At 62.2% G+C, this 57,058-nt stretch carries 49 protein-coding genes, 1 tRNA gene, 5 pseudogenes and 1 other annotated feature (1 of these 56 cut by a window edge); of the genes and pseudogenes, 22 read left to right on the top strand and 33 right to left on the bottom strand.

Annotation, left to right across the window (positions count from 1 at the left end):
- Positions 1–940: the 5' portion of a LysR family transcriptional regulator gene (locus C664_RS13260; RefSeq protein WP_051019148.1), read on the bottom strand. The gene continues 5 nt to the left of window position 1, outside the view; 940 of the gene's 945 nt are visible here — the first part of the coding sequence; the start codon lies at positions 938–940; the stop codon falls past the left edge of the window.
- Positions 941–1,751: 811 nt separating this feature from the next.
- Between C664_RS13260 and C664_RS13255 the strand changes: the two genes are divergently transcribed.
- On the top strand, positions 1,752–2,237 hold the full coding sequence (locus tag C664_RS13255) for a flavin reductase family protein (RefSeq protein WP_038011797.1): 486 nt from the start codon (positions 1,752–1,754) through the stop codon (positions 2,235–2,237).
- A gap of 216 nt (positions 2,238–2,453) precedes the next feature.
- Complete coding sequence (locus C664_RS20370; RefSeq protein WP_083483094.1) at positions 2,454–3,614, top strand: acyl-CoA dehydrogenase family protein; 1,161 nt, start codon at positions 2,454–2,456, stop codon at positions 3,612–3,614.
- Positions 3,615–4,038: 424 nt separating this feature from the next.
- Here C664_RS20370 and C664_RS13250 read toward each other — a convergent pair whose 3' ends face one another.
- The 5 genes and pseudogenes from C664_RS13250 to tnpA form a co-directional block, all read right to left on the bottom strand.
- Positions 4,039–4,548 (bottom strand): hypothetical protein, encoded by a 510-nt coding sequence (locus tag C664_RS13250; protein ID WP_004261353.1) that lies wholly within the window; start codon positions 4,546–4,548, stop codon positions 4,039–4,041.
- A pseudogene (locus C664_RS13245) lies at positions 4,548–4,742 on the bottom strand (transposase domain-containing protein); the annotation flags it as partial. The gene C664_RS13250 and the pseudogene C664_RS13245, both read right to left, overlap by 1 nt.
- Before the next feature lie 56 nt (positions 4,743–4,798).
- Entirely contained in the window at positions 4,799–6,457 is a 1,659-nt protein-coding gene (tnpC, locus tag C664_RS13240; protein WP_004261347.1) for an IS66 family transposase, read from the bottom strand.
- A gap of 22 nt (positions 6,458–6,479) precedes the next feature.
- Complete coding sequence (tnpB, locus tag C664_RS13235; RefSeq protein ID WP_004261344.1) at positions 6,480–6,839, bottom strand: IS66 family insertion sequence element accessory protein TnpB; 360 nt, start codon at positions 6,837–6,839, stop codon at positions 6,480–6,482.
- Positions 6,839–7,156, bottom strand: a complete 318-nt coding sequence (gene tnpA / locus C664_RS13230; protein ID WP_004261324.1) for an IS66 family insertion sequence element accessory protein TnpA — start codon at positions 7,154–7,156, stop codon at positions 6,839–6,841. The genes tnpB and tnpA overlap by 1 nt, the downstream gene beginning before the upstream one ends.
- A 92-nt stretch (positions 7,157–7,248) precedes the next feature.
- Here tnpA and C664_RS13225 point away from each other — a divergent pair.
- Positions 7,249–7,458 (top strand): annotated as a pseudogene (locus C664_RS13225) (transposase domain-containing protein); the annotation flags it as partial.
- Here the strand turns inward: C664_RS13225 and C664_RS20675 are convergent.
- A complete protein-coding gene (locus C664_RS20675) occupies positions 7,448–7,609 on the bottom strand; it encodes a hypothetical protein (protein ID WP_157354146.1) in 162 nt (53 codons plus the stop codon). The pseudogene C664_RS13225 and the gene C664_RS20675 sit on opposite strands and share 11 nt — an antisense overlap.
- A gap of 174 nt (positions 7,610–7,783) precedes the next feature.
- Between C664_RS20675 and C664_RS13220 the strand changes: the two are divergent.
- Positions 7,784–7,993, top strand: a pseudogene (locus C664_RS13220) (transposase domain-containing protein); the annotation flags it as partial.
- 46 nt (positions 7,994–8,039) lie between these two features.
- Here the strand turns inward: C664_RS13220 and C664_RS21010 are convergent.
- Positions 8,040–8,168: pseudogene (locus C664_RS21010) on the bottom strand (helix-turn-helix domain-containing protein); the annotation flags it as partial.
- Positions 8,169–8,295: 127 nt separating this feature from the next.
- Between C664_RS21010 and C664_RS21275 the strand changes: the two are divergent.
- Together C664_RS21275 and C664_RS21005 are read left to right on the top strand one after the other, a co-directional pair.
- Positions 8,296–8,565, top strand: a complete 270-nt coding sequence (locus tag C664_RS21275) for a transposase (RefSeq protein WP_198291530.1) — start codon at positions 8,296–8,298, stop codon at positions 8,563–8,565.
- Positions 8,454–8,990 (top strand): IS5 family transposase, encoded by a 537-nt coding sequence (locus C664_RS21005; protein ID WP_443080652.1) that lies wholly within the window; start codon positions 8,454–8,456, stop codon positions 8,988–8,990. The genes C664_RS21275 and C664_RS21005 overlap by 112 nt, the downstream gene beginning before the upstream one ends.
- 7 nt (positions 8,991–8,997) lie before the next feature.
- Here C664_RS21005 and C664_RS21270 read toward each other — a convergent pair whose 3' ends face one another.
- The 7 genes from C664_RS21270 to mdeB all read right to left on the bottom strand — a co-directional run bounded on the left by C664_RS21270 (position 8,998) and on the right by mdeB (position 20,418).
- The gene (locus tag C664_RS21270) at positions 8,998–9,417 is read right to left on the bottom strand and encodes a nuclear transport factor 2 family protein (protein WP_004261312.1); all 420 of its coding nucleotides are present in this window, start codon (positions 9,415–9,417) and stop codon (positions 8,998–9,000) included.
- A gap of 50 nt (positions 9,418–9,467) precedes the next feature.
- On the bottom strand, positions 9,468–11,468 hold the full coding sequence (locus tag C664_RS13205; RefSeq protein WP_038011795.1) for an acetoacetate--CoA ligase: 2,001 nt from the start codon (positions 11,466–11,468) through the stop codon (positions 9,468–9,470).
- A gap of 98 nt (positions 11,469–11,566) precedes the next feature.
- Positions 11,567–13,249 carry an FAD-dependent monooxygenase gene (locus C664_RS13200; protein ID WP_198291527.1) on the bottom strand — a complete coding sequence of 561 codons (1,683 nt, stop codon included), beginning with the start codon at positions 13,247–13,249 and terminating at the stop codon, positions 11,567–11,569.
- 39 nt (positions 13,250–13,288) lie between these two features.
- Positions 13,289–14,155: a VOC family protein gene (locus C664_RS13195; protein WP_004261305.1), complete on the bottom strand. Its 867-nt coding sequence runs from the start codon at positions 14,153–14,155 to the stop codon at positions 13,289–13,291.
- 354 nt (positions 14,156–14,509) lie between these two features.
- Positions 14,510–16,294 carry a dihydrolipoyl dehydrogenase gene (lpdA, locus tag C664_RS13190; protein ID WP_004261302.1) on the bottom strand — a complete coding sequence of 595 codons (1,785 nt, stop codon included), beginning with the start codon at positions 16,292–16,294 and terminating at the stop codon, positions 14,510–14,512.
- Between the two features lie 10 nt (positions 16,295–16,304).
- Positions 16,305–17,648 (bottom strand): dihydrolipoyllysine-residue acetyltransferase, encoded by a 1,344-nt coding sequence (aceF, locus tag C664_RS13185; protein WP_004261299.1) that lies wholly within the window; start codon positions 17,646–17,648, stop codon positions 16,305–16,307.
- A 94-nt stretch (positions 17,649–17,742) separates the two neighbouring features.
- Positions 17,743–20,418, bottom strand: a complete 2,676-nt coding sequence (mdeB, locus tag C664_RS13180) for an alpha-ketoglutarate dehydrogenase (protein WP_038011810.1) — start codon at positions 20,416–20,418, stop codon at positions 17,743–17,745.
- Between the two features lie 144 nt (positions 20,419–20,562).
- Here mdeB and C664_RS13175 point away from each other — a divergent pair, with 144 nt between their 5' ends.
- Complete coding sequence (locus C664_RS13175) at positions 20,563–21,066, top strand: Lrp/AsnC family transcriptional regulator (RefSeq protein WP_038011793.1); 504 nt, start codon at positions 20,563–20,565, stop codon at positions 21,064–21,066.
- A 176-nt stretch (positions 21,067–21,242) separates the two neighbouring features.
- Here the strand turns inward: C664_RS13175 and C664_RS13170 are convergent, their stop codons facing one another.
- Positions 21,243–21,872, bottom strand: a complete 630-nt coding sequence (locus C664_RS13170; protein WP_051019145.1) for a VOC family protein — start codon at positions 21,870–21,872, stop codon at positions 21,243–21,245.
- A gap of 468 nt (positions 21,873–22,340) precedes the next feature.
- On the opposite strand from C664_RS13170, the gene C664_RS13165 reads away from it, so the two are divergent.
- Both C664_RS13165 and C664_RS13160 read left to right on the top strand, forming a co-directional pair.
- Positions 22,341–23,216 carry a fumarylacetoacetate hydrolase family protein gene (locus tag C664_RS13165; RefSeq protein WP_038011791.1) on the top strand — a complete coding sequence of 292 codons (876 nt, stop codon included), beginning with the start codon at positions 22,341–22,343 and terminating at the stop codon, positions 23,214–23,216.
- 213 nt (positions 23,217–23,429) lie between these two features.
- On the top strand, positions 23,430–24,413 hold the full coding sequence (locus tag C664_RS13160; protein WP_004261291.1) for an IS5 family transposase: 984 nt from the start codon (positions 23,430–23,432) through the stop codon (positions 24,411–24,413).
- Between the two features lie 654 nt (positions 24,414–25,067).
- Here the strand turns inward: C664_RS13160 and C664_RS13155 are convergent.
- Genes C664_RS13155 through C664_RS13145 form a run of 3 tightly spaced genes read right to left on the bottom strand, consistent with a single transcriptional unit; the run spans position 25,068 to position 27,556 of the window.
- The gene (locus C664_RS13155; RefSeq protein ID WP_004261288.1) at positions 25,068–26,030 is read right to left on the bottom strand and encodes an HD domain-containing protein; all 963 of its coding nucleotides are present in this window, start codon (positions 26,028–26,030) and stop codon (positions 25,068–25,070) included.
- Entirely contained in the window at positions 26,023–27,372 is a 1,350-nt protein-coding gene (locus C664_RS13150; RefSeq protein WP_232435105.1) for an Arm DNA-binding domain-containing protein, read from the bottom strand. The genes C664_RS13155 and C664_RS13150 overlap by 8 nt, the downstream gene beginning before the upstream one ends.
- Positions 27,320–27,556: a hypothetical protein gene (locus C664_RS13145; RefSeq protein ID WP_004261282.1), complete on the bottom strand. Its 237-nt coding sequence runs from the start codon at positions 27,554–27,556 to the stop codon at positions 27,320–27,322. The genes C664_RS13150 and C664_RS13145 overlap by 53 nt, the downstream gene beginning before the upstream one ends.
- Before the next feature lie 142 nt (positions 27,557–27,698).
- On the opposite strand from C664_RS13145, the gene C664_RS13140 reads away from it, so the two are divergent.
- On the top strand, positions 27,699–27,962 hold the full coding sequence (locus C664_RS13140; protein ID WP_004261279.1) for a helix-turn-helix domain-containing protein: 264 nt from the start codon (positions 27,699–27,701) through the stop codon (positions 27,960–27,962).
- Positions 27,963–28,127: 165 nt separating this feature from the next.
- Here C664_RS13140 and C664_RS13135 read toward each other — a convergent pair.
- Positions 28,128–28,204 (bottom strand) — tRNA-Arg (locus C664_RS13135).
- Between the two features lie 148 nt (positions 28,205–28,352).
- On the opposite strand from C664_RS13135, the gene C664_RS13130 reads away from it, so the two are divergent.
- Positions 28,353–28,796 carry a c-type cytochrome gene (locus C664_RS13130; RefSeq protein ID WP_004261276.1) on the top strand — a complete coding sequence of 148 codons (444 nt, stop codon included), beginning with the start codon at positions 28,353–28,355 and terminating at the stop codon, positions 28,794–28,796.
- Between the two features lie 96 nt (positions 28,797–28,892).
- On the opposite strand, the gene C664_RS13125 is transcribed toward C664_RS13130, so the two are convergent.
- Together C664_RS13125 and C664_RS13120 are read right to left on the bottom strand one after the other, a co-directional pair.
- On the bottom strand, positions 28,893–30,887 hold the full coding sequence (locus C664_RS13125; RefSeq protein WP_004261272.1) for a UvrD-helicase domain-containing protein: 1,995 nt from the start codon (positions 30,885–30,887) through the stop codon (positions 28,893–28,895).
- 115 nt (positions 30,888–31,002) lie between these two features.
- On the bottom strand, positions 31,003–31,680 hold the full coding sequence (locus C664_RS13120; RefSeq protein WP_004261268.1) for a DUF4197 domain-containing protein: 678 nt from the start codon (positions 31,678–31,680) through the stop codon (positions 31,003–31,005).
- A 199-nt stretch (positions 31,681–31,879) separates the two neighbouring features.
- Between C664_RS13120 and C664_RS13115 the strand changes: the two genes are divergently transcribed.
- Together C664_RS13115 and C664_RS13110 are read left to right on the top strand one after the other, a co-directional pair.
- Positions 31,880–32,377, top strand: a complete 498-nt coding sequence (locus C664_RS13115; protein ID WP_004261265.1) for a TlpA family protein disulfide reductase — start codon at positions 31,880–31,882, stop codon at positions 32,375–32,377.
- Between the two features lie 2 nt (positions 32,378–32,379).
- Positions 32,380–33,012, top strand: coding sequence for a pentapeptide repeat-containing protein (locus C664_RS13110; protein WP_004261262.1), 633 nt, complete (start codon positions 32,380–32,382; stop codon positions 33,010–33,012).
- 32 nt (positions 33,013–33,044) lie between these two features.
- Here the strand turns inward: C664_RS13110 and C664_RS13105 are convergent, their stop codons facing one another.
- Both C664_RS13105 and C664_RS13100 read right to left on the bottom strand, forming a co-directional pair.
- A complete protein-coding gene (locus C664_RS13105; RefSeq protein WP_157354140.1) occupies positions 33,045–33,659 on the bottom strand; it encodes a chemotaxis protein CheB in 615 nt (204 codons plus the stop codon).
- Between the two features lie 8 nt (positions 33,660–33,667).
- Entirely contained in the window at positions 33,668–34,540 is an 873-nt protein-coding gene (locus C664_RS13100; protein WP_004261257.1) for a CheR family methyltransferase, read from the bottom strand.
- Between the two features lie 374 nt (positions 34,541–34,914).
- Here C664_RS13100 and yecR point away from each other — a divergent pair, with 374 nt between their 5' ends.
- Both yecR and C664_RS13090 read left to right on the top strand, forming a co-directional pair.
- A complete protein-coding gene (yecR, locus tag C664_RS20350; protein ID WP_083483093.1) occupies positions 34,915–35,496 on the top strand; it encodes a YecR family lipoprotein in 582 nt (193 codons plus the stop codon).
- Between the two features lie 163 nt (positions 35,497–35,659).
- Positions 35,660–36,124 carry an RDD family protein gene (locus C664_RS13090; protein ID WP_004261251.1) on the top strand — a complete coding sequence of 155 codons (465 nt, stop codon included), beginning with the start codon at positions 35,660–35,662 and terminating at the stop codon, positions 36,122–36,124.
- Positions 36,125–36,426: 302 nt separating this feature from the next.
- Here the strand turns inward: C664_RS13090 and C664_RS13085 are convergent, their stop codons facing one another.
- Positions 36,427–37,317 (bottom strand): MBL fold metallo-hydrolase, encoded by an 891-nt coding sequence (locus C664_RS13085; RefSeq protein ID WP_038011788.1) that lies wholly within the window; start codon positions 37,315–37,317, stop codon positions 36,427–36,429.
- Between the two features lie 123 nt (positions 37,318–37,440).
- On the opposite strand from C664_RS13085, the gene C664_RS13080 reads away from it, so the two are divergent.
- Positions 37,441–38,343, top strand: coding sequence for a GlxA family transcriptional regulator (locus C664_RS13080; protein ID WP_004261243.1), 903 nt, complete (start codon positions 37,441–37,443; stop codon positions 38,341–38,343).
- Positions 38,344–38,374: 31 nt separating this feature from the next.
- On the opposite strand, the gene C664_RS13075 is transcribed toward C664_RS13080, so the two are convergent.
- The 3 genes from C664_RS13075 to C664_RS13060 all read right to left on the bottom strand — a co-directional run bounded on the left by C664_RS13075 (position 38,375) and on the right by C664_RS13060 (position 41,222).
- Positions 38,375–39,606, bottom strand: a protein-coding gene (locus C664_RS13075) for an IS3 family transposase (RefSeq protein ID WP_443080617.1) whose coding sequence is annotated in 2 segments (ribosomal slippage) — positions 38,375–39,315 and positions 39,315–39,606 — 1,233 coding nt in all. Because the reading frame shifts where the segments join, the coding sequence is not laid out codon by codon here.
- Positions 39,212–39,328, bottom strand: a sequence feature (AL1L pseudoknot). It overlaps the preceding gene by 117 nt.
- 122 nt (positions 39,607–39,728) lie before the next feature.
- Positions 39,729–40,484 carry an enoyl-CoA hydratase gene (locus C664_RS13065; protein WP_038011787.1) on the bottom strand — a complete coding sequence of 252 codons (756 nt, stop codon included), beginning with the start codon at positions 40,482–40,484 and terminating at the stop codon, positions 39,729–39,731.
- Between the two features lie 18 nt (positions 40,485–40,502).
- The gene (locus C664_RS13060; RefSeq protein ID WP_004261236.1) at positions 40,503–41,222 is read right to left on the bottom strand and encodes an NAD(P)H-dependent oxidoreductase; all 720 of its coding nucleotides are present in this window, start codon (positions 41,220–41,222) and stop codon (positions 40,503–40,505) included.
- Positions 41,223–41,405: 183 nt separating this feature from the next.
- On the opposite strand from C664_RS13060, the gene C664_RS13055 reads away from it, so the two are divergent.
- The 3 genes from C664_RS13055 to C664_RS13050 all read left to right on the top strand — a co-directional run bounded on the left by C664_RS13055 (position 41,406) and on the right by C664_RS13050 (position 45,055).
- Positions 41,406–42,398: a GlxA family transcriptional regulator gene (locus tag C664_RS13055; protein ID WP_004261223.1), complete on the top strand. Its 993-nt coding sequence runs from the start codon at positions 41,406–41,408 to the stop codon at positions 42,396–42,398.
- Positions 42,399–42,723: 325 nt separating this feature from the next.
- Positions 42,724–43,791, top strand: coding sequence for a hypothetical protein (locus C664_RS20670; protein ID WP_157354137.1), 1,068 nt, complete (start codon positions 42,724–42,726; stop codon positions 43,789–43,791).
- Between the two features lie 22 nt (positions 43,792–43,813).
- Positions 43,814–45,055, top strand: a complete 1,242-nt coding sequence (locus C664_RS13050; protein WP_320415431.1) for an IS4 family transposase — start codon at positions 43,814–43,816, stop codon at positions 45,053–45,055.
- 71 nt (positions 45,056–45,126) lie between these two features.
- On the opposite strand, the gene C664_RS13045 is transcribed toward C664_RS13050, so the two are convergent.
- Together C664_RS13045 and C664_RS13040 are read right to left on the bottom strand one after the other, a co-directional pair.
- Positions 45,127–47,148, bottom strand: coding sequence for a sigma-54-dependent Fis family transcriptional regulator (locus C664_RS13045; protein WP_004261222.1), 2,022 nt, complete (start codon positions 47,146–47,148; stop codon positions 45,127–45,129).
- An 86-nt stretch (positions 47,149–47,234) separates the two neighbouring features.
- Positions 47,235–48,008 carry an acetoin reductase gene (locus C664_RS13040; protein WP_004261220.1) on the bottom strand — a complete coding sequence of 258 codons (774 nt, stop codon included), beginning with the start codon at positions 48,006–48,008 and terminating at the stop codon, positions 47,235–47,237.
- A 458-nt stretch (positions 48,009–48,466) separates the two neighbouring features.
- Between C664_RS13040 and C664_RS13035 the strand changes: the two genes are divergently transcribed.
- Together C664_RS13035 and C664_RS13030 are read left to right on the top strand one after the other, a co-directional pair.
- On the top strand, positions 48,467–50,266 hold the full coding sequence (locus tag C664_RS13035; protein ID WP_004261219.1) for an NAD(P)/FAD-dependent oxidoreductase: 1,800 nt from the start codon (positions 48,467–48,469) through the stop codon (positions 50,264–50,266).
- Positions 50,267–50,352: 86 nt separating this feature from the next.
- Positions 50,353–51,420, top strand: coding sequence for a 2,3-butanediol dehydrogenase (locus tag C664_RS13030; RefSeq protein ID WP_004261217.1), 1,068 nt, complete (start codon positions 50,353–50,355; stop codon positions 51,418–51,420).
- Between the two features lie 38 nt (positions 51,421–51,458).
- Here the strand turns inward: C664_RS13030 and C664_RS13025 are convergent, their stop codons facing one another.
- Positions 51,459–52,643: an IS4 family transposase gene (locus tag C664_RS13025; RefSeq protein ID WP_156480719.1), complete on the bottom strand. Its 1,185-nt coding sequence runs from the start codon at positions 52,641–52,643 to the stop codon at positions 51,459–51,461.
- 361 nt (positions 52,644–53,004) lie between these two features.
- Between C664_RS13025 and C664_RS13020 the strand changes: the two genes are divergently transcribed.
- Positions 53,005–53,613, top strand: coding sequence for a DUF1294 domain-containing protein (locus tag C664_RS13020; RefSeq protein WP_004261213.1), 609 nt, complete (start codon positions 53,005–53,007; stop codon positions 53,611–53,613).
- A gap of 6 nt (positions 53,614–53,619) precedes the next feature.
- Here C664_RS13020 and C664_RS13015 read toward each other — a convergent pair whose 3' ends face one another.
- Both C664_RS13015 and C664_RS13010 read right to left on the bottom strand, forming a co-directional pair.
- Complete coding sequence (locus C664_RS13015; RefSeq protein ID WP_004261211.1) at positions 53,620–56,688, bottom strand: efflux RND transporter permease subunit; 3,069 nt, start codon at positions 56,686–56,688, stop codon at positions 53,620–53,622.
- Positions 56,685–57,058 (bottom strand): annotated as a pseudogene (locus C664_RS13010) (efflux RND transporter periplasmic adaptor subunit); the annotation flags it as partial. The gene C664_RS13015 and the pseudogene C664_RS13010, both read right to left, overlap by 4 nt.

Genomic DNA, 57,058 nt, shown 5'->3' with positions numbered 1-57,058 from the left:
TCTTATTAGCATGAATGAGTTCGATCTCGCTATTGTTATCAAGCATATCCCTGAGTCGCTCCCTGACCCATGCGTGGATATAGGAGTTTTCATGAATATTCCCCCAAAACGCGTGAACGTCAACTTTCCAGTTCAGCCCCTCTATTTCATGGACCTCGATATTCATCTTGCTTTTGAATTTCGTTGCAATATGACGCTGAATCAGTGCTATGGATTCGGAGTTCTCTACCAAGTAAGGCAGCAACGTCATTTGCGAAATCAATAGCTGCTCCTCCCAGCCTGGAGGCCCCTGAACGCGGAGAGATCCTTTCTTGGGGTCCGACCCAAACCCTACCTTTGAAATCGCATTCAACTCCTCGAGCGTCATCCCAGCCCGCATTTTCGGGTGTCTCGCACGAGAGATACATACAAAGTCCTCGCGATAGAGCGGTATGTTGTTAAGAGTTTCGTCATCAATGATGAAACTCGGAGCGATAGCGAAATCGACCTCCCCCGACTTCAGCTGACTTTGATCGAAATTTTGTAGGTCGATAAATTGAACACGAACACGAGGAAGATACTCGGAAAGATAGTTGATCAGCCGTACACCAATCGCCACCAGCGCGCTATCAGCAGTCGCAATGACCAACTTTTGTTCGATGTCCGCCAGCTTGTCGGCACGCTGAAATCCGGTAAGCAACTCGATACCACTTAGTATTTTGTCAAGAGACCCGGTCAAGCCCTCAGCAAAGGGTGTGATCACCATTTTTCTTCCGGATCGCACTAAGAGCTCATCTCCGAACTGGATCCGCAAACGACCCAGGGCCTCGCTAACAGCGGGTTGAGACATGTTGAGCCTTTCCGCCGCTTTTGAGACACTTTGAGCGTAAAGCAGCTCTCTCAAAATCGGCAAAAGATTTAAATCCAGAGCTCTAAGGTTTTTCTGAATTCTATTGCTCATGGACGCCTCCTTGTAGCCTATCGCCACGACCGAAATCCAACAAAATCCCCCTCGATCAATTACTAAATGCGTCTCTCGCAAATAAATTTGCTATAACCGATCTGTGATATCACTTGCGCGCCGTTCTTTACGCTCCCTTATAACGCACTTACGTGCAGCCAAACCGCGCAGGGTCACGCGCGAGGATCGAGAACATCTTGTGGATGAAACGCTTGCTCGCCTCAGTCAGCAGGTGCTGAGTGCCGCCCTTCAGCGACACACTCCACAACGGATCCGCCTTGCCCGCCAGGCCCCTGAGCTTGTTCTTATCGCGAACACCACTTGACCATCCTACCGCACTAGGTCCGCTACCTGGCAGCCGCCCGGGACATTAGCGGGCGTCACAACGACGGCATGCACGCGCGCGGAACTTGTCGTCGGCACACAAGAAACCTCTTACGCCGAAGCATCTTAAACGTCCGGCGCTAGCCGTCTAGCCAGCAAGAGATGTTCCAGCCAGCTGCGGCCTTCGGCTCGGCCGGCGCCAGTTCGGCTGCGAAGTTCCACGGCAGCAGTTTAACCACCCGATTCACCCGACGCTTAGCGAAGCGGCCAATCGCTTGACTGAGCTAGGCCTCGGGGTCAAGGCCGTTGAGCTTTGCCGTGACGATCAGGCTGTAGATCGCCGTGACCCTTCAGGCATCGCTTTTTCTTATACCTACTATCCGCATTTCCATTTGATGGACCGATCAGCACAGCTTATGTTACTCGTCATGGCATCGCAACTACGAGCCAAGACCCGATTAGAAAAGCTTGATTAAGAGGAGGCATCATGAAGAACGAATCATCCGAGCTTAGGAATGCGCTAGGTAGCTTTGCTACCGGAGTATGCGTTGTTCTTGTACCTTCCGAGAAGGGCGAACCCGACGGCATGACGATTAACTCATTCACTTCGGTCTCCCTTTCTCCGCCCATGGTCCTTTGGTGTATCAACAAGACGTCGCGGATGTGCCATCACTTTGAAGAGCAATCCGAGTATTCGATTAACGTTTTGACTGCTGAGCAGCAGGATCTTTCACGTCACTACGCGAAATCTGGCTCTGCGAGCCTGCCTTCCGCCTCAAGTCATATTTCGTTTGCGGATGACGGCACTCCTTTCATTCAGGATTCTGCTACCACGTTCTTCTGCAGAATCGTTGCGAAGTACGATGGTGGCGACCATTACATTTTGCTTAGTAGCGTTCTTGATTATCAGATCGGCCATGCTGACGCGCCGCTTGTCTTCCATCGCGGCCGCTATCAATCCATCGCCGCGTAATCTAATCAGCACCGGATTCGGGTCAGAATATCGATTCGTTGCAAGGATTAATTAGACCAACAAAAAAGCAATTAACACCAAGAAGGAGACCCAAAAAATCATTATCCACACGCACAGCCCAATACGATAGGGCAATTCGTTTTCGCCCGGCATTGAGTTCGAGCCGGCCGGCATTGTTTCGAAAAAGCAAGTTTGGTTTGAAAATGGAGTGGCGACATGCAAATGCATGATGAACTGTTGGGGCGAGCACGCGAAATTGCAGGACTAGTAGAACGTTCTGCTCAACAGACCGACATCGACGGAAGAATCTCTGATCAGGTTTTAGATCAAATTTGTGATGCCGGTCTTATCCAGACTCTAGTCCCTAAAATGTATGGGGGCCATGAGTTGGGCTACAAGACGATGCAGAGCATCATTAGTGAAATAGCCCCATATTGCACGTCAACTGCTTGGGTGACGTCTTTTTATATTGGCCATGCCTACATACACACGCTATTCCCAAAGCAGTCTCAAGACGAGGTTTTTGCTACCAAGCCAAATCCATTGACCCCGGGAACTATCGCTCCGAACTTCACGCTTCGCCCTGAGGGAGACGGTTTTATCGCAAACGGCAGAAGCCAATGGAATTCGGGGAGCAGTCGAAGCGACTACTATTTGTGTTGCGGCGTAATTAAAAACGACGATCAAGCGCCCGAACTTCGAGCTTTCCTTGTCCCCACCAAGGAATGCAGACCGATCCGCAACTGGGACGTTGCTGGCATGCGTGGGACAGATAGCAGCGATATGGAATTGAATAATGTCTTCGTTCCCGGCTATCACACCGCACGTGTATCAGATCTGTTGAATGGCACTGCACCCGGTTCTTTGGTGCATGAGAACCCCAAGTACTCAATGCCTCTCTTCCCGTTCGTCCTTGGGGAAACTGTACCGGTCATGGTTGGCGCTTATCGAGGCGCCGCCAACACCTATGCAAAATTTGTGAAAGACCGATCTATCACGTTTGGTGGATCCAAGGCTGCCAACAAACAATTGGCTCAACTGCGCTTGGGGCGCGGGATTGCCGGCGCTGAACTCGCGGAAACCTTAATGCGAGATTACACCAATACGCTTGAAAGCATGACCCCCGAGAAACTGAGGAATCCTGAGGTTCGTGCCGCATTGAAAGCGCGCGTGGGACTGATCCTCGAATATTGCACTGATGGAATCAATCTTCTTATCAAGGCTGGCGGCGGCGGTGCGTTCCGCAATGACTGTGCACTACAGCGCTTCTTCCGTGATATCAATATGCTACGAGTCCATGGCTTGCTAGACTCGGATACGGCGACTGAAACGTATGGCAGAGTACTACTGGGGCTGAACAGCGAAGTTCCGATGTGATCGGATCAGTTTGCTGCGCCTAGCGGCATGATGAAGTACTTGGCTGGCTGTCAATCCGATAGACAGCCAGCCAAGGCTGGCTTACAACGAGACTCATTGCCGTACGATGATGCTGCGGCGTACAACCCATCTTTGTGGTCTTGAGAGCAACGCGACCATCGCGATGTCCGTCTTGCAGCGTACCGCGAGTTTCATTGTCCGCGCTCTTGGTCAGGCTCCTTGCCTAACGCGAACATTGCTGCAGTCGCCCTCTCCGACAAGACCGTGAGGACGATCTGCGCGCTACAGGCGCGCCAGAGTACGTTCCGATCTGACTACGTCCAGATTGTCAGAACTGCGTAGGCGTAAGTGGGTGTCGGCAACGACAGCTGCACGATTTAAGTAACCGTCCGAGCAACCCCGTCCCCCGGCGGAGCCGGGGGCTTCAGAGATCGACGACGAGCCTGAGCAGTGCGAACGACACGCGCCAGCCGGGCTCGTTTTCGCAGTCGATGCTGGCCGTCTTCTGGTTGATGCGCACGATGGTGCCGATGCGCGTCTGCAGGTGGCGGTCCTCGAAGCTGACGCGATCGCCGACGCGGAAGTCCTCGCGGGTGGGACGCTGGGCGGACCTAGGCATCGGCGACCGGGGCTCTGCCCGGCTGTCGGCGGGGAGCTCGATTGCTGCGTAGGGCAGCGTCCAGGTCGCACGGGTGGCGTCGTCCTGCACGGTGAGCTGGGTGTCCTTCATCGCCACCACGGTGCCGCTTCGAAGCTGCAGCGCGGCGCCCGGCGCTTTTCCGTCCACGAAGCGTACCCGTTGCCCCAGGTTCAGATGCAGCCGGATCTGCACGATCCGCGACGGATCCGACATCAGGCGCTCGATCACGCGCGACAGGTGGAACAGTTCGAGCGAGCTTGCACGGTTGAGGGCTTCGAGGGTGGCGGGATCCATCAGGGCGCGGGCTTCCAGTTCATCGGCAGCAGTTCGTCGAGCCGGTCCATGCGGTGGCCGGGCAGGCGCGTGAGCACATCCTTCAGGTAGGCGTAGGGCTCAATGTCGTTCAACCGCGCTGTCTCGATCAGCGAGAGTGCCACGGCAGCGGCCCGTCCGCCACGTGGACTTCCGGCAAACAGCCAGTTCTTCCTCTTATGCCAACCTTTGCATAGTAAGCGCTCCACGAACCCCATCTTCCCCGGGCTCGCTACGCCGTGATCAACTGCTCAGCCTTGAGATTCCAGGGCAGGAGGGCCTCGAAGTGTTCGACGGTGGTCGCATTGGGCACGGCGCGCAGTATGTGGCGCAGCCACAGGTACGGCTCGACGTTGTTGGCCTTGGCGGTCTCGACCAGCGAGTAGATGAGCGCGCTGGCACGCGCCCCGGCTTGCGTATCCGAGAAGAGCCACGCTTTCCTCCCAACGACGAAGGGCCGGATGGCGTTTTCGACCGGGTTGTTGTCGATCGGCAGATCGCCCCGTGCGAGGTAGCGCGTCAGTCGCGGCCACTGCCGATGCAGGTAGCCCAACGCGCCGCCGAGCACCGAGGTGGGCGGCACGGTGGGGAGCACCTGATCGAGCCAACGGCGCAGTTCGTCGATGACGACGCGGCTTCTGCTCTGGCGTCGCGCCAGGCGCTCGGCGTTGCTCAGTTCGCGCGCCTCCTTCTCGATGGCGTAGAGCTTGCCGATCAGCGCCAGCGCCTCATGGGCGCGACCGCGCTTGCCGGCGGGCAGCACCTTGCTGGCGTCGACGAAGCGGCGCCGCGCATGGACCCAGCAGCCGAGCCGGGTCACGCCCTCGCAGAAGGAGATCGCCCCATAGCTCTCGAGCCCATCGGCGATCAGGTGCCCCTTCCAGCCTTCGAGCAGGCGTAAAGGGACCGCCTGCGCGCGGCTCGGGTCGTACTCGAAGAGGATCACCGGCTTACCCGGCGGACCACCGCGCTGCACCCACATCTGGCTCTTGCTCGTGGCTGCCCGGCCAGGCTCCTTGAGCACCTGCACCGGGGTTTCGTCCATGTGAATCACATCGTGCCCGAGCAGCACGTCGCGCATCAGATTGGCGATCGGCTGCAGCGCTTGCGCGGTGCCGATCACCCAGCGCGCCAGGGTCTGACGCGGCACGAGCGCGCCCGCGCGGGCAAGCACGTACTCGAAACGCGCCAGCGGCAGCCCGTCGACGTACTTGGTGACCAGCAGCATCGCCAAGAGGTCGTTGCTGGCGTTGCTCTTGGGCAGCACCTGCCCCGGGGCGCGGGCGCTGACCGGCGCCTGGTCGCCCTGGGGGCAGCCGTAGCGCTTCCTGATGTGACGCAGCACGCGCACCTGCATCGGGACGATGTCGAGCTGTTCGCTGACGTCCTGGCCAATCTCGACCATGGGTGTGCCGCAGGCGCAGGTGCGTTCGGCCTCGGGGACGTCGTGGACGACGTCGATGCGCGGCAGCTCGATCGGCAAGGGCTTGCGCTTGCCACGCGCCTTCTTCTTGCCCGTGTCGGCGGGCGTCTCACCCGTCGTCTCGGTGGCCGGCGGCGGCAAGGTTGCGGTGTCGCCCGCCTCGGTTGCGGACTCGGCCAGCGCCTCGGCCTCGTCGAAGAGCCACCCCTGGCCCGCGTGCGATTCGCTGCTGGGGCCGAACATGCGCCGGCGCGCCAGGCGAAGCTGCTCGTAGAGCTCGAGGATGCGTGCCTCGAAGGCCTTTTGCAGTTCGGCTTCGCGCGCCTTGAAGGCAAGCTCGAAGGCGTGCTGCTGTTCCCGCAGCAAGGCCTTGAGCGCGGCCGGATCGTCGGGTAACTGTTCGGGGAGGGGGGATGCGCACACGCCGACGGCGGCATTCGAACGAGGGTCGGCGGTACGTGGTTGCATGCTGGAATTATACCCGATCACGCTACGTAACCGATTGGTATTGCAGCGTTTTATGCGGCCTTGCCGCCCACAGATCGAAGCCTTCGAGCAGCCATTCGAGCTCCTTCATCGTCAGTACGCAGGTGGGCTGACTTGCCTCGGCCGCCGGCCAGGCGAAGCGCTCGGCTTCGAGCCGCTTGTACCAGAGGCAGAAGCCGTTGCGGTGCCAGTACAGCGCCTTGAGTTTGTCGCGGCGACGGTTGATGAAAAGGTACAGCGCGTCGCCGAACGGGTTCAGTCCCAGCTCCTGCTCGACCAGCGCCGACAGTCCGCCGATGGATTTGCGAAAGTCGATCGCCGGCCGGTACAGATACACCGCGCCGATCGAATGCCCCGGGTGCATCAGCGCCCTCGCTCGGCAAGAGCCGCCGACAGCGCGGCCAGCCAGTCGACGCCAGGCAGCGTCGCGCATTCGAGCCGCAGCTGCGCGTCGATCACCACCGTGCAGCCCGCGCGGAGCGTCATCGAGGGTTCGACTTTGATCGGGACGAATCCGCCAAGCTTGGCGCGGCTACGACGGCCACCGGTCACCAGGCGCTTGCGCCACTGATAGAGCGCCTGCGGCGATAGCCCCTCGCGCTCGGCGTAAGCCTTCGTGGTAATGCCCTCGGCTTCGATTGCCGACAGGTGCGACAACCAGAACGTACTGCGCTCCGACATGCTCGTGCTCCCTGAAAAACGGAAGCCGAAGCATGCGGGCTCAAACGGGGCTACGTAAGAATGGGGTTCGTGGAGCGCTTACTTTGCATAAGAGGAAAGCGTGGCTCTTCTCGGACACCCAGGCCGGTGCGCGCGCCAGCGCGCTCATCTACTCGCTGGTCGAGACCGCCAAGGCCAACAACGTCGAGCCGTATCTGTGGCTGCGCCACGTTCTGCGGGCGTTGCCCACCGCCACCACCGTCGAACACTTCGAGGCTCTCCTGCCCTGGAATCTCAAGGCTGAGCAGTTGATCACAGCGTAGCGAGCCCAGGAAAGATGGGGTTCGTGGAGCGCTTACCGCCGTAGCGCTGGCCGCGCAGCGCTCCGATGTACGGGTCAATGAGGTGACCGAGCGGACCGGCGTCCAGCCAGTCGCTGCGAACAAGGGTCGCCAGGCACGGATCTGTGGGCATGATGTGCTCCTGTGGTGTGAGGGAACCACAGAGAACACGATCTTTTATGGCAAGTCGAAATGCGCCAGACAGCCCTACAAGCCCAGCCTATGTCAGGCGCAGACGGTATCTACAACCGAACCTTGCATAATCGAGGGCCGCGCATAATTCCTCTTATGCCAACCTTTGCATAAGAGGAAAGCGTGGCTCTTCTCGGACACCCAGGCCGGTGCGCGCGCCAGCGCGCTCATCTACTCGCTGGTCGAGACCGCCAAGGCCAACAACGTCGAGCCGTATCTGTGGCTGCGCCACGTTCTGCGGGCGTTGCCCACCGCCACCACCGTCGAACACTTCGAGGCTCTCCTGCCCTGGAATCTCAAGACTGAGCAGTTGATCACAGCGTAGCGAGCCCAGGAAAGATGGGGTTCGTGGAGCGCTTACGGTAGGGCACCGGCCCGCCCGCGTTCAGATAGCGCCGCACCGTGTTGCGCGCGATGCCCAACGTCCTGGCAATCCGCTTCGCGCCCCACCCCGACTGCCCCAACCGAACGATCGTCGTGACCGCCTCCGGCTCCAACATCTCCCGCACTCCGCAAACCAGACGGCGTACAGGATTCACCTCGCTGTGCTTCGTTTCCAACAGTGGCCTCCTTGCGAACGAGGGGGTCAGTTCCTCGTGTCGCTAGGGGGTCAATTTACGGTGTCGCCTGACAGATAGAGGGCGTTCGGCCAAAGACAACCGGCTGTTCGTTGAGGCGGTCCTTTGGTTGGCACGCACAGGCAGTCCGTGGCGCGACCTTCCGCCCGAGTTCGGCAACTGGCATTCGACGTATGTACGCTTTGCGCGTTGGCGCGATGCAGGCGTCTGGAATCGCGTCGCCCTCGCACTGGCCTGCGAGCGCGATCTGGGGCGGGTGTTCATCGATTCGACCATCGTTCGCGCCCACCAGCACGCCTCAGGCGCCCAAAAAAAGTAGGACCGCAGGCGCTGGGGCGCTCGCGTGGAGGCCTGACGACCAAGTTGCACTTTGCCGTCGATGCCTTGGGCAAACCGCTGCGCATGATTCTGAGCGCAGGACAGGTCGCCGACATCGAGTGTGCGCACGATTTGATTGCCGATATGCCGTGCGCCAGCTTGGTTGCCGACAAAGGATACGATGCCAACGCCTTGGTCATGAGTATCGAAGCATCCGGCGCGCAAGCAGTCATCCCGCCTCGATCCAACCGCATTGCCCCCAGGCACTACGACCGCTGCGCGTACCGCGCGCGAAATCTGATCGAGCGCTTCTTCAACCGTATCAAGCATTACCGTCGGATCGCCACACGCTACGACAAGCTCGCATGCAGCTACATGGCATTCGTGCGAATCGTTTGCGCGGTGATCTCATATCGTTATATGTGAACAGAACCTAGAAGATGATCGTAGCGACCCTCGAAGCGAATCGCCAGCCATCCACCGTAGCAACAAAGGTGTCCTGATAATCTGCGACAGTGACTGAGGGCTGGCCGCTTGTCGGTTGGCCATGTTGGTCTAGCGCTCCGTGGAACATCAGAAGCGTACACCCGCCCCGTGCTGTACCAGGACCAGTCTGATCAATCCGGATGTTGGTACATACATGTCGAGTCACAACATGCTCAGGGCGAGCGCGCATAAAGTCCAGGATCGCAGACCTTCCGGACAGCACCGCGCCGCGTCGTTCGAACGAGCAATCTTCAGCAAGGAGGTCAACCAAGCTATCGTACTGACGCGAATCTACAAAATAGGCGAAATCCGCAATCAGTCTCGCACATGCGTCTTCGCAAGAGCGAAGACTCTTTCCATTTGACATTTTTCAGCTCCTAATAGCGCATCGTGGTTTACGCTTTTTTGGCACCGGACTTACGCCGCTCGTCCGTTTGACTTGTTTAGGCTACTGGCGAAAGCCACAAAGTACTCAAGGCTTTCCCTGCTCTTGACCGCGTCCAAGTTCAACACCTTTTCCAGAGGCTGACCGAGAAGCAGTTTTTTGATCGGGAGCTCGAGTTTCTTACCAGAGAGCGTTCGTGGAATTTCTTGGACCTGGAAGATTTCGTTCGGCACATGGCGCGCCGAAAGGGCTGTTCGGATACGCGCAGTTATCGTCGCTTTCAATTCGTCCGTCAGCTCACATCCGGTACGCAGGACGACGAACAACGGCATATAAGAGTCCCGCCCGAGGTATTCAAGATCGACGACAAGGCTGTCCACAACCTCAGGCAGATCCTCCACGGCCCGATAGAGCTCGCTCGTGCCCATCCGAATACCGTGACGGTTGATGGTCGCGTCCGAACGACCGTAGACAACGACGCCCCCGCGCGGGGTGATCCGAATCCAGTCGCCATGCCGCCACATGCCGGGATACATGTCGAAGTAACTATCGCGGTAACGGTCGCCAGCCGGATCGCCCCAGAAGAACAAGGGCATCGAGGGCATGGGCGCAGTGCACACAAGTTCTCCCACCGCATCCAACACTGCATTGCCGGCTTCGTCGAACGCTTCGACCTTGGCTCCTAGGCAGCGACACTGCATTTCGCCAGACACGACAGGCAGAATGGGAACCCCGCCGATGAAGGCACTGGCAATGTCGGTCCCTCCCGAGATGGGCGCCAGGAACACGTCGGAGCCAACATGAGCATATATCCACTCGTAGCCTTCGGGAGGTAACGGCGAGCCGGTCGAACCCACCGCGCGCAGTGCGGACAAATCCGCAATCGCGCGCGGCTCGATCTCGGCCTTCATGCAGGATGTAAAGAACGCCGCACCTGCACCGAAGAAACTCACTCGAGCCTTGCCAACAAAGCGCCAGAGCGCGCCTGGATCCGGCCATCCGGGGTTACCGTCGAACAGGCAGATCGTCGCCCCGACCAGCAACCCGCCGACCTGGAGGCTCCACATGATCCACCCGGTAGTCGAGTACCAGTGAAAGCGGTCCTCCGGCCCGAGGTCGTTGTGCAGGGCCCACAGTTTGAGGTGTTCGAGCACGACCCCGCCGTGGCCATGGACAATCGGCTTGGGCAAGCCGGTCGTCCCCGACGAGTACACGATCCAGAGGGGGTGATCAAAGGGAACTGGCCGACACTCAAGCGGCACATCCCTGCTGGTCGCCTCGTGCCACGTCCGGATCGTCTTAACACCGCCGTAACGCTGGCTGGCATCGGCCATGCCTTGAGGATCCAGATAGGGGACCGTGATCAGGGTCTCCACGCTGGGAAGTTCGGTGAGAATTGCCGCCAGTGTCTCGCGACGATCGATCGCCTTACCACCATAGCGATAACCGTCGATTGAAATCATCACCTTCGGCTCGATCTGCCGGAATCGATCCAGCACGGCCACATGCCCGGTGTCGGGGGAGCAAACCGACCAGATTGCGCCGATACTCGCGACTGCGAGAAAGGCCACCACTGCGTGCGGGGTGTTGGGCAGGTATGCCGTAACCCGGTCACCCTGACCAACACCCGATTCGCGGAGTGAGGCAGCGAGGGACGCCACCTGACGCTTCAAGTCACTCCAGCCGAGTTCGACCAGTTCGTCCCCTTCGTTCTGGAAGACGACAGCTGGCCGCTTGTCGGTGGCGTGTCGAAACACCTGGTCGACATAGTTCAACATTGCACCGGGAAACCAGCTCGCGTCCGGCATGGACCGGCGACCCAGTACCGACCGATAGGGTGTTTGAGCCGAAACGTCAAAATAGTCCCAGATTGACGACCAGAAGCCCTCCAGATCTTCGACCGACCACTGCCATAGCGCGCCGTAGCTCTCGAAACTGCGCCCTCGCTCGACCCGCAGCCAATCCATGTACGCAGTAATGCGGGCGTTGCGCCGCACGTCGTCGCTCGGTCGCCAAACGTCTTTGGAACTCACGCTTTACTCCTCTTCTAGCGCGACTTGTCGCGCAATGGCAATTGACGCCTCCTTCTCTGGGCCCTTCGGCCCAAGGAGGGCTTAGCGTTAAGCCTCGGTCACACCCGCTTGCCGGTCACTCGGGCAAGCAATTCGTGGCAGTCGTCGGGAAGTGTGTCGCCGCGCCAGGCGACGTGCTGGTCGGGGCGCACCAGAATCAGCTTACGCGCATAGATCTTCTCCGCGTTCCGATCGTCGATGCGGACCACGGTCAGCGGAACTCCCAACTCCGAGGCTGCGCGCTCAATCACGCTAGTGTTTGAACCGTCCAGGACGAGCAAGGAGAACCAGGTGCCGAGATGGTCGAACACCGGTGTCCCATCGCCGAGGAAGAGGTGCGGCAGTCTGCTGCCCGGCCAGGTCGAAGGGGTGTAGATCTCAGGATCGAAAACTGGCGGGGTGCCGTTCTCGGCGCAGACCACCGGCGAAGCGTCGTAGCGGTAGCCATGCTCTGTACCCCAGCCCTCGTTCTCCTTGTTGCCGAGATCAGCGATTTGCTGCCCCAGCTTCAAGCGCCGCGCCGCTGCTTCGGGACTGTCCCCCGACAGATCGCCCGCCTCGGCATAGAGGCGTGCAAGCTCAAAACGGACAGCAAGGTGTCGTTGCGACGTCGCCCACGATAGCCTGGCAACTGGATGGCGCTCACTGTGGTACGAGTCGAGCAACGTTGATCCGCCCCATCCATGCAGGGCCGCTGCAAGCTTCCATCCAAGGTTGCCTACCTCGGCGATGCCGGTGTTCATGCCGTAGCCCCCCGTCGGCATATATTGATGGCAGGCATCGCCCGCCATGAACACCCGCCCTGCGCTGTACTGTTCAGCCACCAAGTAGTGTGCCGACCAGGGATTAGCGACGATCACCTCGAACTCGAACTTGCAGCCCACCCACTCCTCCACCAGCACACGCGGGTCGATCTGCGACTCGTCCGTACCCGGTGCAAGGAACACGTGCAGCGTCCAATGCTCCTTGTCGTCCTGTGCAACGAGGGCTCCCTTGCCGGTCTGGTAGTGCCAGGCAATACCGAATCGCTGCAAAATGTCGACCGCCTGCGACCGGAAATGCACCATGTAGAGCCGAGCCACGTTCGGCTGTCCTTCGTTCTTGATCCCAAGCTGCGTCCGGACGGTGCTGCTGCCACCGTCACACCCAACCAGGAAACGCGAACGAACTGTCTGCGTTTCATTGGTCTGCGTGTTTCGGATGATCGAGGTCACCCCTTCGGCATCCTGCTCGAAGGATTCAAGGCGCCATGAGAACTTCACCTGCACATGTTCATTTTCATCGGCTGTCTGTTTAAGTACAGGTTCGATGAGAATCTGGCTGACGCGCAAGGGCGCCTCGAGAGTTAGACTTCCGTCGTTGGTGACCCGCCGCCGCCACGTTTCGTCTTCGGCCGAGAGATAGGGAAAACGGCACAGCTCGTGTCCGCTCGCGGCCAGATCGGTGATCCAGCTGATATTGAAGGGGCTTTTGTTCGGAACACCGACTGCACGAAGCTTGTCTGCTAGGCCAGTACGCCTAAAAAGCTCCATCGACCGACCATTGGTCAAATCCATCTTCGGGTGACTCGTCGTAGTCGCATTGCGCTCGGCAACGATACAGTTGATCCCAAAGTGCGCCAGTTCCAAGGACAGGGAAAGCCCTACCGGACCACCGCCGGCGATAAGGACGGGTGTTTCAATCATCTCTTGTCTCCATAAGTTCGAGCGGCGATCATTTTTCGCGACTCGCTTGATCATCATTGGCAATTCTTCGATTACAGGTTCTGCGCTAGCCCTGACCTATAGATGGCCCGCCGGACCGATGTGCCCGCCCCAAAGATAGATCGAGTCATAGCGTTTGAAGATCCACGTATCTTCGTCGTCTATCACAGTCGCATTGACTCCATATTCGAAGGCGAAGCCCGAAGGCGACCTAGCGTAGAAGGAGGTCACCGGATCATTCGCGTGTTGGCCGAGCGTGCGTACCACGGGTGCAGCCCCCGCCTCCACCCGCTCCCAAGCGCGCCCTACTGTCGTGATGCTGTCGACTTCGGTAAAGATATGATCAAGTCCGTTCGCGCCTGGGATGCTCGCTAGGGCAATGACGTGGTGGCGTAGGCCCCCATGCAGAAAGTACGCATCTGAACCCTCGGCAACTCGAACGGCATCCGAGATCCTGAAGCCCAAAACTTTTGTGTAGTACTCGAGCGCTGCAGCAAGATCGGGCACGAGGAGGAGTACATGACCCAAACCGGCCTTTCCAGTTACGAATTTGGCGCCCGTGGGGGAAAGGAAAGGATCAGACATAACCATCGCCCCCGTGAACAGCTCAATCGGAGTCCCGTCAGGCGCCGTCGTACGAGCCAATCGGACGACATTTCTCGCCAACGCAAGGTGTTTGTCTTCCGTGACGTCCAGACCGGCCTTTTTGATGCGCGCCATTACATCGCCCAGATGCTGAGACGACTCCACCTCGATGCCAACGTATGCGACACCGGGGCTCGTTCCGGGCTCAACGGCTAGGCGCCATGCGCGCTCGTCGGCCCTCAGACGCAGCACTTCACCGTCATACACCGGCTGCATGCCGTAGATGTCGACAGCAAATCGGCGCCACTCATCGGCATCACCATAGAGGCCCAGATAGCCGAGACTAAGCAAATCTTTCATCCCTTTCTCCTTGTTCCTCAGATCGACTTCTCCTTGGGACTGTCGGCTCTGCGGGGGTGAGGCTTGTCGATCTGACGGTCGAGTCTCGCTCCCATAAGGATGAAACGCTTAGCAATGGCTGCTGAACTGGTGATTTCTTGCGCGATTGCTGTGTCGCTAGCACGTCCGAGTCAATCAAATCTCGAACTACGGGCTGCTAGAAAATCGGCAAAAAAAATGCGGCTCACCGATTAATAATCAGTAAGCCGCAAAAACGTCAGAGGCGAAGAGGAGAGGCTAAGAGGAGCCCCCGACGAAAGGAAAGAGGCTTGCGCAATCCATTCCGGACTACGCAAGCGACGGGCCTGCCTGAGGCTAGGCTTTGCGCATTGGCGGCAGATCCGTGCAGCTGCCGCGCGCCACTTCGGCCGCCATGCCCACCGTCTCGCCCAGGGTCGGGTGCGGGTGGATGGTCTTGCCGATGTCGACCGCGTCGGCGCCCATCTCGATGGCCAGGCAGACCTCGCCGATCATGTCGCCGGCCGACGGGCCGACGATGGTGCCGCCGATGACGCGGTGCGTTTCGGCGTCGAAGATCAGCTTGGTGAAGCCGTAGTCGGCGCCGTTGGCGATGGCGCGGCCGGAGGCCGCCCACGGGAACTTGGCGGTCTCGACCTTCTTGCCTTCGGCCTTGGCCTGCGCCTCGGTGTAGCCGACCCAGGCCACTTCGGGGTGGGTGTAGGCCACGCCCGGGATCACGGTGGCGTCGAAGGCCGCCTTGTGGCCCGCAGCGACTTCGGCCGCGACGTGCGCCTCATGCACCGCCTTGTGGGCGAGCATGGGCTGGCCGACGATGTCGCCGATGGCGAAGATGTGCGGCACGTTGGTGCGCATCTGCGCATCCACCGGGATGAAGCCGCGCTCGCCGACAATGACGCCCGCCTTGTCGGCGCCGATCTTCTTGCCGTTGGGCGCGCGGCCGGCCGACTGCAGGATCATGTCGTAGCGCACGGGCTCGGCAGGCGCCTTGTCGCCCTCGAACTTCACCCACAGGCCGTCTTCCTTGGCCTCGACCGCGACGGTCTTGGTCTTCAGCATGATGTTGTCGAAGCGGTGGGCGTTCTGCTTCTCCCACACCTTGACCGCGTCGCGGTCGGGGCCCTGCATCAGGCCGTCCATCATCTCGACGACGTCGATGCGCGCGCCCAGCGTCGAATACACCGTGGCCATTTCCAGGCCGATGATGCCGCCGCCGATGACCAGCATCTTGCCCGGCACCTGACGCAGTTCCAGCGCGCCGGTGGAATCGACGATGCGCGGGTCTTTCGGGATGAAGGGCAGATGCACCGCGGCCGAGCCCGCGGCGATGATGCACTGCTTGAACTTCACCACCTTCTTCGCGCCGGTCTTGTCCTGGCTGGTGCCGGTGGTTTCCTCGACCTCGAGGTGATGCGGGTCGAGGAAGTGGCCGTAGCCGCGGATGACATCGAGCTTGCGCGCCTTGGCCATGCCGGCCAGGCCGCCGGTGAGCTTGCCGATGACGCCGTCCTTGTGCTTGCGCAGCGCGTCGATGTCCACCGTGGGCTTGGCGAACTTGATGCCGGCGGTGTCGATGTGCTCGGCTTCCTCGATGACCGCGGCGACGTGCAGCAGTGCCTTGGACGGGATGCATCCCACGTTCAGGCACACGCCGCCGAGGCTGGCATAACGCTCGATGATCGCGGTCTTGAGGCCGAGGTCGGCGGCGCGGAAGGCCGCCGAGTAGCCGCCGGGGCCGGCGCCGAGCACGACCATGTCGTATTCGACATCGGCGCTACCGCCGTGCGCAGCGGCGGCGGGTGCAGCGACCGCAGCCGCGGCGGGTGCAGCCGCGGGCGCTGTGGTCGGAACGGGCGCCTCTGCCGAGGTCGCTGCCGAGGCAGTCGTTGACTCGACCTTCAGCAGCACCGCGCCCTCGGCGACCTTGTCGCCGACCGCGACCAGCACTTCCTTGACCACGCCGGCGGCGGAGGACGGCACGTCCATCGTCGCCTTGTCGGATTCGAGCGTGCAGATCGCGTCGTCGACCTTGATGCTGTCGCCGACCTTCACGAACAGCTCGATGACCGGCACGGAATCGAAATCGCCGATGTCCGGAACCTTCACTTCTATCAGGCTCATGGCGATCTCCTTACAGCATCACGCGGCGGAAGTCCGCCAAGAGTCCAGCCAGATGCACAAGGAAGCGTGCCGCTGCAGCACCGTCGACCACTCGATGATCCCAAGACAGGGAAAGCGGCAAGACCAGGCGCGGTACGAATGTGTTGCCATCCCAGACCGGCTTCATCTGGGCACGCGTGACGCCGAGAATCGCAACTTCTGGTGCGTTGATGATCGGCGTAAAGCCAGTGCCGCCAATCCCGCCAAGGCTGGAAATGGTAAAGGTGCCGCCACTCATATCGGCTGGCCCGAGCTTCCCCTCGCGGGCTTTCCTCGCCAATTCCCCGCATTCCGCCGCAATCTCTCTAACGCCCTTCTGGTCAGCATCGCGAATCACCGGAACGACCAACCCGTTGGGCGTATCAGCGGCAAAACCAATGTGGTAGTAACGCTTCAGTACCAGCGTTGGCTCACCCGGGTCAGTCCCCAGCGAGCTGTTGAACTCGGGATACGCCTTCAGAGTGGCCACTGCCGCCTTGATCAGGAAGGCAAGCATGGTGAGCTTTGAGCCTTCCTTGCCTGCTTCCTGGTTGAGTCTGACGCGGAATGCTTCGAGTTCGGTGATGTCAGCTTCGTCGAAGTTTGTAACGTGGGGAATCAGCACCCAGTTGCGGCCGAGGTTCTGACCAGAGATCTTTTTGATGCGTGAAAGCGGTTTGACCTCTATCTCGCCGAACTTGGCGAAGTCCACCTTCGGCCAGGGGAGCAAATCTAGACCGCCTCCGCCGCTAACTGAAACTTGACCCACTGCTTCGAGGCGGGTCATCGTGTCCTTAACGTATCGCTGCACATCATCGTGCAGGATGCGCCCATGTTTGCCGCTGGGGGCTACTTTGCCGATGTCGACACCTAACTCCCGAGCGTAGCGGCGAACCGAGGGGCTGGCGTGCGGCTTGACGGTCGTTTTTGCGGCAAGCTGGCCGGGAGCCGACGGCATGGCCGAGGGCGACTGGGCTGGCCGCGGCGCGGTTGCTGCTGCGGTTGCTGCTGCGGTTGCTGCTGCGGATGCCTGCTGCTCGAAAGAGGCTGCGACCGTAGCCTTACTGGGTACGGGAATCCCAGACTGTACTTCGCCGGCTGTTTTCAGGCGAAGGATCGCACTACCCTTTGATACCCGGTCGCCTACGTTCACCATCAAGGACTCCACGATGCCCGACAACGGACATGGGACATCCAATGTGGCCTTGTCGGACTCCAGTGTCAGGATGGATTCCTCGGCCCTCACGCTGTCACCCGGCTTGACAAGAACTTCAATCACCGGCACGTCTTTGAAGTCCCCAATGTCGGGAACACAAATCTCCCTGATTTCACTCATGGCTTGTCATCTTCTCTGAGAAAGGTCCGGCCCGCGTCTGCGGACCGGATAAATCGCTCTTTCGGAGCGCACCCGCGGGGGAGGAGACGACCCGCTACACAACCCAGGGCGCCGGCCGGTCGCCATCGATGCCATAGCGGTCGATGGCCTCTCCAAGCACACTGCGGGGCAACAGTCCGTCGCGAACCAGCCCGTCGAGGGCAGCGAGTACGACTTGCTGACGGCTGACCTCAAAGAATCCTCGCAGCGCTTCTCGCGTATCGCTTCGGCCAAAGCCATCCGTACCCAGCGCGACAAAGCGCCCGTCGACGTAGGAAGCGATTAGCTGAGGCCAAGCACGAACGTAATCAGAAGCGGCAACAATCAGTTCTTTGCCTGGCAAAGAAGCGTCAAGGTGGCTGACCCGCTGAGTCTCATTAGGGTGCAAGCGGTTCCAACGTTCCACCTCACGTGCCTCGCGGGCAAGTTCGCTGAAGCTGGTAACACTCCAGACCTCGCTGGACACCTGCCAGTCCGCCGCAAGCAATTCGGCTGCCGCGATAACCTCGCGCAGAATCGTTCCGGAGCCCAGGAGCCGCACCCTTCCTCGTGCCCCTGCAGCCTCTGTGTGCGAGAAGCGGTACATCCCGCGAACGATCTGCTCTTCCACACCAACCGGCAACGACGGCTGGGGGTAGTTCTCGTTCATCACGGTGATGTAGTAGAACTCGTCCGCCCCCCGCTCCATCATCTGGCGCATGCCGTGATCGACGATCACTGCCAACTCGCCCGCAAACGCCGGATCGTAGGCGCGACAGTTCGGCACCGTGGCGGCGATCACATGGCTGGTGCCGTCCTGGTGCTGCAGCCCTTCCCCGCCCAGCGTCGTGCGCCCGGCAGTCGCACCGAGAAGAAAACCGCGCGCCCGTTGATCGGCCGCCGCCCAGATCAGGTCACCCACGCGCTGGAATCCGAACATTGAATAGTAGATGTAGAACGGCAGCATGGGCTTGCCGTGCACACTGTAAGAGGTTGCCGCCGCGACCCAGGAGGACAGCGCACCAGCCTCGGTGATCCCCTCTTCCAACAGCTGCCCGTCGCGCGCCTCGCGGTAATAGAGCATCGAGCCCGCGTCCTCCGGCTCGTAGAGCTGACCAACAGGCGAATAGATGCCGATTTGGCGGAACAGGTTGGCCATGCCGAAGGTGCGTGCTTCGTCGGCGACGATCGGCACGACCTTAGGCCCCAGCTCCTTGTCCTTGAGCAAGTTACCGAACATGCGCACCACTGCCATGGTGGTCGACATCTCCTTGCCGTCGGCCTCCAGTGCAAAGCGCGCATAGTCGGCGAGCGGAGGCACGGTGGTGACTTCCGCTGCGCACACCCGTGCCGGCATGTAGCCGCCCAGCGCCGCACGGCGCTCGCGCAGGTAACGCATCTCATGGCTGTCTTCGGCCGGACGGTAGAAACGCAGTTCAGCGAGGTCTTCGTCCGATAGCGGCAAGGCGAAGCGGTCGCGGAAAGCCTTGAGCGCATCGACGTCGAGTTTCTTGGCCTGGTGCGCGGTCATGCGCGACTCCCCGGCCCCGCCCATGCCGTAACCTTTCTTGGTCTTGGCCAGAATTACCGTCGGACGCCCCTTGTGGGCTTTCGCTGCGGCGAAGGCCGCATATAGTTTTCGGAAATCGTGACCGCCACGTTTGAGCGCGTCAATCTCAGCATCGGACATGTGAGAGACCAGCGCCTGCACCTCCGGATCCTTCTGGAAGAAGTGCAACAGGTTATAGGCACCGTCTTTCGCGCCAAGGGTCTGATATTGTCCGTCCACCGTCTGTGCGAAGCGCTGCAGCAGCGCGTGATTCCCGTCGCGGGAAAACAGTGGATCCCAGTCGGATCCCCAGATCACTTTGATCACGTTCCAGCCCGCCCCGGTGAACAAGGACTCGAGCTCCTGGATGATTTGGCCGTTTCCGCGAACAGGTCCGTCCAAGCGCTGCAGGTTGCAGTTGATGACGAAGGTGAGGTTGTCTAGCTTCTCGCGTGCAGCGAGAGTCAGACCAGCGATCGACTCCGGTTCATCCATCTCACCGTCACCGAACACCCCCCAAACGTGGCGCTCGGCTGTGTCGGCGACGCCCCTGTGGTCAAGGTAACGCATGAACCGGGCCTGATAAATCGCGCTTATCGGCCCAAGCCCCATCGAGCCCGTCGGGAACTGCCAGAAATCCGGCATTAGCCACGGATGCGGGTACGAACACAGCCCCTTACCACCGACCTCCTGCCGATAGTTGGCGAGGTGCTCTTCGTTAAGCCGTCCCTCAAGAAAGGCACGCGCATACACACCCGGAGCAGAGTGCGGCTGGTAAAAAACGAGGTCGCCTCCGTACGCTTCGTCACGCGCCCGGAAAAAATGATTGAATCCGACCTCGAAGATTTCTGCGGCTGAAGCGTAGCTGGCGATATGCCCGCCCAATTCACCATAAGCCTGATTCGCGCGCACCACCATCGCCAGCGCGTTCCAGCGGATGATCGAGGTGATCCGCTCCTCTATGGCGAGATCGCCGGGGTACTGCCCCTGTCGTTCGAGTGGAATCGTGTTTCGATATGCAGAATATGGCTGTACTTGCGCGACGATACCCAATTCGCGGGCCTGCTCATCCAGCCGGCGGAGCAGGAACACGCCGCGCTCGGGACCAGCGTCGCGCACCACGGCCTCCAGCGAATCCAGCCACTCCCGGGTTTCCTCCCCGTCGATATCGGCCACCGTTGCAGCGGCAGGTCCGTTCGTCATATTTTCCTCTTGGTCACCCATTTCTATCTCCTTCAGACGGGAAGAAGCTTATCGGCGAAGCAGCGCAATGTGCTTCCGCATTTAGCCATCACCCCTGCTATATTTGGACTTTTATGCTGCAAATTACACTTTATGAGGCACATCATGCCGTCTCGTAGTCTTGATGCAATCGATATCCGGATCTTGTCCGCCCTTCAGGAGAACGCCCGACTGACCAATGTCGAACTCGCTGCTCGAGTCCATCTATCACCCTCTCCCTGCCTCGCCCGAACGCGTGCCTTGGAAGAATCCGGCCTGATCAGTCGCTATGTAACCTTGCTCGACCCGCTACAACTCGGCCTGAGCGTCAGCGTTTTCATCCAGATTCGCCTCGAACGGCAAGTCGAAAGCGGCCTGGAGGTGTTCCAGGAGGCGATACGGGGCTACCCGGAGGTAATGGAGTGCTACCTGATGACGGGTGATGCCGACTACCTGATCCGAGTCGTCGTCCCAGATGTCCAGGCTCTCGAGCGGTTTATCGTCGATGAACTGTCGAAAATCCCTGGTGTCGCAAACATTCGATCGAGTTTTGCGCTTAAGCAGGTCAAGTATCAGACTGCCCTGCCCCTCCCTGTAACGGACTCATCCACCAAACAGCGCCGAAGTTAGGCAATGCTCATACTTGAGGAATAACCCAACCCAAACAATGGCAATGCCACTCCCTCAACGCGTTTGCTAACACGTTTCTGCGTATTCTTGAACGCGCCAGAATCCGGAATGCCCTGTGGAATTTTTCGTTACCCGCAGCAGGAAGATTCATCCCATTACTCGGGTCTTTATGTCGTTTATCGACTGCCCGGCGGTGGAGCCAATTTCGAATAGACATACTCACTCCCCGCGGGCACGGGCGCCGCCCCTTGGCGCAGCAGGTCGGAAACAGGTTCACCGGAGCGCATTTTTGCCAGGAGAAGGTCCGGATCGAAATCGACACCGATCGGATTGGCAGCAAAGGCATCAGAGTAGAAGTACTTGGCAGCTTCGTGAATGTCGTCGTAATTGTCCACCTGAAGTTCGAGCTCGTTGCCGTCGGGGTCCCGGTAATACATCGACGTGGTCGGCCCATGGTTGATGGACCAAAACGGCTGGATGCCCTTACCCTTCAACCTCTCGTAGGTGGCAAGTAGGTCCTGGAGACTTCCATACGTAAAGGCGACGTGATCAACACCCGTGTACTGTTGTTCCGGGGCCTTAAGCTGGGACGTGTTGAGCAAAGCGATTCTGTGATGCTCATCGTCGTAGGTAAGAAAAGCGATAACGCCGTTCTCGAACGAAGTTTTCGCATGGAAGACCGTTCGATACCACTCGAGCATTTGCGAAAATCGGGCGGTACGTATCACGACATGAGCTAGCTTCTTCGGCACAATTTCCGACCCACTTCCCTCTCCCCGATCCGCGGGGCTCGTTCCTTTAGCCATAAGATTCTCCAGTTTTAGAGGGACCGATCGGGTTGGAGCTTGCTCAGAATGCTCTTCGCACACACTCAAACCTCAAACGCCCCCCGACAGTCGATCGGAGGCTACGCTGCGGATCACCTCGAGGCTTAGCGCCCCTTGCTGGAAACGGCAGAAATTGCGGTGGGTGCGTATCCTCAAGTCGCCTGTGTATTGATCATCCCGACATGCAGATAGATGCCGGCAGCGTTCCCTGACTCCGCATGAAGAGAATCAACCTCTGGCAACGTGGGCATCGCACCCAAGGGCCGTCCAGGCACAGGCAGACAAGGTTAATTGCGCAGCTGCGAGAAGATTGAAGAACCGCAAAATTCCCATATTCCCGCAAGGTCAGCAAAGCAAGATCGCCGCTGACCGACCAGAGTCCGAGAGGATTTCTGACGAAAATAGTACGTTCGCCCTACAAACAGGGACAACCCGGAGAAAAACGCAATGAAGCTTGCAAGATTTCGAGACCCGGAAGGAAGAGAGCGGGTGGGTATGGTCGTTGCGGGTGGGATCGTCGACGTTGCGAAACATCTTGACCATAACGACACCCTGGGCATCGTCGACATAATCGAATCATGGGACACCTATCGGCCGCAGCTCGAGCGCATCGCGGCGCAACCGGCTGACTTCACCCTAGAGGCGGTGCAGCTCCTGGCGCCAATTCCCCGCCCCGGAAAAATCTTGGGCATCGGCTTGAACTACGCTGATCACGTTGCCGAATCGGGGATGCCGAAGCCTGACAACCAGGTCTGGTTCGCAAAGATGCCTACCGCGACCAATGCGCCGATGGGATCCATCGAACTACCTACAGTATCCGAACAGCTGGACTACGAAGCGGAGCTGGCCTTCGTGATAGGCAAACGCTGTCGGCATGTTTCACGGTCTGAGGCAGCGGGCGTGATTTTTGGCTACTGTGCCGCAAACGATGTCAGCGTCCGGGACTGGCAGCTGAGTACTTCTCAGTTCATGCTTGGAAAGTCTTTTGATACGCACGCCCCCTTTGGTCCGTGGCTCGTAACATCCGACGAGGTAGGCGACCCACATGCGCTCGACATCATCTGCCGGGTCAATGGCGAGGTGCGTCAGCATTCAAATACCAAGCACTTGGTTTTCGACTGCTACGATCAAATCGAGCATCTTTCGCATGTCATGACGCTCGAGCCCGGTGACGTCATCCTCACCGGAACACCCGGTGGGGTCGGGGCCGGGTTTAAGCCACCGCGTTGGCTTAGGGTGGGTGATGTTGTGGAGGTCGAGATCGAGCGTATTGGTAGTCTGCGGCACACAGTCGTGCGCGAAACCCTCGAGAGCATTACCTAGCGCCTTTCTAGGGTCTTTTCGCATCCACGCACTAAACGGCGCACTCGCCTCACCCGCTTGCACGACCACCGCAGCCGAACACATATATACCATCGTTCTGGCACGCATTCGTTTCACACTAAGGCAACGCTGATTTATTCGCCCAGCGGCACCCGTCAGTTGGCATGCTCTTGAGACAATAGCGGCTGCTGAGCCACGATGAGACCTCAATCGATGCAATCGAGCTTTTCCGAGCTGGAGTACGCCGGGAAGAAGAAGCAGACGCGGCGCGACCGTTTCCTGGCCGAGATCGAAGCGGTGACGCCGTGGTCGGCGCTCGAGGCAGAGATCGAACCGTTCTATCCGAAGGGTGGCGGTCGCGGCCGTCCGCCGATCGGGGTGGCACGGATGCTGAGGATGTATGTTGCTCAGCAGTGCTTCGGTCTGTCGGATGAAGGGATCGAGGACGCCATCTACGACAGCCAGTCGATCCGCGCCTTCGTCGGCATCGACCTGGCCCGCGAGGCGGCGCCCGACGCGACCACGCTGTTGAAGTTCCGTCGGCTGCTGGAGACGCACGGGCTCACCCAGAAGATCTTCGAGGCGATCAAGTCGCATCTGGCAGACAAGGGGCTGATGATGCGCGAAGGCACCATCGTTGACGCGACGATCATCGCCGCAGCGCCTTCGACCAAGAACCGCGCCAAGGCGCACGACCCGGAGATGCACCAGGCGAAGAAGGGCAACCAGTGGTACTTCGGGATGAAGGCGCACATCGGCGTCGATGCCGAGTCCGGGTTGGTGCATGCGGTCGTGGCGACGGCGGCCAACGTAAGCGACGTGAGCCAGACACACAAGCTGCTGCACGGCGAGGAGACGGAGGTGCTCGGTGATGCGGGCTACCAGGGTGCCGACAAACGCGAAGAGAACCGCGACACCCCGGTGAGCTGGCACATCGCACTGAAGCGCAGCAAGCGCAAGGCGCTGCCAGCCAACCGGCTGGGGAAGCTGCTTGAGCAGCTCGAGCGCGCCAAGGCGAGCATTCGGGCCAAGGTCGAGCACCCGTTCCATGTGATCAAGAACCTCTTCAAGCACAAGAAGACCCGCTACCGTGGGCTGGCGAAGAACGAAGCGCAACTGTTCTCGCTGTTCGGTCTGGCCAATCTGTTCCTGGCGCGCCGACCGTTGTTGGCGCTCTATGCCCGAGGTGCGTCCTGAGGGGGCACCAAGGTGCGAAAGCGGAGGGGAACGGCCCAGGGCCGACTCGACCTGAAGCATCAAATGCCATCGAACTCGAGAGGCCGTCACGGATACGCCCTCAAAATCGGTCCGCGGGTACTTGAACATGATTTGTTCAGCACGTCCCTAATCGTCATATTTGACCGACCCGCACCCTCGACTTTGGAGATCGGGAGCGGGCCGGCTCTCCCTCTGGAAGAGCGCACGTGCTCAGTAAGAACTTGTCCGTAATTAACTGATAATGCGGTTTTCGTTCTTCCTCGGAGCAGGTGCATGGGGCCAAATCGTGGGTGTCGGTGAAACTTGCTTTCTCGAATGTTGATTGGGAAAAGGTCTACAGCGAATTCAAGGCTGCAGGTCAGGCTTCATCGGACGGAGCGCAGGGGGAGAGCGCGAGGTGAATCACGCAGCCGAAATTGTCTCACACGGCACCAAGCCCTTCGTTAACCGGTCACAACATGGGCATACGGTCTGTTTTCGGCAGCCTGGGCAGGGCAGGAAAAAATCAAGAAGCCACCGCAGCCACATTGGACCGCGGTGGCTAATGGACTGCGCGCGTGAGCGCTCCTGCTGGCTTCGTTCTCCCCGAACGCGCTCACATTCCCGTTACCGGCGCTGGCATCGCCCGCTCCTTCAGACGCTTGTTCCGACCACGTAGGGTTGTCCGCGCAGGTGGGGATGAAAGCGCCCGAAGCCTGCCTGGGCCGGCGAGTGCCGCGCCATCAGCTCGATCTGCCCCGAGAGCCGGTCCGCAGCCGAGAGCAGGATCGCATCGAGCGTGCAGGGCTCACGCAGCCCGAGCCACTCCGGTGCGCCGCGTGCGCTCGTGAGCGCATGGATCAGGCCGACGTACTGGGGCTCGGGGATGCAGACGCTGGCGTTGGCGACGGCCGCCGCGATCCACTCGATGATGGTGTGGCGGTGGCCGATGAGCTTGCCGCGCGTCGTCATCTCGAGGCCGCTACCGCCCAGGCAGTACTCGTCGGCTTTACCGGCGTCATGGAGCAAGGCCGCCATCAGGAGCACGTCCGGGCAGGCGAGCGCCTGGTTCTCGGCCATCTTGAGCGCCTGCTCCGCCACCTCCAGGGTATGGCGGAGGTTGCCGTCCGCGCCGCTGTGGTGCCCTCTCAGCGAACTCGCGCCGAGCAGGTAGCGGTGCAGTCGCGACGCGTCCCAGAAGATGGCGTTAAACAAGTGCTGGAAGTGTGGCGGCAAGCGATGCCACAACGCACTGGCACGACTGACCAGCGTGCGCTCCTGCACCCAGGCTGTCGGAATCGTCTGGAACAGATCGACACTCGCTTCCGGGCGCTCGAGCACCGCCAGGCGGCTGATGCGTACCGCACCCCCCAGACTCTCGGGCCTGCCAAGCCAGCGGATCGACACTAGGCTGCCGACGCCGAGCCGGGCGTCGACCTTGCGCGAAGGCCACTCGACCATCAGGCTGGCGCGCTCGTGAAACAGCACCGCGCGGTTCAGGGCATAGTGATTATCGAGCGGCAAACGGCTGATCGATTCCACACGAAAGATCGGTGGCAGCTTCGCCACCACGTTGTCCGGAGCAGCGGAAGGGATGGGCAGGTGCTGTTCAGTCATGATGCTCTCCTTCATCGGCCTGTTCGGCGACCGACTCGGTTTCCGGCACGGTGTTTTCGTCCTGCCCGGTTTTCACCGGCAAGGTCGTGCCCAAGGTCTGCGTGATGAGTCGCTCGAAGGCCGAGCCGTCACGCCGCGTCAAGTTGGGCACGTAACGCGAATACACGCGAAAGAGCATCTCGGTGGTGGTGTGCCCGAGCTGACGGGCGATCCACTCCGGCGCCTCGCCGCTGGCGAGCCACAACGTCGCCGCGGTGTGGCGACACTGATACGGGCGGCGCTTCTTGAGGTTGAGGTGTCGCAACAGCGGGTACCACACTCGGTTGGTGACGTTCTTGTGGTCGAGCGGTGTCCCCAGCCGGTTGCAGAACACGAACTTGCTGAGCTTGCCTGTGGCTTCGAACTGCGCCTTGAGTGCATCGAAGACCAATTGGCTCATCTGGATGTCGCGCTGGCTGCCGTCGGTTTTCGTGTATTCCTCCTCGCCACCGACGATGGTCTCGCGAACCAGGATGAGGCGGTTGTCGAAATCGACGTACTTCCACTGCAGTCCGTCGACCTCGCCGGTGCGCAGGCCCGTGAAGAAGCGCACGGTGAAGTAGTGCCTGAAGTCGGGCCGCACGGTGTCGAGGATCTGCTTGACCTCGGCGAGGGTGAAGGGATCGACGTCGGTGCGCTTCGTCTTGAGCTGTTTCACGCTGTCGAAGGGCGTGCGAAAATCAAAGCGGTCGGCCGCTTCATTGAGGATTTGCCTGAGCGGGTTCAACATCTTGTTGATCCTTGCCGCAGACAGTTTGGTTTGCTTGCCTTTCGCGGTCGCTTTGCCGAGCTCGGCGCGATAGGCAAGGACGTCCGCCTTGGAGATCTGGCCGACCTCCTTCTCCCCAAACTTAGGGATCAGCGCGCGGTCCAGCTCCCGGCGGATCGTCGTACGGTACGAGCGACGCCACTCCACCTCTTTCTCGGCGTACCAGGTCTCGGCGAAGTCCTTGAAGAGCGGCGTGCTCGGGACGCTGGCTGCCGCCGACGGCAACGCAACCACAGCAGCGGTTGCCGACCCGACCATCCCTCCAGGGGCTGGATCGAACTTCGCGGCGTTCTTGCTGCCGGGGAAGAAGCGGCGGTAGTCGAAGGTGCCGGCGGCGATGTCGGCCTCGATCGCGCTCAGAACCTTCTCGAGCTTCTTCTTGTTCAGAGCAGTCTCAGGGAGCGCGGTGTACTCGCGGCAACGCACCCCCTGATAACGAAAGTCGAAGAACAGGAACCCCGTTTGGCTATGCTTGCGAATGCTACCCATGACACACCCCGCCGTTTGCCATCGGGATTGCGAAGCTGGAGACATTCGAGGTGTGCCCCATATCGCGCTCGATGTGCTCCCATATGTAGAGGATCTTCCTGCCGCCGAAGGGGCGGATGTAGTGTGTTCCTTCGATGAGCACCGAATCCTTCAGCCGCTCACGGATCGTCCGCGGGTCGTACTTGATGAGCCCCGCGAGCTCGTCGGTGGTTAGATAGGTCAGCGACATCACAGCCTCCTTGATTTGATCGGTTATCAGCGATCTACATTTAAGCTCACCTGATAACAAATTTAATCACACCTTTGCAGGACGTCAACATCAGGCGATAATATTTTTCATCACCCGTTAGAAAACAGGCTCAGGTGCTCACATGATCAGGTTCCGACTCAAGGAGCTCATCGCAGAAAAGGAGTTTCGGGAACGTCGCGTGATCACGATGACGGAGGTCGCGGCCCAGACGGGTATCAACCGGATGACCCTGTCGAAAATCGCCAACCACCCGGGCTACAGCACCGTGACGGATAACCTGGACAAGCTGTGCGACTACTTCGCATGCCGGCTTGAGCAGCTTGCCGAGCATCTACCCAACTTGAAGCCTGCCGACGACGACGGCGTAGGGGATGCCCAGAAGTAGCGGTCAATTGGGCGGTGATGCCGGGCCAGGGAAGCAAGGGTCGAAACCACTGGCCTCAGGTGATGGCCCGCCAGGACGAGGGCCAAGGATGGGCCAAAAATGGGCCAAGCGTGGGCCAAAAAGAAAATGGGCCAGGCCCGTTAAGACCTAACCCATTGAATTGTTTGGCGCGCCCGAGACGATTCGAACGTCCGACCCCTGCCTTCGGAGGGCAGTACTCTATCCAGCTGAGCTACGGGCGCGTGCCGTGGCGCCAAGGGCACTCACGTAAGGCGCGTAAGCATATAGTGCGCCGCATACAAAGTCCATGCCGCGCTGCCACAATGGTTTTTCGCCCGCTATAATCGCGGCTTTCGCCTTGCGCCATAACACAAGTCAAAGGACTCGAGCATGTCGAACCATCGCGCTCTCACCCGCTTCGCAACGCCTGTTGTCGCCATGGTCGCAGCCGCAGCGCTGGCCGGCTGTGGCAAGCAGAGCTCGGTCGATCCCGAGCTGACCGCCACCCTCATCCAGCCAGTTGCACGCGTCGAGATCCAGGCCGTCAAGATCACCCCGGGCACCCGCACCGGCGAGCAGATCTACAAGGCCATCTGCGCCGCCTGTCACGACTCCGGCGCCGTCGGCGCACCGAAGACCGGTGATTCGGGCGCCTGGGCACCCCGCCTGGCACTGGGTCACGACGGCCTGACCAAGTCGGCCATCGCCGGCAAGAACGCGATGCCCCCGCGCGGTGGTGGCAGCGACCTGACCGACACCGAAGTGAAGCGCGCGGTGGCCTACCTGGCCAACACCGCTGGCGCCAACTTCACCGAGCCCCCGGTCGAGCAGTAATCGACCGCCCCGCTTGCGGGAACGCTCGCAGCAAAAAGGCAGCCTCGGCTGCCTTTTTCTTTGTCCGCCCCGCGGCAATGGCGCCTCGGCAAGGCGTCAGCCGCCCTTCTCGCGCGATTCGAACATCGCCATGAGATTCGCCAGGCGCGCCTTGCCCTCTTCCTTCGACACCGGCGCAGCGGTCTTGCGGTCGTTCATCTTGATGTCGTCGCCCATCTCCGCAATGAAACGGCTCGGTTCGCAAAGGCGGAACTCGCGACCCGACTTGCGGCGCTCGCACCAGGTGATGTTGAGGCTGCGCTGCGCCCGTGTGATGCCGACGTACATCAGCCGGCGCTCTTCCTCCACCTTGTCCTCGTCGATGCTGCTCTGGTGCGGCAGCAAGCCTTCCTCCACGCCGATCAGGAACACGTGCGGAAACTCCAGCCCTTTCGAGGCGTGCAGCGTCGCCATCTGCACGCCGTCGAAATCCGGGTCTTCCTTGTCCAGCATCGACATCAGCGCAATGGTCTGGGTGAGCTCGACCAGGTTCTTGCCGTCCTCCTCGCCCTTGCGCCCCAGCCAGCCGACGAAGTCGCGCACGTTGTTCCACTTGGATTCCGCCTCGCGCGTGCTGCAGTGTTCGAACAGCCAGGCTTCATACTGGATGGCGGCCAGCAGATCCTCCAGCAGTTGTGCCGCCGGTTCGCGCGGGGCGCGGTACTGCAGGCGATTGATGAAGCCGGCGAACTCCTGCACGCCGTGCAGTTGCTTGGCGTTCAGGTGCTGGGTCAGCCCTTCCTCGAACACCGCCGCGAACAGGCTGATGTGACGACGGCCGGCGTAGCCGCCCAGCGCCTCGAGCGTGGTCGGCCCGACGCCGCGGCGCGGCGTGGTGATGGCGCGGATGAAGGCGAGGTCGTCATCTTCATTCACCAGCAGGCGCAGGTAGGCGATCAGGTCGCGGATCTCGGCCTTGTCGAAGAAGCTCTGCCCGCCCGACATCACGTAGGGGATGCGGTTGTTGCGCAACTGCTGCTCGATGATGCGCGCCTGGTGATTCCCCCGATACAGGATGGCGTAGTCCTTGAAGCGCGTGCGGTGCTCGAACTTGTGCGCGGCGATCTTGGTAGCCACCCACTCGGCCTCGTGATCGGCGTCGCGGCAGTTGGTCACGACGATCTGCTCGCCCGTGCCGTGCTCGGACCACAGCCGCTTGTCGAACAGCTTCTCGTTGTTGGCGATGACGGTGTTGGCGGCTTCCAGGATGCGGCGCGACGAGCGGTAGTTCTGCTCGAGCTTGATCACCCTCAGCTTCGGGTAGTCCTGCTGCAGCAGGCGCAGGTTCTCGACGTCGGCGCCACGCCAGGCGTAGATCGCCTGGTCGTCGTCGCCCACCGCGGTGAAGGCGCCACGCACGCCCGAGATCAGGCGCAGCAACCGGTACTGGGCGCGGTTGGTGTCCTGGTATTCGTCCACCAACAGATAGCGCAGCTTGTTCTGCCAGCGCTCGCGCACCTCGGGATGTTCGTCGAACAGGCGCACCGGCAGCGAGATCAGGTCGTCGAAATCCACCGCCTGATAGGCGCGCAGCGTGCGTTCGTATTCCTTGTAGAGCTTGGCGGCGACCGAGGCGATCTCGTTGTCGGCCAGCTGCGCGGCTTCCTCGGGCGTGATCATCGCGTTCTTCCACGACGAGATCTGCCACTGCATCTGCTTGGCGATGCCCTTGTCGCTGTCGCCCGCCACGTCGGACACGATCTGCACCGTGTCGGACGCATCCAGGATCGAGAACTGCGGCTTCAGCCCGCAATGCACCGCCTCCTGGCGGATGATGCGCACGCCCAGCGCATGGAAGGTGCACACCGTCAGCCCGCTCGGCGCCCGGCCGCCCATGATGTGGGCGACGCGCTCCTGCATTTCCTTGGCCGCCTTGTTGGTGAAGGTGATGGCCGCGATGTTGCCCGGGTTCAGGCCGCACTCGTTGATCAGGTGCGCGATCTTGTGCGTGATCACCCGCGTCTTGCCACTGCCGGCGCCGGCCAGCACCAGACAGGGGCCGTCGAGATAACGGATGGCTTCGCGCTGGGGCGCGTTGAGGAGGGCGGACATCGTGGCGGGGGCGTTACCAGAAAACAGAAGCCGCCCGACAGGGCGGCTTGGCGCGCAAGTTTAGCCGATCACGCCGGCACGATGCGCCCCCTTACATCTGCATCACGGCAATGCCTTACAGCGCGCCGAACACCTTCTTCGCCAGGCTGCCCGCCGCGCCCATCGGGTTCTTGCGGATCGCGCGCTCTTCCTCGGCAATCATCAGGTACAGCCCGTCCAGCGCCTTGCGCGTGACGTAGCCTTCGATCTTCGCATCCTCGCCCTTCACCAGCCCCACACCTGCCGCCTGCCCGGCCAGCTGGTTGTACTGCGTCGACACCGCCAGGCGCTCGGTGTGCTTCTTCACCACCGGCATGAAGCGCTGCGTCAGCGCGTCCTGCGTCTTGCTGCGAAAGTACTGCGTCACCGAATCGTCACCCCCGGTGAGGATGGCCTTGGCGTCCTGCACGGTCATCGACTTCACCGCCGCCAGCAGCAGCGCCTTAGCCTCGGGCACCGCGTCCTCGGCCGCACGGTTCATCGTCGTCACCAGCTGGTCGACGTCCTTGCCGCGGCCGGCCATGCGCAGCAGTGGCTCGGCCTGCTGCAGCACGCCTGGCAGCGGAATCTTCACCTTCGGGTTCTTCAGGAAACCGCCGTCGCGGCCCAGCATTTCAACCGCCCGGCCCGCCCCCTGGGTCAGCGCCTCCTTCAACCCGCCCGCCGCATCGGCGTTGCTCAGGCTGCCCAGGTCCAGCGCCCACGCCGGCGCACTCACCAGCAGGATCGCAATAGCACGAAAGATGGCACGCATCAGGCTCTCCTCAAGTTTGAGCACTCCGGTTCCCAAGGTGCACAACGATACGCCGATTGCACGCGCTGCGAGATCGAACCTTTCACCGCCACCCCGCCTCAAACCCCGCAAATGCGCGATCCGCCGGCCAACGCAACGGGTGACATCCGGCGCCTGCTCACGGACAATCGCGGCGCATCCCGCCCAACCGGAATCCGACATGAAGATGAAGATCCTGGCCGCCGTCGCGGTCGTCGTGCTCGCCATTGCCGGCGCCTTCGTATTCACCCAGAAACCGGCAGCCCCGGACGTGGCCTTCAACACCCTGCAGGGCCAGAGCTTCCGCACCGCCGACCTGCGCGGCAAGGTCGTGCTGGTGAACTTCTGGGCCACCACCTGCACCACCTGCATCAAGGAGATGCCCGGCCTGCAGGCCACGCACGACAAGTTCAAGGCGCGCGGCTTCGAGACCGTCGCCGTGGCCATGGACTACGACCCGCCGGCCCAGGTCGCCGCCTATGTCGAACGCAGCGGCCTGCCCTTCACCTTCGTGCTCGACCGCGACGGCAGCATCGCGCGCAGCTTCGAAGGCGTGCGCCTCACGCCCACCACCTACATCGTCAACAAGCGTGGCGAGATCGTGCAGAAGATCCTCGGCGAACCCGACTTCACCAAGCTGCACGCCCTCATCGACCAACTGCTGGCGGAGTCTGCGTGACGATGCGATCCCGTTCCGGCCTGATCGTCGCGCTGCTGTTGTGCCTGCCCCTGCTCGCCCACGCCCAGCGCGCGGGCAGCGTGGGCGGCTGCGACATCCGGCGCGGCACACTGTGCACCAACGCCAACCTCAACGGCGCCGATCTCACCGGCGTCAATCTGGCCAACTCGCAATTCACCCGTTCCGACCTGTCGGGTGCAAACCTCAGCGGCGCCACGCTCAACGAGGCCAACTTCTCCAGCACCGAACTCACCGGCACCAACTTCACTGGCGCCTCGATGACGCGCATCAACCTCCGCGCCGCCCGCCTGGGCCAGGCAAAGCTGGTCGATGCCGACCTGCGCAACGCCGTGCTGCAGAACGCCGACCTGCATCAGGCCGACCTCACCAGCGCCCGGCTGGCCAACGCCGACCTCACCAACGCGCGGCTCGACGGCGCCATCCTGAACAACGCCGACCTGCAACGCGCCAACCTGCGCGCGGCCAAGCTCAAGGGCGCTTCGCTGGTGGGAGCGAACCTGCAGGGCGCCATCCTCACCCGCGCCTCGCTGGTCGATGCGGATCTCACCGGCGCCAACCTCGACCAGGCCATCTTCCTTAACGCCCAGACCGAAGGCTGCACCGGCTGCCCCTGACCGGAGCAGTTTGCAAAGGCCGCGGGGCGCCTTCAGCGCCGCAGCGGATTGCGCAGCGCCTCGACGATGCGCGCCGCAATCGCCTGCACGTGCAGCGTCTCGCACGCGGCGCCAATCTCCACCGCCTCACGCGGCATGCCATACACCACGCACGAGACCTCGTTCTGCGCGATGGTGAAGGCTCCGGCGCGGCGCATCTCCAGCAGGCCCAGCGCGCCGTCCTTGCCCATGCCGGTCAGCAGCGCGCCCACCGCGTTGCCGCCCGCCGCGCGCGCCACCGAATGGAACAGCGCATCCACCGACGGCCGGTGGCGATTCACCGGCGGGCCGTTCGACAGTTCCAGCACGTAGTGCGTGCCACTGCGGCTCACCGCCAGGTGCGAATGCCCCGGCGCCAGATAGGCGTGGCCGGCGCGCACGCGCTCGCCGTGCTCGGCCTCCTTCACCCGCACTGCGCACAGGCGGTCCAGGCGCTCGGCAAAGGCCTTGGTGAAGCGCTCGGGCATGTGCTGCGTCATCACGATGCCGGGCGCATCCGCCGGCAGGCCGCTCAACACCTCGCGGATCGCCTCGGTGCCGCCGGTCGATGCGCCAATGGCGATCAGCCGATCGGCGCCTTCGATGCGCAAGAACGCGGGCCTGTTCAAGACGCTGTTCAAGTGCGCACCGGGCCGGCAGGCGTATAGACCGTGTGCCCCAGGTTGCGGAACAGGTCGGCGTGGTGCTGGAAGCTCTCGGAGTGACCGCAGATCAGCAGGCCGTCCGGGCGCAGCATCGGCTTGAAGCGTTCCAGCAGCTTGCGCTGCGTCGGCTTGTCGAAATAGATCATCACGTTGCGGCAGAAGATCACGTCCAGCGGCCCGCGCACCGACCAGGTGGGATCGAGCAGGTTGATCTTGCTGAAGCGGATGCGCTCGATCAGCTCGGGCTTGACCCGCGCCATGCCGGCCGGCACGCCAGCGCCGGTGATGAAGAAGCGGCTCCGACGCTCGGCGCTCATCGCGTTCAGGCGCACCAAGGGATATTCACCCTGCTGCGCCGTCGCCAGCACCTGCGTGTCGATGTCCGACGCCAGAATCTCCACCCGCCGCGTCGTCGGCAGGGCCTCGGCCAGCGTGATCGCGATGGAATACGGCTCCTCGCCGGTCGAGGACGCCGCGCACCACACCCGGAACGGCTCGTGCGCCGGCCGCTTGCGCGCATGGTCGGCGAGAATCGGGAAGTGATGCGGCTCGCGGAAGAAGGACGTCAGGTTGGTCGTCAGCGCATTGATGAAGGCCTCGCGCTCCGCCCCGCGGTCGCGCTCGACGAAATCCAGATAGGCCTGAAAGCTCGTGTGCCCCGTCGCGCGCAGACGCCGCACCAGCCGGCCATACACCAGATCCTGCTTCAGATCCGACATCGAAATGCCCGCCAACTGGTAGATCAGCCGGCGCGCCTGCTGGAACTCCCGGTCCGAAAACGGAAACTCCCGCGTCTGCCGGATCTGGCTGGTCTGCAACTGGAAATCGCCCAGACGTTTTTCCATTCCCTCTCGCCCTGCGCGATGAACTGTCAGTCGATATTAACACCGGCCCGATTCCCCCGTCCCGACGGGCCCCGAGCCAGATCGGGCAGCATGCGAAACCGGACGCCGGCCTCACCCTGCTCGACGCCATGCCCGAGAACTATGTCGCACCCGCAAGCAACATGCCCATGACCTGAAGCATTGCCCAAAGCATAATCACGGCATGACACGTAGAAGCCGCAGATCCCGGCGCGAACCGGGTCTCATCGAGATCGCCATGATCTCGGACTTGATCATCTCGGCCGTGCCTGCCCCCCGCCTCAATGGCACCTCGATGCCGGTACGCGGCAACGGACGCCGATTTGCGAACTGCTGAAGCACCTGTAGGAGCTTGTATGAAAGGAACAATGTTGGTTTTTGGGCTTGCGATGGTGCTATCAGGCTGTGCCGTCACTAAGGACTGGAGCGCAACAGGAGGAAGTCGCGCAGACGGCGTGGTGCGCCTCTCATACGAGCTCGGGGAACTCGAAACTGTCCAGCTCAACGAATCGCAAGCCGTAAGACTCGCAGCTCAACGATGCAAGACCTGGGGGTACTCCGGAGCGGAAGCCTTTGGCGGCACCACCCGTCAATGCAACAAACTCGGCGGATTCAGCGGTTGCGCACAATGGATGGTCACCAAGGAATTCCAATGCACGGGGACAGGAGACGATGCGCCCCGAACCGGCCGTAGTCCCACCACCGCGCCCTTTCCCATGCAGAAGGACGTGGTAGAGGGTTCTGTGCTTCCTGACGACAAGGAGGCAGAGAATGCGCAACTCGCTTTAGCGAACGCCGGTTGCCACGCTACACGGCTTCCCTTCAAGTTCAAGCAGCAGCACAACACCAATTACTACGAGGCCCGTTGCTCCGATGGTCGTCTCGTACATACGGTCTGTACGTTTGGGGACTGCCGCCTTCGTACGCGGGACGACTGAATTCGTAAGTTTCGGACGCTCGCGAATCGCTCTCAAGAGCGGCCAGCGGCTCCCGGAATTGCATGGCTGTCATCGCGCGGACTTGTATTGAACGCGATTGCCACCGCATGAAACTTCATGCCCACGACGCCCGCCTTAATCACCCGAACCAGGAAACAAAAAATTGAACACGATTGAATTGGAGTACGCAGGATTCTGGGCGCGAACCGGCGCCGCGCTGATCGACACCCTCCTCATCATGGTCATCACCTTTCCCGCGCTAATCAGTATCTACGGATGGGCGTACTTCGATGGTGAGCAAACAGGTCTCGTGGCAGGCCCGGCCGATTTCCTGATTTCGTGGGTTCTGCCCGCCATCGCAGTCATCGCATTCTGGATCATCAAGCAAGCCACGCCCGACAAAATGGCCATCTCGGCTCAGATTGTCGACGCAACAACCGGACAACCCGCTTCTGCCGGCCAACTCGTCGGCCGTTACCTTGCTTACTACGTCTCCATCATTCCGCTATTCCTGGGCATCCTTTGGGTTGCCTTCGACCGGAAGAAACAAGGATGGCACGACAAACTCGCCGGAACCGTCGTCGTCCGAAAGGTGAGAAGAGGCCCCGATCCGGTGCGATTCAGTTAATAACGGGAGACGGGCATACCACCGATGGGTGAGAGCGCACTATCGGCCATGACCAGACCGTCACCTGACCCGAAGAGCTGACGCTTAAAGGTCAGCTCCACTCCGAAAGCGGCCTGCTCGATCCCCAATGATCGACCACAACGGCCATTCACTTCCCTACTGGGAAGCGGCTTCAGTGCGCGCTACAACAGCCGCTTCAACCTCGCGCGCTTACGATTCCTGGCTACGATCACCGCGCTCTTCAGGAATCCGCTCCACAAGATCAAGGAGCGTCCACCCCGATCGGGATGGGACGCCATGGATCAAAACTTCAGAATCTCGCCATCAGCGGGAATCCGGACGCGATCCTCGATGCCGTTCTGCTGGACGTAGTCCTGCAGTTGCTCGCGGCTCAAGGTCATGTGATTGATCGCATCCATATGGACGGCGACGATGGTCGCGTTCTGCGCGCCGCGATACGCGCGGAGGACATCGTCCTTGCCCATGATGATTGACCCGGGGAAACCGACCAGACGAGCGTCGCCTGCGTTCAGGATGACCACGCTGGGTTTGAAGCTGGCCAAGGTCTGTTCGACCTCGCTGCGCCAAATGGTATCGCCGACGAGGTAGACGGTGGGCGAGCCCGGCGCCTGGAAGACGACGCCCATGGCCTCACCCAAAAGCTCGGCCAGCGGCTTTTCGGCATACATCTCATTCGTGCCGTGCTGGCCGCCAGCCTTCGTCAGGCGAACGCCCTCGAAAACGGTGTTCTCGCCAACGACTCGAACATCGGTGAAGCCCTGCGCACGAATGATTTTGGCGTCGGCTTCGTTCTGCACAAACAAGGGCATGCTTTTTGGAATCAACTGGTGCTCACCACCGTCCCAATGGTCGAGATGCGTATGCGTCACGATCACCGCATCCACGCCCTTCAGCACATCCTGCGCCGGCATGGGAAGCTCGACGAGCGGATTGGCCAGATGACTGCGAACCGTACCTTCAAAGCCCGGATAGGCGCCCTTTTTCGCCAGCATGGGGTCGATCAGGAAGACCTTGCCCGCGTAGCTGATTTTCGACGTGGCGTTGCGGATATGCTGCATCTGCGCCGCTGCCGTGGTCGGCGTCGAGACCTCGGCGGCTGCGTGCGCCGATATACCCACTACCCCGAGGGACAGTGCGAGCGCGATGCTACGAAAGAGTGTTATGGGCTGCATGTTGGTGCTCCAGAGACGACGTTGATCGGAAGCTGCATTGTGGGCAAGCTGCGCCTGCCATAAAATTGGCCTACAGGTCATCTATCGAAACTTTTGGGCCATTGCGCCGAGCACCATCGCGCCATGTCAAAACCCGTTCCTGTCGTTGCTCTGATCGTTCCCCCTCGGACCAGTGCGTTCCACTTTGCCGTGCCACTCATGGTCTTTAGCATGGAGTTGGCAGAAGGACACCTGTTCGACTTGAAGGTCATTGCGCCAGGTGGTCAACCGCTGCAGGCTGAACGCGCGCTTACGGTGGTGCCGGACGGCGGGCTGGAGCTGACGGAAACGGCAGACATCCTCGTGGTGCCAAGCTGGCACGACCTGGACACTCCCCCGCAATCCGATCTGGTCGATGCGCTGGTACGCGCACATGCACGGGGTGCCGACGTCGTAGGTCTATGCTATGGCGCCTATGCCCTTGCTTACGCCGGACTGCTCGACGGCAAGCGGGCCGCTACGCATTGGATGGGCGAACAGGACTTCGGCAAACGTTTCCCGGGCGTAAAGCTCGATATGAACGCCCTCTATGTCGAAGAGGACGGCCTGATCACTTCCGCGGGCACGGGCGCCGGGCTGGACTGTTGCCTGCATATCGTGCGGAAGTATTACGGTTCGAAAGTCGCCAACAAAGTCGCGCGAATGATGGTCATACCGCCGCACCGGGAGGGTGGTCAGGCGCAGTTCATCGAGCAACCGATGGCGTTTTCAACGCAAGATGCGCAGATCAATCGGCTTCTCGACTACTTGCGCGCAAACATCGCCAAGCAGCACACCGTTGAGGATCTGGCAGCGCGCACATCGATGAGTCGGCGGACCTTCACGCGTCACTTCAGCAAAGCGACCAGCATGACGCTGGTCGAGTGGCTGGTGAATGAGCGTTTGCAGCGAGCCCGCGAACTGCTTGAAAGCACATCGCTGCCAGTGGAGAAAATTTCTGATGTCGTGGGGTTTCAAACCCCAGTGTCCCTCCGGCAGCACTTCTGAATCGCCCCGGGTTTCGAGGAGGCCGGTTGGTTTAAGTTAAGACTGCGGTCTCTGTCTTCTCGGCGAGTTGCCGGAAGTAGTTTGCCTCAGCTTCGGCCGGTGGAATATAACCAATCGGCTCGAGCAGTCGGGTGTGGTTGAACCAGTGCACCCACTGCAGGGTGGCCAACTCCACCGATTCCCTGCTCTTCCAGGGCGCGCGGCGGTGAATCAGCTCAGTCTTGTACAAGCCGTTGATGGTCTCGGCCAGTGCGTTGTCGTAGCTGTCGCCACGACTGCCCACCGACGGTTTCACGCCGGCCTCAGCCAGCCGCTCGGAGTAGCGGATGGACAGGTACTGAGCGCCTCGGTCCGAGTGATGAACCAAGCCGTTGGCATCGGGCCGCCGTTCGTACAAAGCCTGCTCCAGCGCGTCGAGGACGAAATCGGTCTGCATGGTGCGACTGACGCGCCAGCCCACGATGCGCCGGGCGAACACGTCGATGACGAAGGCGACATACAACCACCCCTGCCAAGTCGAAACGTAGGTGAAGTCCGACACCCACAGCTCATTGGGGCGGCGGGCCTTGAACACCCGATTGACCCGGTCCAGTGGGCAGGGCGCCGAGGCGTCGGGAAGCGTCGTGCGGACCTTCCTGCCACGACGTACCCCCTCAAGCCCCAAGCGCCTCATCAACCGCTCGACCGTACAGCGGGCCACCCGGATGCCCTCACGGTTCATCTGCAGCCAGACCTTGTCTGCACCATAGACCTGCCAGTTGGCGTGCCACACGCGCTGGACCTCGTTTGCCAGGCTGTCGTCTTGCCGCGCGCGGCGACTGCGGAGCTGCGGGTTGCGTCGGCGTGCCGCATGGCGCCAGTAACAGGACGGGGCCATCTGCAAAACCCGGCAGATGGGCTCGACCCCGAACGTGTGACGGTGTTGGTCGATGAAGTGCTTTAGCTCTTCAAACGGCGGTCGAGCTCCGCCTGGGCGAAAAACGCGCTCGCCGCCTTGAGGATGTCGTTGGCACGGCGCAACTCCTTGTTCTCTCGCTCCAGTTGCTTGAGGCGCTCGCGCTCACTGCTCGTCAGCCCATCGCGCTGGCCACCGTCAATCTCCTCGCGCTTGACCCAGTCATGCAGGGTCTGCGGCACGCAGCCAATCTTGGGGGCGATCGATTCAATCGCCGCCCACAGCGAGGGGTACTCGCCTCGGTGTTCCTGCACCATGCGCACAGCGCGCTCACGCACTTCCGGTGAAAACTTCGATGATTTGTTCATGGCTCCATCTTCTCAAGAGTTGGAGCCTCCTCAAAACCCGGGGCGATTCACTTCAGGAAGCGCTTTCAGGTGAGCCCGAGGGACTGGCGTCGGACATTCGGTCAAGGTGAAGAGCGTTCTGCTTAGTCCAGACCAGCGAAATTCGGCTTCCGCTTTTCCACGAATGCCGCGAACGCCTCCTGGGCGGCTGAACTCTTCGCCCGCATCACAAAAGCTTCGGCTTCCAGATTGATGCGTCCCAGAACCTCGTCGGGATGCTTGAGCAAGGCTTTGGTACGGAGCACGGCACCCTGGGGCAGTTGTGTCAGACGGATCGCCTGCGCCAAGGCGAAATCCAGCACGGGCTGCTCTGCGATGACGCGATTGACGAGACCAATCGCCTGCGCCTCATTGGCGGACAGCGGGTCGCCGAGAAGAAGGATCTCGGATGCCCGTTGGTGACCGACGAGTCGCGGCAGGAGCAGACTGGATGCCCCTTCCGGGATCAGCCCCAGTGCAACGAACGGAAACGAAAAGCGTGCGGTGTCCTGCGCAAAAACCAGGTCGCAGTGAAACAGCATCGTGGCGCCAATCCCGACCGCGAGTCCATTGACCGCTGCAAGCACTGGCTTCTTGACCTGGGCGAGTGCATTCAGGAATCGGAAGGGCGGTGCATCCACACTCTCCGGGGGGGAATTCAGGAAGTCCTCGAGGTCGTTACCCGCTGAGAAGGCGTTTCCTGCCCCCGTGAGCAGGATCACACTGACGGACTGATCCGCATCGGCCGCGACCAATGCCTCGCGCAGCTGGTGATACATCGCCCCGGTAAAGGCGTTCTTCTTATCCGGTCGGCTCAGCTCGATAACTTGAACACCACGGTCATGTGAGCTCTTGATCATCCTAATCTCCTCGTTCAATCAAACAGCGTTGGAATCCGCGGTGAGCGGATAGAGTTTGTCGTCGTAGTCTGCAAGGCTCGGGAACTGGAGAGGGGTGGCGTCGGCGACCGACCGGATACGACTTCTCCAGGTTTCCAGGATTTGCTGTCGTGCTTCGTCGGAGACGTAGGGGACGTGCCAGCCAATGAACGGCGGCAACACCTGTAGTCCCGCATAGGCCAGCGTGCCTTGCAGGAGATGCTTCAGCATGCCGTCGAGTGGACCGTGGATTCCCTGCGTACCGAACATATGCTCCTGGCCGCCCAGCGTGAGGCCGACAAGCGCACGACGGCCCACCAGTCCGCCGCGGTCATAGAACCGCTTGCCCCCGTAGACCTGGCCCGACACGAACACACGGTCGATCCAGCCCTTGAGGATGGCCGGCGTCGAGAACCAGAAGACCGGAAAGACCACCACGAGCAGGTCGCACCAAAGGAGCTTGTCGAGCTCGGCGCGGATGTCGGCACTAAGCGTGCCGGTGTTGAGCCCGTGCCGCTGCTCAAGCGCATACGTGCAGTAATCGGGATCGGCGCGATCGCCAAAGTCGGCTGCCGAAGCCACCGGCTGAAAGCCCATGGCATACAGATCCGACACCTGAACCTCGTGGCCCTGCCGTTCGAACTCCTCGACCGCAGCCGACTTCATGGCCGTACAGAACGACTTCGGCTCGGGATGCGCGTGGACAATGAAGACTCGCATGATTTGATTCCCCTGTTTGATTGGTCACGTCCTCGCCGAAGATGGCACCGGTGATGACCCTCTAATGGCAAGTGCATCGCTCTTCCAAAGAGCGAAACGATCACGATGAAGGGCAGTTTAATGACCGGTCCAGACCGTGTAGAGTGGCGAATATGACTATTACTATGCGATTTTCGCCACGTCATGCCCCGTGCCGCAATCCTTACATTCGATGAGTGCTATGCCTCCAGCGTCGGCGGCTTTGCCGACATCCTGCAGGTCGCAAACTCGCACCTGCGGCGACAGCAAGGCACGGCCGCCGCACAGTTCGAATGGCGCTTCGTTTCCTCATCGGGGAATCCCATCGTGGCAAGCAACGGTCTGCAATTGCAGACGCACAAGCTGGAGCCGAGCGAGCGCTACGATCTCGTCTTCATCCCCAGCCTGCACTACGGGGGCCAGGGCCAGTTCGATCAGATCCTCGACCGGCTCGCCGACACCTCCGACTGGCTGGTCGCCCAGTGGCGCGCCGGGGCGTGGATCGCCGCGAACTGCACCGGCACGTTCATCCTGGCGCAGACCGGACTGCTCGATGGCAGAACGGTGACGACCACCTGGTGGCTGGAACGCCAGTTCCGCGCCAAGTACCCGAAGGTGGATCTGCAAATCCGCTCCGTGATCACCGAATCGGATCGGCTGGTCTGCGCGGGTGCTTCGGCGTCATACCTGCTGCAAGCCATCCGCATCATCGAGCGCTTTTCGGGGCCGGCCATCGCCTCGCAGACCGCCAAGAGCTTGCTGATCGACGTGAGCCAGACCAGCCAGGTTCCTTACCTGCCGCTGCTGGCAGAAAGAGCGCACTCGGATTCCCTCGTGGAACGTGCGCAGCATTGGCTCCAGAGCAACATGACCAAGGAATTGCGGATCTCCGTGCTTGCGGACGCGCTCGCGATCAGTGATCGCACGCTCATTCGACGGTTCAAGGCGGCGCTGGGCCAGACCCCGCTGGCGTATCTGCAGGATCTCCGGCTCGAGGCCGCCCGAGCGCTACTCGAGACGGGTGATCTGAGCGTGGAGGCTATAGGCGGCCAAGTTGGCTACAACGACACCAGCTCCTTTTCGCGGCTCTTTCGGCAGCGCATTGGGATGAGCCCCGGGGCGTATAGGAATCGGTTCCAGATCAACTCGGCGCCTTGACGGCATGACGCGTTGAACGACCTCTATCCAAGAGTCCGCCGGTGACCCCGGCTCGACGATTCGCCAGCCGCTCTCAAAGGACCGGAGGCCGGTCCACTCTGAAAGCTGCCGTTGCCCCTTTGCCAGCCCGGAACGACCGGAGTGGGTCGGCTCCTGTCGCACGGGGCAGGAAATCCCGGGGCTTCGCACAAGCGGTGGCGCAGCCCGAGGCGGAAGGATCTGTGTCCGCTAGGAGTTGCCCGTTGCTGTCACGTTCCATCTCATCGACATACATGTTTGTCAGCTGGCTGAAGCGGTGACAAGCGTTACGATTTGCACTTGACCCATGGCCTCATACGTAAGCCCAGAGCTCATCAGCGCGATGGGGTTTGAAGACACTCTAGTACCTGAGCGACTGATCGCCACGTTCTCCGGGTTTACCGTGTTCGAAGTCCGGGGAATTACGATCACTGACGAGCTTTCTCGGTCCGTTACAGGCATCGCAGCTGGTGTCAACTATCGGATTGGCGTCAGTGCAAGCGTGAATTCAGCATGCCGCGCAATCGCAGATGATGACTTCGTCGATGCCGAGATTGAGTGGATGAAAGAACACCAGGCTCAGGGACCATTTGCGCTCGTTCAGATTGGTCCAACCGAGGCTTACGAAGCGGAGGTAACGCACATTCGGCGCGGAGCTGATGGATCAATTACGACATATGATGCCTTCGCGTCCTCACGTGAAGAGATTCGGCGTTTGGAGCATCGAGCGTTGCCTCGGATCGCTGCAGCTCTCGCGTGCGCCTTTAACGAGCAAGATCGCTATGTCCGGCTGAAAAAAGTCGCACGAACGACTGTTGGCGAGCTACAGGACGGAACCACGCTTCATGATGTACGTTTGGAGTTTAGAGGCGAACTCTCCACTTCCTATGCAATAGGCCAAGAGGCCCTTCAGGCCAAGTTGGAAACGACTACATCGCTTGCGCAGTCCTTGAACGATCGGGTTGCGAAATTTCTCGCTCTAGGCCAAAGCGAGGAGGACCAGATGAAGAGGTTTCTCTACTTCTTTCTGGCACTAGAGATCGAAACTCATGCCACCTTCGGACGTCTTGATCACGGACAAGAGCTAGCAGCTCTACTGCACGAATCGGCGGCCACGCCCCCTACGCGATCACTTCTAGGCACGCAACTCTCCGGCCTAAAGAGCCTGCACGACCGGTTTGTCTGGTGCTCAGCGTGTTCGTGGACTCACCTAACTACCGATGACGTCGCCCTGTTCAAACAGCTTAAACAAGCGAGAGACGCCATCGCTCACGGAAATGTGTCGGACCCGCCGGCCGCAATGCTCTCAACTTTAGCTTATAGCCCTTGTGAACCCTATGGGAAACTGGTAAAATGGCGTTCGTTAAGTCATTGATAAATAGACAATATGAACTCGAATACTCGACCACGAGTCGCTGCTGTCCGAGTTCGCTGACTTTCTGCTCGACCCCGCGCTGGCCGAGCAGGTACGTCTTCGGCCTGGGGCCTTCACCCGCGATCGCAAGCTCACCCTGCCGCGCCTGGCGGCCATGATGATCTCGGGCATGTGCGCGAGCGTTCAAGCCGAACTCGACGCCTTTTTCGGTCGCCTGCATGCGGTGCCCGGGCGGATCCGCGAGGTCAGCGCACAGGCCTTCAGCAAGGCCCGCCAGGGATTTTCGGGCCGGCTGTTCGAATTGGCCAGTGCGCACCTGCTGCACCTGGCGCGCCCGCACATAGAGGCGGCACGCTGGAATGGCCGCCGCGTGGTGGCGGCTGATGCGTCGCGCCTGCGTGTGTCGACACGCAAGACGGCCGCACTGACGGCGGACCACTACGCGTTTGCCTTGTTTCTGCCGGGCACCGAACTCACGCTGCACGCCAGTCTGCATCCGGCCGACGGCTCGGAGCGGCAGATGCTGTTCGAGCCGCTCGACGCACTCGATCCGGCGCAGGATCTGCTCGTGCTCGACCGAGGTTACGTCGGCAACACCATGGCAGCGACGCTGGCGCAACACGGCATGGCCTTCTGTCTGCGCGTCGATGCCAGCGGCTGGCGTTGCGTCGCCGACTTCCGACGCTCGAACGAGGCCGAGCGCGTGGTCACACTGTCGCCGCCCACCGCACGCGATGCCAGCACGTTCGATCTGGCCCGCACCGCCACCACCGTGCGCCTGATCCGCAACATCGCTCCGAACGGCCAGATCCGCGTCCTGATGACCAACCTGCTCGATGCCCAGTCGTATCCGGCCGCGCAGTTCAGCGCGCTCTATCACCAGCGCTGGCGCGTCGAGGAGGCCTTCAAGCGCATCAAGCATCGTCTGCGCCTCGAGGCCACGACGGGGTTGAACTACCTCGCCCTGCAGCAGGACTTCGCCGCCAAGATCCTGGCCGACAACCTGTGCGCACTGCTCAGCGGCAGCGGCACTGACGACGCCATCCAGACCGGCTCCCGCCCGAATCGCACCTACGCATTCGGCGCACTCAAGCCCATCCTCGCCGGGTGCCTGCTCGGCATCGCTCAGGCATGGGCGGCATTGCCCGATACCCTGGCCGCCATGGGCCGCAGTCGATGCCGCATCCAGCCAGGCAGAAGCTACCCACGACCGCCCCGAAGCAAGCCACATTTGCATATGTCCTATAAGGGAGCGTTAAGTTGAGAGCATTGGGCCGCGATGGCCTCGACCTCGTTGAGGCAGCAGGCGCGGCAGGCGCTCGATCAGCGCGGCGATCAGGACGGCCTCTTGCTCCAGCGGGCGCAGCGCACGCCCAGCTGCAGGCGCTGGATGCGCCGGTGTACCGTGGAACGGCTCACGCCCAGCCGCCGCGCCACTTCCGAGACGTTGCCGTGGCATTGCGCCAGCAACTGTTCCAGCTCCACGACAGTTCCGGGCTGGCAACGTCCGCCAGCGCCACCCGCCGCGTCCAGCCCTGCGGCGCTGTCCATCGGCAGCAGGGATGGCCCGGCATCCAGCACATCGGCCGCCTGCAGGCTGTCGGGCAGATGGGCCGGCTCGATGACGCATTCCCAGGCCGCCGCGCCGGCCTGCGGCCCGTCGCCGCACAGCGCGACGGCGTAGCGCAGCACGTTGTTCAGCTCGCGCAGGTTGCCGGGCCACGGGTGGGCGAGCAGCATCGCACGCGCCGCCTCGCCGAGGCTGTGCTGGCTGCCCAGGTCGACGAGCATCCGATCCATCATGCCGCCGAGATCGCGGCGCTGGCGCAGCGGTGGCAGGTGCAGTTCCGCGGCGTTGAGGCGGTAGAGCAGATCCTGGCGGAACTGGCCGGACTGCACCAGTTCGGCCAATGGCCGATGCGAAGCCGACACCACACGGATATCGACCGTGCGCGGCTCGCGCGCACCCAGCGGCAGGACTTGAGACTCCGACAGCACGCGCAGCAGCTTGGCCTGCAGCGCCAGCGGCATGTCGCCGATCTCGTCGAGGAACAGGGTGCCGCGATGGGCGGCTTCGATCAGGCCCTGGCGGCCCTTGCTGGCGCCGCCCGTCCATGAGCCGGGCAGGTAGCCGAACAGCTCGCTCTCCAGCAGCGACTCGGGAATGGCGGCGCAGTTGATGGCGACGAACGCGCCGCTGCGGCCGCTGGCGCCATGAATTGCACGGGCGAGGAATTCCTTGCCGGCGCCGGTTTCGCCCTGCACCAGAATCGGCAGGTTCTGCGGCGCCAGCCTTGCGGCCTTGTGCAGCAGCGCGTCCATTGCCGGATCGCCGGCGCTGAGCGCCTGCAAGGCGGAAGACAGCGGCGCAGGCGTCACCGGGCGCGAGGCCGGGCTCAGCACACGCATCGGCTCGATCGCATGGGCGAACAGGACCCTGCCGTCGCAGGCGCGGACGATGCGTTGCTGCGCCGGACGGTCGGCGCGCAGATTGGGCAGGTGGCGCGCGTCGAACTGGAAGAAGCGTTCCAGCGGCTGGCCGATCAGCGCATGGCGCTGCCGCCAGTCCAGCCGTGCCGCCGCAGCCAGCAGGCGTGCGCCCGCGTGGGTCATGGCGTTGATGCGGCCATGCGCATCGAGGGCGATGGCGGCGTCCGGGTCCACGTCGAGGAAGTCCGGCGACTGGGAAAAGCGCAACACCCAGTCCCTGCGCGACTGCGCCATCAGGTTCGCCAGTTCCACGCGCCGGGCCGCCGCGACCACCAGATTCAGCGCCAGCCCCTGGCTGGCGCGTTCCTCGGGGGACCTGAGCTGGGAAAGATCGAGCACCGCCGCCAGTTCGCCGCGCAGGTCGTAGATCGGCGCCGCAGTGCAGGACAGCCGCGTGTGGGTGAAATCGAAATGGTCGCTCTGATGCACGATCAGGGCGTCGCCGGTGGCCAGGCAGGCGCCCACGGCAGAAGTGCCGGCACGGTCCTCGCGCCATTCGGCGCCCAGGTACAGGCCGGCGCGGCGCAGGTCGCCGGTGTCGGCATCCCGGCCGAGAAAATCCACCGCCACGCCATGGCGGTCGGCCAGCAGCAGCACGTAGTCCAGGCCCTTCAACTGCTGGTAGAGCCGCTCCAGCCCGCTGCGGGCGATGCGGATCAGCGGCTCGGATTCTTCCTGGTGCTGGCGCAGTTGCCCTTCGGGAACGATGACGGCTTCGCAGGTCCGGGCCGGATCGAGCCGGTGGTGGTCCAGGCAGCGGCGCCAGCTGCCGAGCACGGCCTCGTCCCTGCTGCCCCCATGCATGGGCTGCCCCAGCCCGAAGGCTTCGATCTCCTTGATGTGCGAGACGTAGGACTGGGGCGGCATCGCAGGCCCTGGCGCTGAGTATTTGCACTCGGACGATGGGCCTCCGCAAGCAAGACCCTCGTCCATCCACTGCAGTTTAGCGGCAGTCAGCGCAGCACGATACCGCCATCGATCATGATGGATTGCCCGGTCATGTAGTCCGAATCGGGCGAGGCCAGGTAGTGAACGAAATCGGCCACGTCCTTGGCCGTTTGCGGGCGGCCCAGCAGAATGCCCGACGAAAACCGCTCGAAGGCTTCGCCCGGTTTCGTGCCGAGGTATTTGCCCATTTCCTCGTCGATGCGGTCCCACATCTTCGTGGCGGCGACGCCGGGGCAATAGGCATTGACGGTGATCTTGTGCCGCGCCAATTCCTTGGCGGCACTCTGCGTCAGCGAACGCACGGCATGCTTGGTTGCGCAATACACACTCAGGAATTCGTACGATTCATGCCCGGCAATGCTGCAGGCATTGATGATCTTGCCGCCCGTGCCCTGCTTCTTCATTTGTTCGGCCGCGGCCTGCGTGCCATAGACCACGCTGTAGACGTTCACCGAAAAGACTTTTTCCAGGTCCGGCTCGCGCACGGCATCCAGCGGCATCACGTCTTCGATGCCCGCATTGTTGATGAAGACGTCGACCTGGCCGAAAGTGGCCACGGCATGAGCCACCAGCGCGAACTGGTCGTCACGCCTGGCGACGTTGCCGACGAAGGAAGTGACTTCGTGGCCGTTGCGCTTGAACTCCTGCTCGGTCGCGGCGAGTTGCCCGGCATTGATGTCCGACAACACGATACGAAAACCATCCGCAGCCAGGCGTTCGGCAATCCCCTTGCCCAGGCCATCGGCGGAACCGGTGATGACTGCGACTTTCTTGCTCATGATGCCTCCTGATGATCGAACGATCGAAAAAACCGGCAACGCCGAAAGGGAAAAACCAGCCAGCCGGCACAGCAGCTCATTCAGGCCCGTCTGCTTTCGATTGGCTGGCAATGGGTATTCAGCATGTCCGCGCCCGGGGCCTGGCTTGCCTGGATGGCGAAGCGTGTTGCGCGGCGGAAAGTGCCAGGGATTCTGGAATCAAAGCGCCTGCACGTGAATGAAGGTTTACCCACAAATGACATTGCACTGCAGCAAAGAGAATGCGACACCTGTCGCATGCATTGCCACACCTGAAGCGCCGAAATGGGCCACTGCATTGCGGACGCCCCATCCGCCATTCATCAAGCCATTGATTTCATGGCGCCCGAGCGACCGAAACAGGCATGGCACGGCGTTTGCAATGCCTGTTCCTGTCCGCATTCCCAAGCGGACACACCAACAACAATCCAGGAGACATCATGACCACAACCCCCGCCGCCCGCGCCCAGGCAATGCTGGACCAGTTCAACGCCGCACTGGCCAGACGCGATACCCAGGCCGCATCCGAACTGTTCGCCGACGAATCCTACTGGCGCGACCTGGTGCTGCTGACCTGGAACCTCAAGACCCTGGAAGGCCGGGCCGCCATCCGGCAGATGCTGGACGCGCAACTGGATGCCGCCTCGCCGGTCGTCTTCAGCCTCGCCCCCGGCGAAACGGTGGACGAAGCCGATGGCGTGGTTTCCGCGTGGATCGACATCGACACCAAGCTCATCGCCGGCCACGGCCACATCCGCATCAAGGACGGCCGCATCTGGACGCTGCTGACCACCGCGCAGGAACTCAAGGGCCACGAGGAGCCGCTGAACACGCGCCGCCCGATGGGCGCCGAGCACGGCATCCAGCGCGGGCGCAAGACCTGGCTGGAGCGCCGCGAGGAAGAAGCGGCCGAACTGGGCCGCAGCCAGCAGCCCTTCGTGCTGGTGATCGGCGGCGGCCAGGGCGGCATCGCACTGGGCGCGCGGCTGCGGCAACTGGGCGTGTCGCACATCGTCATCGACCGCTACCCCCGCCCCGGCGACCAATGGCGCAGCCGCTACAAGTCGCTGTGTCTGCACGACCCGGTGTGGTACGACCACCTGCCCTACCTGCCCTTCCCGCCGAACTGGCCGGTGTTCGCACCCAAGGACAAGATCGGCGACTGGCTGGAGATGTACACCAAGGTCATGGAAGTCAATTACTGGTCTTCCACCAACTGCGTGAAGGCCCGCTACGACGCGGCCCGCAAGGAATGGGAAGTGACGGTGGAGCGCGACGGCGAGACGCTGGTCATCCGGCCGAAGCACCTGGTGTTCGCGACCGGCATGTCCGGCAAGGCCAACGTGCCGAAGATCGAGGGCCAGGACGTCTTCAAGGGCGAGCAGCAGCATTCGTCGCAGCACCCGGGGCCGGATGCCTACCGCGGCAAGAAGGTGGTGGTGATCGGCGCCAACAACTCCGCGCACGACATCTGCGCCGCGCTGTGGGAACACGGCGCCGACGTGACGATGGTGCAGCGCTCCTCCACCCACATCGTGCGCTCGGATTCGCTGATGGACATCGGCCTGGGCGACCTGTATTCCGAGCGCGCCGTCGCCAACGGCGTGACGACGAAGAAGGCCGACCTGATCTTCGCCTCGCTGCCCTACCGCATCATGGCGGACTTCCAGATCCCGCTGTACGACCGCATCCGCGAGCGCGACGCCGAGTTCTACCGCAAGCTCGAGGAAGCCGGCTTCATGCTCGACTTCGGCGACGACGGCTCGGGCCTGTTCATGAAGTATCTGCGCCGCGCTTCGGGCTACTACATTGATGTCGGCGCCTGCGATCTGGTCATCGACGGCAGCATCAAGCTGCAGTCGGGCAAGGACATCAGCCACCTGACCGAGAACGCCGTGGTGCTGGACGACGGCACCGAATTGCCCGCCGACCTCGTCGTCTATGCCACCGGCTATGGCTCGATGAACGGATGGGTCGCCGATCTGGTCAGCCAGGAAGTGGCCGACAAGGTCGGCAAGGTCTGGGGGCTGGGTTCGGACACGACCAAGGACCCCGGCCCCTGGGAAGGCGAACAGCGCAACATGTGGAAGCCCACGCAGCAGGAAAACATGTGGTTCCACGGCGGCAACCTGCACCAGTCGCGCCACTACTCGCTATACCTGGCGCTGCAGTTGAAAGCGCGCCAGGAAGATCTGCCGGTGCAGGTCTATGGCCTGCAGGAAGTGCATCACCTGCGCTGACCAGCCGGTTTCCGGAGTGCCTCCCCAGCGAGGGGCGAGACACTCCGGCGACAACCACAGAAGATCACGAGCACGGAGTTTGACCCATGAAAGCAGCACGTTTTTACGACCGCGGCGACATCCGCATCGAAGACATCCCCGAACCCGTCGTGGCGCCGGGCACCGTCGGCATCGAAGTGGCCTGGTGCGGCATCTGCGGCACCGACCTGCACGAGTTCATGGAAGGGCCGATCTTCATTCCGCCCTGCGGCCATCCGCACCCGATTTCCGGGGAATCCGCTCCCGTCACCATGGGCCACGAGTTTTCCGGCGTGGTGTATGCGGTCGGCGAAGGCGTGGACGACATCGAAGTCGGCCAGCATGTGGTGGTCGAACCCTACATCGTGGCCGACGACGTGCCCACGGGACCGGGCCAGAATTACCACTTGTCGAAGAACATGAACTTCATCGGCCTGGGCGGCCGCGGCGGCGGCCTGTCCGAAAAGATCGCCGTCAAGCGCCGCTGGGTGCACCCGATCTCCAGGAACATCCCGCTGGACCAGGCCGCCCTGATCGAACCCTTGTCGGTGGGCCACCACGCCTGGAGCCGCAGCGGCGCCAAGGCCGGCGATGTGGCCCTGGTCGGCGGCGCCGGCCCGATCGGCCTGCTGCTGTCGGCGATCCTGAAAGCCAAGGGCCTGACCGTCATCATCACCGAGCTGAGCGCCAAGCGTAAGGAAAAGGCCCGCGAATCCGGCGTCGCCGATCACATCCTGGACCCGTCCGAAGTGGATGTGGTGGCGGAAACGATGAAGCTCACCGGCGACAAGGGCGTGGACGTGTCCTTCGAATGCACCAGCGTGAACAAGGTGCTGGACGCCCTGGTGGCCGCGACCAAGCCCACCGGCGTGGTGGTGATCGTGTCGATCTGGAGCCATCCGGCCACCATCAACGTGCACAGCGTGGTGATGAAGGAGCTGGACGTGCGCGGCACCATCGCCTACTGCAACGACCATCGGGAAACCATCAAGCTGGTGGAACAGGGGAAGATCGACCTGGAGCCTTTCATCACCCAGCGCATCCAGCTGGACGACCTGGTTTCACAAGGCTTCGACACCCTGATCCACAACAATGAGTCGGCGGTGAAGATCATCGTTCAGCCGCGATTGAAGTAAGCCGGCCTTTGCTCCCATCCTCCTTTCACCCAATGCTCTCAACTTAACGCTCCCTTATAGGACATATGCAAATGTGGCTTGCTTCGGGGCGGTCGTGGGTAGCTTCTGCCTGGCTGGATGCGGCATCGACTGCGGCCCATGGCGGCCAGGGTATCGGGCAATGCCGCCCATGCCTGAGCGATGCCGAGCAGGCACCCGGCGAGGATGGGCTTGAGTGCGCCGAATGCGTAGGTGCGATTCGGGCGGGAGCCGGTCTGGATGGCGTCGTCAGTGCCGCTGCCGCTGAGCAGTGCGCACAGGTTGTCGGCCAGGATCTTGGCGGCGAAGTCCTGCTGCAGGGCGAGGTAGTTCAACCCCGTCGTGGCCTCGAGGCGCAGACGATGCTTGATGCGCTTGAAGGCCTCCTCGACGCGCCAGCGCTGGTGATAGAGCGCGCTGAACTGCGCGGCCGGATACGACTGGGCATCGAGCAGGTTGGTCATCAGGACGCGGATCTGGCCGTTCGGAGCGATGTTGCGGATCAGGCGCACGGTGGTGGCGGTGCGGGCCAGATCGAACGTGCTGGCATCGCGTGCGGTGGGCGGCGACAGTGTGACCACGCGCTCGGCCTCGTTCGAGCGTCGGAAGTCGGCGACGCAACGCCAGCCGCTGGCATCGACGCGCAGACAGAAGGCCATGCCGTGTTGCGCCAGCGTCGCTGCCATGGTGTTGCCGACGTAACCTCGGTCGAGCACGAGCAGATCCTGCGCCGGATCGAGTGCGTCGAGCGGCTCGAACAGCATCTGCCGCTCCGAGCCGTCGGCCGGATGCAGACTGGCGTGCAGCGTGAGTTCGGTGCCCGGCAGAAACAAGGCAAACGCGTAGTGGTCCGCCGTCAGTGCGGCCGTCTTGCGTGTCGACACACGCAGGCGCGACGCATCAGCCGCCACCACGCGGCGGCCATTCCAGCGTGCCGCCTCTATGTGCGGGCGCGCCAGGTGCAGCAGGTGCGCACTGGCCAATTCGAACAGCCGGCCCGAAAATCCCTGGCGGGCCTTGCTGAAGGCCTGTGCGCTGACCTCGCGGATCCGCCCGGGCACCGCATGCAGGCGACCGAAAAAGGCGTCGAGTTCGGCTTGAACGCTCGCGCACATGCCCGAGATCATCATGGCCGCCAGGCGCGGCAGGGTGAGCTTGCGATCGCGGGTGAAGGCCCCAGGCCGAAGACGTACCTGCTCGGCCAGCGCGGGGTCGAGCAGAAAGTCAGCGAACTCGGACAGCAGCGACTCGTGGTCGAGTATTCGAGTTCATATTGTCTATTTATCAATGACTTAACGAACGCCATTTTACCCGTTTCCCATAGGGTTCACAAGGGCTATAAGCTAAAGCTGAGAGCATTGCCGCCGGCCGGCTATGCAAAGAGCGCAGAGCAGTTGGCAATTCGAATCCTCAGTTCTCGAAGCGGTTAGCATGTTGTCTGGTCTAGGTACTGATGCGCAAGCTCTGTATTGGGCGACAGCTTTCTATCGATACCAATGACCACTTTGGGTCGACAGCGGACAAACTGACCGACCTACGCCCAGTTCTGCCTCGAGCCCCAGAATCATGCGCTACCAAGGCCGTATCACCTCCTGGAAAGACGACAAAGGCTTTGGCTTCATCACGCCCAATGGCGGGGGTGAGCCGGTCTTTCTCCACATCAGCAGCTTCTCGGGCCGGTCGCGTCGGCCGGAAGGCGACGAACTGGTGACCTACGAGCGCGTCACCGACGACAAGGGACGCACGCAGGCAAGGAAGGTGGCCTATGTGGGCGAGCGGGTCGAGGGTGCTCCCGGGCGCAGCGTGCTGCCGTTGCTCTTTGCCGCGGCGTTTCTGCTCTTCATTGGCGCGGCCGTCTTCTACGGTCGGCTTCCGGTGGCCGTCCTCGGGCTGTACGGGGCGGCGAGTGTCGTAGCCTTTATCGCCTATTGGGCCGACAAGTCGGCGGCGAAGCGCAACCAATGGCGCACGCAGGAAAGCACCTTGCACCTCTTCGCGCTGCTCGGCGGCTGGCCGGGCGCGCTGGCGGCGCAGCGGGTGTTCCGGCACAAGACCTCCAAGCCGTCGTTCCAGGCGGTGTACTGGATCACCGTGGTGCTGAACTGCGCGGCGCTCGGCTGGTTGCTGTCGCCTTACGGCGCGCAGACGCTGCAGGCGGTGATCGGGGCGATCTGACCCGCCTCACCCCCGCCCCAGCTTGAACCACAGCGCATACAGCGCCGGCACGAACAGCAGCGTGATCGCCGTGCCCACGGCCACGCCCCCGATCAGCACGTAGGCGAGCGGGCCCCAGAAGGTGTCGAGCGTGAGCGGGATGAAGGCGAAGGCGGCGGCGAGTGCGGTGAGGATGACCGGGCGCGCGCGCTGCACGGCGGCCTCGACGACGCCGTCGAAGGCGTTCATGCCTTCCTCGAAGTTGTCGGCAACCTGCTGGGTGAGGATGAGCGTGTTGCGCATGAGGATGCCGGCCAGGCCGGTAAGGCCCAGCAGCGCGACGAAGCCGAAGGGCTGGTTGAACAGCAGCAGCGCCAGCACCGCGCCGATGAGCCCCAGCGGGGCGGTGGCGACGACGATGAAGGTGCCGGCGAAGGTGCGCATCTGCAGCATGATGAAGATGAGCATGAAGGCGACCATGACCGGCTGCAGCTTCTGGATGGAGGCGTTGGCCTTGCCCGACTGCTCGACCGCGCCGGAGATTTCGAGGTAGTAGCCGGCTGGCAGCTGGCTGCGCAGTTCGGCCAGCGCCTTCCAGACCTCGGCGGTGACGTCGTTGGGCTGGGCGCCTTCGACGTCGCCCTGTACCGATAGCGACAGCTCTCGGTTGTAGCGCTTGATGACCGGCTCCTCGAAGCGCAGCGCGAGGCGGCCAAGCTGGCTGGCGGGCAGCTTGCGGCCGTCGGGGGTCAGGATCTCGAGCGTCGACAGGCTTTCGGCGTCGAGCCGCTGGCCGCCGTTGGCGCCGCGGGCGATGACGTCCACGGTGCGCACGTCCTGCCGCACCTGGGTGACACGCACGCCGCTGAACTGGAACTGCAGCTGCTGCGCCACGTCCTGCGGGGTGAGACCGAGCAGGCGCAGGCGTTCGGTGTCCATCTCCAGGTGCAGCACGGGGGCGCGCTCGTCCCATTCCAGGTGCGGATCGACCACGTGCGGGTTGGCCGCCATGATCTCGCGCACCCGATGCGCGATGCGGCGCACTTCCAGCGCGTCGGCGCCGACCACGCGGAAGGCCACCGGCCAGATCACCGGCGGGCCGTACAGCAGGCGCGACACGCGCACCCGCGCCTCGGGAAAGGCGCCTTCGTCGATGTGGCGCTGCAGCTCGGTCATGATGCGGGTGCGGGCGGGCACGTCCTGGCTGACGGCGATGATCTTGGCGAAGGCCGGATCGGGCGGTTCGGGGTTGGCGGCGAGGAAGAAGCGCGGCGCGCCGCCGCCGACGTAGCTCGACAGCGTGCGCACGTCCGACATGGGCGCGAGGATGGCTTCGATCTTGCGCACGGTGGCGTCGGTAGCGCCGATGCTGCTGCCTTGCGGCAGATAGACGCTGATGAGCACCTCGGGGCGGTCGGAGCTGGGGAAGAACTGCTTCTGCACCAGCGTGACCATGCCGACCACCGCCACCACGAGCAGACCGAGCGTGCCGAACACCACCGACTTGCGCCACGTGACGCACCAGGTGATGAGCCGGCGCAGGCGGCGGAACATGGGGGTCTGGTACACGCTGGCGTGGTCATGCACGTTCTCGCGCGCCACTTCGGGCAGCATCTTCACCCCCAGATAGGGGGCGAACACCACCGCCACCAGCCACGACACCAGCAGCGACAGCGCCAGCACCCAGAAGATGTTGCCGGCGTACTCGCCCACCGACGAGCGCGCGAAGCCGATCGGCAGAAAGCCCGCCACCGTGACCAGCGTGCCGCACAGCATGGGCGCGGCGGTCACGTTCCAGGCATGGGCGGCCGCGCGCACGCGGTCCCAGCCTTCCTCCATCTTCACCAGCATCATCTCGACGGCGATGATGGCGTCGTCCACCAGCAGGCCCAGGCCGATGATGAGCGCGCCGAGCGAGATGCGGTCGAGGTTGATGCCCATCAGCTGCATCACCAGGAAGGTGATGCCCAGCGTCAGCGGCACCGCGATGCCCACCACCAGCCCGGCGCGCCAGCCGATGGCCAGCATGCTGACGGCGACCACCACCGCCACGGCGACGAGGAACTTGATCTGGAAGAGATTGACCGCACCGGCGATGGCCTCGGCCTGGTTGGTCAGCACCTCGAGCGAAATGCCCAGCGGCAGGCGTGCGCGTTCGGCCTCGATGAAGGCGGCCAGCCTTTTGCCCAGCGCCAGCCCGTTCTCGCCCTTGGCCATGACCATGCCCAGCAACACCGCATCCTCGCCGCGCGAGCGCACCAGATAGCCCGGCGGGTCTTCGTAGCCGCGCTCGATGGTGGCGATGTCGCCCAGATGCAGCACGCGGTCGCCAGCGGGGTCGGAAATGCGGATGGGCACGGCGGCGAGCTGCGCCGGGTCGGAGAGGTCGGCGTCGAGCCGCAGGTACAGGCGCGGACCGTCGGTCTCGATGCTGCCGGCCGGCAGCAAGCGGTTGTGCGCGGCGATGGCGTCGAACACCGCCTGCGGCGACAGGCCCAGGTTGACCAGCGTGGCGTTGTCGAAGGACACATACACCCGCTCCGGGCGCTCGCCCAGCACCTGCGCCTTGTGCACGCCGGGCACGTGCTGCAGGCGGTCGCGGATCGCCTCTGCCTCGCGCACCAACTCGCGCATCGGCATGCCCGGCGCGGTCAGCGCGATGAGGCTGAAGTAGGTGTCGGCGAAGTCCTCGTTGACGATGGGGCCGATGACGCCCGCGGGCAGGCTGGCGGCCTCGTCCTGCATGCGCTTGCGCACGTCGTACTTGAGCGCCGGCACCTGCGCCGGCGGCGTGTAGTCGTGGAACTCCACCTGCAGGTTGGCCGAGCCGGGGCGTACCGTGGTGATGATCCGGTAGATGTTCTCGACGTCCTGGATGCGCTTTTCCAGCCGGTCGACGACCTGCTCCTGCATCTCCTGCGGCGTGGCGCCGGGCCAGACCGCATTGACGACCAGGACGCGCATCGTGAATGACGGATCTTCCGCGCGCCCGAGCGACAGGAAGGCATAGATGCCGGCCAGTATCGACAGGACGAGGAAGAAGAACGTGACCGAGCGCTCGCGCACGGCGAGCGCCGACAGGTTGGGGAAGCTCATCGCGGCAGCTCCCGCACCGCCATGTTGTCGACAAGCAGGTGGGTGCCGAGGGCGACGACGCGATCATCCGCGGCCAGCGCGCCACGCACGCGCACGGTGTCGCCGTCGGTGGCGAGCAGCGTGACCGGCACCGGGCTGACGGTGCCCTCTTTCACGCGCCACACACGCGGCCCCGCGCCGCGTTCGTTGAGGGCGCCCAGCGGCAGCACGAACTCGCCTTCGGCCGCGGCCGCGCTGCGGAAGCGGGCACGCACCACGGCGCCCAGCACCAGCGCGTCCTGCGCGCCGCGCACCGTGTAGCGCGCGCGCAGCGTGCGGCCCTGGCGCTCGACGGCGCCGGCGGTCTCGCGCAGTGCCAGCGGCAGGCTGG

It is taken from the genome of Thauera sp. 63, assembly GCF_000310165.2.
GTDB classification, from domain to species: Bacteria; Pseudomonadota; Gammaproteobacteria; order Burkholderiales; family Rhodocyclaceae; genus Thauera; species Thauera humireducens.
This window is presented reverse-complemented; position numbering and strand designations above follow the sequence as displayed.

Excerpts from the sequence above, each read along its gene's own strand:
- C664_RS13085 (WP_038011788.1), bottom strand. The coding sequence starts at position 37,317 with ATGCAGCCCATAACACTCTTTCGTAGCATCGCGCTCGCACTGTCCCTC.
- lpdA (WP_004261302.1), bottom strand. The coding sequence starts at position 16,294 with ATGAGCCTGATAGAAGTGAAGGTTCCGGACATCGGCGATTTCGATTCC.
- tnpA (WP_004261324.1), bottom strand. The coding sequence starts at position 7,156 with ATGTCGGAGCGCAGTACGTTCTGGTTGTCGCACCTGTCGGCAATCGAA.
- C664_RS13250 (WP_004261353.1), bottom strand. The coding sequence starts at position 4,548 with ATGGATCCCGCCACCCTCGAAGCCCTCAACCGTGCAAGCTCGCTCGAA.
- C664_RS13055 (WP_004261223.1), top strand. The coding sequence starts at position 41,406 with ATGCCCCGTGCCGCAATCCTTACATTCGATGAGTGCTATGCCTCCAGC.
- C664_RS13140 (WP_004261279.1), top strand. The coding sequence starts at position 27,699 with ATGATCAGGTTCCGACTCAAGGAGCTCATCGCAGAAAAGGAGTTTCGG.
- C664_RS13100 (WP_004261257.1), bottom strand. The coding sequence starts at position 34,540 with ATGGAAAAACGTCTGGGCGATTTCCAGTTGCAGACCAGCCAGATCCGG.
- C664_RS13120 (WP_004261268.1), bottom strand. The coding sequence starts at position 31,680 with ATGCGTGCCATCTTTCGTGCTATTGCGATCCTGCTGGTGAGTGCGCCG.
- C664_RS13195 (WP_004261305.1), bottom strand. The coding sequence starts at position 14,155 with ATGAAAGATTTGCTTAGTCTCGGCTATCTGGGCCTCTATGGTGATGCC.
- C664_RS13255 (WP_038011797.1), top strand. The coding sequence starts at position 1,752 with ATGAAGAACGAATCATCCGAGCTTAGGAATGCGCTAGGTAGCTTTGCT.
- yecR (WP_083483093.1), top strand. The coding sequence starts at position 34,915 with ATGAAAGGAACAATGTTGGTTTTTGGGCTTGCGATGGTGCTATCAGGC.
- C664_RS13125 (WP_004261272.1), bottom strand. The coding sequence starts at position 30,887 with ATGTCCGCCCTCCTCAACGCGCCCCAGCGCGAAGCCATCCGTTATCTC.
- C664_RS13015 (WP_004261211.1), bottom strand. The coding sequence starts at position 56,688 with ATGAGCTTCCCCAACCTGTCGGCGCTCGCCGTGCGCGAGCGCTCGGTC.
- aceF (WP_004261299.1), bottom strand. The coding sequence starts at position 17,648 with ATGAGTGAAATCAGGGAGATTTGTGTTCCCGACATTGGGGACTTCAAA.
- C664_RS13080 (WP_004261243.1), top strand. The coding sequence starts at position 37,441 with ATGTCAAAACCCGTTCCTGTCGTTGCTCTGATCGTTCCCCCTCGGACC.
- tnpC (WP_004261347.1), bottom strand. The coding sequence starts at position 6,457 with ATGCAACCACGTACCGCCGACCCTCGTTCGAATGCCGCCGTCGGCGTG.
- C664_RS13200 (WP_198291527.1), bottom strand. The coding sequence starts at position 13,249 with ATGATGATCAAGCGAGTCGCGAAAAATGATCGCCGCTCGAACTTATGG.
- C664_RS20675 (WP_157354146.1), bottom strand. The coding sequence starts at position 7,609 with ATGCCCACAGATCCGTGCCTGGCGACCCTTGTTCGCAGCGACTGGCTG.
- C664_RS13040 (WP_004261220.1), bottom strand. The coding sequence starts at position 48,008 with ATGAGCAAGAAAGTCGCAGTCATCACCGGTTCCGCCGATGGCCTGGGC.
- C664_RS13020 (WP_004261213.1), top strand. The coding sequence starts at position 53,005 with ATGCGCTACCAAGGCCGTATCACCTCCTGGAAAGACGACAAAGGCTTT.
- C664_RS13155 (WP_004261288.1), bottom strand. The coding sequence starts at position 26,030 with ATGACTGAACAGCACCTGCCCATCCCTTCCGCTGCTCCGGACAACGTG.
- C664_RS13115 (WP_004261265.1), top strand. The coding sequence starts at position 31,880 with ATGAAGATGAAGATCCTGGCCGCCGTCGCGGTCGTCGTGCTCGCCATT.
- C664_RS13065 (WP_038011787.1), bottom strand. The coding sequence starts at position 40,484 with ATGATCAAGAGCTCACATGACCGTGGTGTTCAAGTTATCGAGCTGAGC.
- C664_RS13060 (WP_004261236.1), bottom strand. The coding sequence starts at position 41,222 with ATGCGAGTCTTCATTGTCCACGCGCATCCCGAGCCGAAGTCGTTCTGT.
- C664_RS13110 (WP_004261262.1), top strand. The coding sequence starts at position 32,380 with ATGCGATCCCGTTCCGGCCTGATCGTCGCGCTGCTGTTGTGCCTGCCC.
- mdeB (WP_038011810.1), bottom strand. The coding sequence starts at position 20,418 with ATGACGAACGGACCTGCCGCTGCAACGGTGGCCGATATCGACGGGGAG.
- C664_RS13145 (WP_004261282.1), bottom strand. The coding sequence starts at position 27,556 with ATGTCGCTGACCTATCTAACCACCGACGAGCTCGCGGGGCTCATCAAG.
- C664_RS13130 (WP_004261276.1), top strand. The coding sequence starts at position 28,353 with ATGTCGAACCATCGCGCTCTCACCCGCTTCGCAACGCCTGTTGTCGCC.
- tnpB (WP_004261344.1), bottom strand. The coding sequence starts at position 6,839 with ATGCACCCGGGGCATTCGATCGGCGCGGTGTATCTGTACCGGCCGGCG.
- C664_RS13160 (WP_004261291.1), top strand. The coding sequence starts at position 23,430 with ATGCAATCGAGCTTTTCCGAGCTGGAGTACGCCGGGAAGAAGAAGCAG.
- C664_RS13175 (WP_038011793.1), top strand. The coding sequence starts at position 20,563 with ATGCCGTCTCGTAGTCTTGATGCAATCGATATCCGGATCTTGTCCGCC.
- C664_RS13030 (WP_004261217.1), top strand. The coding sequence starts at position 50,353 with ATGAAAGCAGCACGTTTTTACGACCGCGGCGACATCCGCATCGAAGAC.
- C664_RS20370 (WP_083483094.1), top strand. The coding sequence starts at position 2,454 with ATGCAAATGCATGATGAACTGTTGGGGCGAGCACGCGAAATTGCAGGA.
- C664_RS13045 (WP_004261222.1), bottom strand. The coding sequence starts at position 47,148 with ATGCCGCCCCAGTCCTACGTCTCGCACATCAAGGAGATCGAAGCCTTC.
- C664_RS13035 (WP_004261219.1), top strand. The coding sequence starts at position 48,467 with ATGACCACAACCCCCGCCGCCCGCGCCCAGGCAATGCTGGACCAGTTC.
- C664_RS13165 (WP_038011791.1), top strand. The coding sequence starts at position 22,341 with ATGAAGCTTGCAAGATTTCGAGACCCGGAAGGAAGAGAGCGGGTGGGT.
- C664_RS13150 (WP_232435105.1), bottom strand. The coding sequence starts at position 27,372 with ATGTCTCCAGCTTCGCAATCCCGATGGCAAACGGCGGGGTGTGTCATG.
- C664_RS20670 (WP_157354137.1), top strand. The coding sequence starts at position 42,724 with ATGGCCTCATACGTAAGCCCAGAGCTCATCAGCGCGATGGGGTTTGAA.
- C664_RS21270 (WP_004261312.1), bottom strand. The coding sequence starts at position 9,417 with ATGTCAAATGGAAAGAGTCTTCGCTCTTGCGAAGACGCATGTGCGAGA.
- C664_RS13170 (WP_051019145.1), bottom strand. The coding sequence starts at position 21,872 with ATGGCTAAAGGAACGAGCCCCGCGGATCGGGGAGAGGGAAGTGGGTCG.